Source organism: Bacillus sp. BML-BC051, assembly GCF_019656175.1.
In the GTDB taxonomy this organism is placed as follows: domain Bacteria; phylum Bacillota; class Bacilli; order Bacillales; family Bacillaceae_G; genus Bacillus_A; species Bacillus_A mobilis.
Genome location: NZ_BPLI01000014.1, coordinates 1 through 53,990, shown reverse-complemented (window position 1 = coordinate 53,990; position 53,990 = coordinate 1). Strand labels below are relative to the sequence as shown.

Genomic DNA, 53,990 nt, shown 5'->3' with positions numbered 1-53,990 from the left:
TTTCCCAACTTGCTCTCTTCCAGCTTCAAACTGCGGTTTAATTAACGCTGCTACATCCCCATTAGGCATAAGCATTGTTTTTAAAACTGGCAATATAAGCTTTAATGATATAAATGAAACATCGATACTAGCAAATTGCGGTAAACCACGCTCTAAGTCTGCTGGTGTTACGTAACGAAAGTTTGTTCGTTCCATTACGACAACACGCTCATCTTGACGTAATTTCCACGCAAGCTGATTGTATCCTACATCTAATGCATAAGATAATTTCGCTCCATTTTGAAGCGCACAATCTGTAAAGCCACCAGTTGATGAACCAATATCTATCATAACTTTATCTTGTAAATTCAAATGAAATGTCTCTAATGCCTTTTCAAGTTTATAACCACCACGGCTTACATACGGCATAACTTGTCCCTTCACCGTAATCTCTGTATCTTGTGGGATTTTCTCTCCTGGCTTATCAAGTCTCATCTCATTCGCATATACAAGCCCCGCCATAATGGCGCGTTTTGCTTTCTCACGTGTTTCTATAAGCCCTCGTTCTACTAATAGTACATCTACTCTTTCTTTTTTTGCACTCATTTGTTACGCCCTTTTTTGTTTTGATGGAATCATTGTATGAATACGGTCTACAACAGCATCTGTCGTTAAACCAATTTCTTCTAATAATTTTGTTACACTACCGTGCTCTATGAAACGGTCTGGAATACCCATTCTTTCAACTAACGCACTATGGTACCCGTTCTCAGACGCAAATTCAACTACTCCCGTTCCAAAACCACCGATTAAGCAAGCTTCTTCAATCGTTAAAATCGGTATATTTTTTCCTAAGAGGTCATGTAAATATGCTTCATCCATCGGTTTAATAAAGCGTGCGTTAACTACTTTCACTGAAACTCCAGCCTTTTCAAGACGCTCAGCCGCTTCCATTGCCATTGGTATTGTCGTACCAAATGTTAAAATAGCCGCTTGTGTACCTTCTTTTAACGTTTCCCATGAACCGATTGGAATCGCCTTTAATTCTTCATCCATATGAACGCCAAGTCCATTACCGCGCGCATAACGTAATGCGATTGGTCCATCTTCATATTGCATCGCCGTATATACTAAATGTTGCCCTTCATTTTCATCTTTTGGCATCATAAGTACCATATTCGGCAAATGACGTAAGAATGAGATGTCAAATACACCTTGATGCGTTTCACCATCTGCTCCTACTAAACCAGAGCGATCGATTCCGATGAAGACATTTAAATTTTGGCGGCATATATCATGAACAACTTGATCATATGCTCTTTGTAAAAATGTTGAATAAATCGCTAAGAATGGCTTCATTCCTTGCGTCGCCATACCCGCTGCCATTGTTGTAGCATGCTGCTCTGCAATACCTACATCAATCATACGATCCGGGAATTCTTTTTGGAATTTCTCAAGTTTCGATCCAACAGGCATTGCAGGTGTAATTGCAACGATACGCTCATCCGTTCTCGCTAGCTTAAGTACCGTATCACTAACAACAGCACTCCATGCTGGTGCAACTTCTTTCGGTTTAACGAAGTCACCTGATTCAATTTTATAAGGTCCTGTTCCATGCCAAGTTCCAATAACATCACTCTCAGCTGGCTTATAACCTTTTCCTTTTTTCGTAATAACATGAACAAGTACTGGGCCTTTTGTTTTCTTTGCATATTGCAACGTTTCGAATAACTTTTCATAATCATGCCCATCAACTGGACCTAAATATGTAAAGCCTAATTCTTCAAAAAAGACACCAGATACTAGTAAATATTTAAGACTATCTTTTATTTTCTCTGCTGTCGCAGCAACTTTTCCACCGACTGCTGGGATTTTCTTCAATATATACTCTAGTTCGTCTTTTACCCAATGGTATTTTCCTGCGGTACGTAGACGTCCAAGCACATTATGAAGTGCGCCAACGTTTGGTGCAATTGACATTTCATTATCATTCAAAATAACAATCATGTCTGTTTTTTCATGTCCAATATGGTTCAATGCTTCTAAAGCCATTCCGCCTGTTAAAGCACCATCTCCAATGATTGGTATAACATATTCTTTCGTTTTCTTTAAATCACGTGCTAGAGCCATTCCCATTGCAGCAGATAACGATGTCGAGCTATGGCCAGTTTCCCATACATCGTGCTCACTCTCGCAACGTTTTGGGAAACCACATAGGCCTTGATATTGCCTTAATGTACCGAATTCCTTTGCACGTCCTGTTAAAATCTTATGTACATAGGATTGATGTCCTACGTCCCATAAAAATTTATCTTTCGGACTATCAAATAATTTATGCAGAGCAATTGTGAGTTCTACTACACCTAAATTAGGTGCAATATGTCCACCTGTTTGAGAGAGCTCTTCAATTAAAAACTTACGAATATCCTCACTCAATCCCTCTAGTTCACCGATAGACATATCTTTCAAAAAACTAGGGTTTTGAATTTGCGTTAGATCCACATGGATCACTCACTTTCATTTCATAATCTGTCAACATGTCAAATATTATAAAAAACATTTACACAAAACAAGAAATTCTCTTTTTTTATTTTTCACCTTGTCCTGCTATTAACCAGTCTATTGCGCCCTAATCCTATTATAAACTATATTTCTTTAGGCGATGAAAAAAATAGCCGCTAACACGAAGTGATAACGGCAATGTAATCTACATATATTTTTGCCAATAACAAGAAAAGAAAAACCTTTTCCTACATTTATATCATAAAATGATGAATGACTCAACAAATGGAAACGCTGTTATATTAGTTATTACGTTTTGCAATCAAATCGCAAATAGATAGTAAATATTCATCTTGTAATTGCAAGGAACCAATAGCATCTTTTGCTTTTGCAATTGTTTCTTCTAAAATACCCTTTGCTCTATCTACAGTAAATAACGTCGTATATGTGCTCTTTTCGTTGGAAACATCACTACCAATCGGTTTTCCAATCTCTTCTTCGGTTCCTTCCACATCTAGAATATCATCTCGAATTTGGAACGCTAGGCCGATATATTTGGCAAACGCAAGTAATTTTTCTTCTTGTTCTTCTGTGGCATCAGAAAGTATCGATCCGGCAAGTACAGCGAATTCAAGTAGTTTCCCAGTCTTATGCTTATGAATATACTCCAACTCATCAATCGTAAGCTGTTTCCCTTCAGCTTCCATATCTGCCACTTGTCCGCCAACCATTCCTTCTGGTCCTGCCGCTTTCGCAAGCTCCAGTACAAGTCTTACTTTTTTTTCAGCAGAGATTTCCTTTTGTTCATATGCCATAATTACTTGAAAAGCATACGTCAACAAACCATCGCCTGCTAAAACTGCCATCGCTTCACCAAATACTTTATGATTTGTGGGCTTCCCTCTTCTTAAATCATCATCATCCATACAAGGTAAATCATCATGAACTAACGAGTATGTATGTATCATTTCAAGAGCACAAGCTGCACCTACTCCAAGATTTCTTTCTTTACCAAACGCTTGTAATGTCGCAAATAAAAGTAACGGGCGGAGACGCTTTCCACCCGCTTCCAAAGAATATGCCATCGCTTCACGAAGTACATTTGGACATTGTAATTCATTTGCATAGCTTACAAGCTTCTCTTCTACGAAAGTTTTACTTTCTTTCAAAAAAGTATCAAAAGCAATAGTCACTATGCTTCATCTCCTAAAGCAGTAAACGGTTCAAGCTCTCCATCTTCCCCAAGAATAACTGCCATTTGTTCTTGTACGTTCTTCAACTTCTCATCACAAAGCTTAGATAATTCCATACCCTCTTTAAAATAAGAAATTGCTTCTTCTAAAGGTACGTCACCTTGCTCTAGCTTAGAAACGAGATGCTCAAGTTGCGAAATTGCCTCTTCAAAGCTTAATTTATTTTCCATTATTCAATTCACGCTCCTCTATGCCTGATACGCTACAATCTAGTATTCCATCTTGTAATTGAACTGAAACAGCATCTCCAAGGCTGACATCTTTCACACTTTTTAACACTTGCTTCTCTTCATCATATACAAGCCCGTACCCTCTCATCATTACTTTGAGCGGACTTAACGCTTCAAGTTTTTGAGCAACTCTTACAAAGGCAAATTCTTTCGTTTGAAGTAATGTTTGCATTTCACGTTGTAATTGCTTTTGCAATGTTTCAACCGCTACCTTTGTTTGCATAATTTTTTGAGCTGGGTGGTGCTTCTCTAAATAAAATGAAAGCTGTTTTAACTGATTTACCTTTTTATCAATATAGCGCTCTTTCGCTAAAACAAGCTGTTCTAACGCTCTATCTAATTGCTCTTCTTTTTGTTCATATACTTGTCTTGGATAGCGGAACGCATAAGATTTTTGCAATACTTGTAGTTTTTCTTCTTTTTTATGTACTAACTCTCTCATTGCTCTTTGCAATCTTAGAGTTCTTTGTAATACCTTTTCTTGTAACTCTATAATGTTAGGCGCTGCTAGCTCAGCTGCTGCAGTCGGTGTCGGTGCACGTAAATCGGCAACAAAATCCGCAATTGTAAAGTCCGTTTCATGACCTACTGCTGAAATAATAGGGATTTCACTCTTGAAAATGGCCCTTGCAACCATTTCTTCATTAAACGCCCATAATTCCTCAATAGAGCCTCCCCCTCGCCCAACGATTAGGACATCTATCTCTCCCATTTCATTCGCTGTACGAATCGCTTGTACAATTGAGGGAGCTGCTGACTCCCCCTGTACAAGTACCGGAAACACAATAACATTTCCAATTGGATAACGACGTTTAATCGTTGTTATAACATCACGAATCGCTGCCCCTGTTGGCGACGTAATCACACCTATTGTTTTAGCATAAGGAGGAATTGTTTTTTTATAAACTTGAGAAAACAAACCTTCTTCCTCTAAACGAACCTTTAATTGTTCGTAAGCTAAATGCAGGTTTCCGACTCCGTCAGGCTGCATGTCTTGAATATAAATTTGATAAGAACCACTCGCCTCGTAAACGGAAATTTTCCCTTTCACAAGTACCTTCATCCCATTTTCAGGTCTGAATTTAATATTACGATTATGACCCGCAAACATAACCGCTGCGATTCTTGCATTTTCATCTTTCAATGTAAAGTACATGTGGCCACGACTATGATTTTTAAAGTTGGAAATTTCACCTTTTAACCAAACAGACTGCAAATGCGGATCATATTCTATTTTTGTTTTTATATAGCGTGTTAACGCTGTAACGGTTAAATATTGTTTTTCCATTTCTCTCTCCTCATAGCCGACTCAAATTATTTACAAACGACACCTGCACGCTTCGCAGATTCAACAGTATTATGAAGAAGCATTGTGATCGTCATTGGACCAACACCCTTTGGCACAGGTGTAATGTAACCTGCAACATCTAACACGTTGTCAAAATCAACATCACCACAAAGTTTACCTGTTTCTAAACGGTTTACACCAACGTCGATTACAACCGCTCCTTCTTTCATATAATCAGCTGTTACCATTTTAGGTCGTCCAACAGCTACGATTAAAATATCAGCTAACTTCGTCAACTCTTTCATATTTTGCGTTTTAGAATGACAATATGTGACAGTTGCATTTTCATTTAAGAACAATTGCCCCACTGGCTTGCCGACAATATTACTTCTTCCAATTACTACAACATGTTTTCCCGAGATATCAAGATTTGTTTCTTTTACTAATTCTACAATACCGTGCGGTGTACATGGAAGGAATGTATCTTGTCCCGTCATCATACGTCCCACGCTGATTGGGTGAAATCCATCTACATCTTTTTCTGGTGAAATTCTTTCAATGATAGCTTTTTCTTCAATATGTTTTGGTAAAGGTAATTGCACTAAAATGCCATTAATACGGTCATCGCCATTTAAGCGATCGATTTCAGCAAGCAAGCGCTCCTCAGTAATTGTTTCAGGAAGTTCAATTAGCTCTGAATAGATTCCTACTTGTTCACAGCCCTTTTCTTTTCCTTTTACATAAGAACGAGATGCTGGATCTTCTCCAACTAGAATAACTGCTAATCCTGGTACAATCCCTTGCTCTTTCAACTTCACAACTTCTTCTGTTAATTGTGCTCGTTTTTTCTCCGCAACTTCATTTCCTTTGATGATTACTGCTACCATTTTAAGATTCCCCCTTAAAGAAATTACAGTGTATCTTTTATATTAGATAAAACGCCGTTAATAAAACGACGAGATTCCTCATCCCCAAATGTTTTAGCAATTTCAATCGCTTCGTTAATTGTTACGTTGTGTGGAATTTCTTCCATGTATTTCATTTCATACACAGCTACACGTAAAATACTGCGATCAACAATACTAATACGCTCCAGCTTCCATTTTTTTAAGTTTTGACGAATCGCTTCATCAATTACTTCTTTATTTTCTACAAAACCTACTACAAGTGATTCTAGAAATTCATTTGTTTCTTCACCTTCATCTAGCGTGTTTTCCACAGCTACTTTCGGTTCTAATTCACCTGTAATATCCATTTGATATAATGCTTGCATCGCTCTTTCTCTAGCCGTCCTACGTTTCATTGTAACTCTCCTTTATGCTTCAAGTCTTTCCTTATGCTTTGTTATATTATTATAATTTATAAGCCGTCAATTCACTTACTCTTACAGTTTTCATTGATTTTCCAACCTTATAATACAATGATAATAACACAATTTATCGTTTCACACACGGGTTACAAGGCTGAAAAATAATAAAAAGATTAACTTCAAGTTCCATATCTTATCACAATGTACGTTTTTTGGAAAAACGAAACATTTCCTTTTTGATTTCTCATTTTTTGAAATAGTATAATAATTAGAGGGTTTTAATTTGTGAAGAAATGAAACGATAAAAAAGGTGCCTATGTTACTAGGCACCTTTTTCATTCTTACACTGGTTCGATTTCTGTTTTTTGTGTTTCGAATGTTACGCCAACGATGTGAACATTCACTTCTTTTGGCTCAAGCCCTGTCATTGTAAAGAGTGCCTGGCGAATGTTGTCTTGAATCTTTTGTGCAACAACTGGAATTGCTACGCCAAAATACATCACAACATAAAGGTCAACGATAATATCTTCGTTTGCTAATTCCACCTTTACACCTTTACCATGATTTTTCTTACCTAACTTCTCAACAACATCTGTAGCAAAATTACCACGCATTGCCGCTACACCTTCTACCTCAGCAGCTGCAATACCTGCGATTACTTCAATTACTTCTGGTGCAATTTCTACTTTACCAAGAGTTGTATCTTGACCCATATCTAACATATGTTCAGCCATGAAAAAAACCTCCTTTAATGTATCACTGCGTCACAAGTTCATGCTCTTCCAAAAATTTCGTATTAAACTCACCTTTTACAAAATCAGGATGATCTAACAATTGCAAATGGAACGGGATTGTTGTATGTACGCCTTCAATGACAAACTCACTGAGTGCACGCTTCATTTTTGCAATTGCCTCTTCACGTGTTTTTCCGTGAACAATTAATTTAGCAACCATCGAATCATAGAAAGGTGGGATTGAATATCCCGGATATACAGCTGAATCGACGCGAATACCAAATCCGCCTGGCGGCAAGTACATTTCTACTTTACCTGGAGATGGCATAAATTTTTTGGCAGGGTTTTCCGCATTAATTCGGCATTCAATTGCCCAACCATTAAATTGTACTTCTTCTTGCTGTAACGATAACTTTTCTCCAGAAGCAACACGAATTTGTTCTTTAATTAAATCCATCCCTGTTACCATTTCGGTAACTGGATGCTCAACTTGAATTCTCGTATTCATCTCCATGAAATAAAAGCTTTTCGTTCTATATTCATAAATAAACTCAACCGTACCAGCACCTGTATAATCAACCGCTACCGCCGCTTTAACTGCCGCATCACCCATCTGCTTGCGAACATTTTCATCAAGTGCAGGTGATGGACTTTCTTCTAGTAGTTTTTGCAAGCGGCGCTGAATTGTACAATCACGCTCTCCTAAATGAATGGCATTTCCATGTGTATCTGCCATTATTTGAATCTCAACATGGCGGAAATCTTCAACGTACTTTTCTAAGTATACACCAGGGTTCCCAAAAGCGGTACTAGCTTCTTGCTGTGTAATTTGAATTCCTTTTACAAGCTCTTCTTCATGGCGCGCAACACGAATACCTTTTCCGCCGCCACCTGCAGTCGCTTTAATAATAACTGGATATCCAATTTGATTAGCAAGCTCGATCGCTTCTTCGGTATTTTTAATAATCCCTTGTGAACCTGGTACAATCGGAACCCCTGCTTCTTTCATTGTATCACGAGCAACGTCTTTTGTGCCCATCTTTGAAATAGCTTCTGGACTCGGACCGATAAAAATCAAGTTACATTCACGGCATAGCTCTGCAAAATCTGCATTCTCTGCTAAAAATCCGTATCCCGGATGAATAGCATCACAGCCTGTTAACTTCGCAACACTAATAATGTTCGTCAAATTTAAATAGCTTTCTTTCGAAATCGTTGGTCCTACACAATACGCCTCATCAGCAATTTGTACGTGAAGTGACTCTTTATCTGCTTCTGAATAAATTGCGACTGTTTCAATATCCATTTCTTTACAAGCACGAATAATTCGTACAGCAATTTCCCCACGATTGGCTATTAATACTTTTTTTATCATCACAAAGACTCCCTTATTACGCTTTTACAAGAAATAGCGGTTGTCCATACTCCACAAGTTGTCCATTATTAACAAGAATCTCAACAATTTCACCATCTACATCAGCATCGATTTCGTTAAATAATTTCATAGCCTCGACAATGCATACGATAGAATCTTTTGATACTCTATCCCCTACACTTACATATGCAGGTGTATCAGGCGAAGAAGAAGAATAAAATGTACCTACCATTGGTGATGTAATTTTATGTAGGTTTTCATTTTGAACAGCTTTTTTCTCTTCTTGTTTTGGTACTTCCACTTGTGCTGCCGCTACTGTTGTTTCAACTTCAACAGGTGCTACTGGTTGCACGACTTGTTTTGCTACAGGTGCTTGCACAGCAACAACTTCATTACCACGCTTTTTCATTTTGATTGTTGTACCATCTTTTTTGTATTCAAATTCATCAATATTAGAGCTATCAATTAATTTAATTAATTCACGAACTTCTTGAATTTTAAACATGTAAAATCCACTCCCATACTCTTGTTTGTCCCGTTTTTACAGATTCTCGTCACTTAAACTAGATTGACTGTAAAAATACGATGTACTCTATTAGAAAATACATTTCATTTACTAATAGAAATTATTACTATTTCCATCTTACGATAAATTTTTTAAACATTCCAATTTATATTTCTTTATAATAAATCGAAACTCCTGTAAAAATATTATTTCAATAAAAAATTTATTACCTAGTAATAATACCAAGTTTCATGCAAAATTGGCAAGACCACTTCCTAAAAAACATTCCTTACTTTTTCAAAATGCTACAAAGTAAACATATCATTACCGCTCCACTCTTCACTTCATCTATAGTCAACAACATATTTTTACCAAATATTATTTTTTTGTTTACACCTCGTTCATCATTCCTTCATATAAGAATAGTATGTTCAAAGTGTAGAAAATATATCGTATCGAGGTGTGGACATATGATATGGCTCATTCTCTTCTTACCTGCCGTAATGATCTGGGCATTCGTTCTCTTCATCCACGTCAAATCCGGAAAAAGTAATCATCATTACCATGAACCGCTAATCTTTTACTCACAACGTATTTCTCCGTTCCGAGTTGAACATAGTAAAAATAACTACAAAGACGAAACGGAAAAAAGCTATCGAAAATGATAGCTTTTTCTATTATTATCTTTATCTAACTATTTTCAAACACTCCGATTCGTAAAAGCTAATAATCCGCGGAGGATTTCCCCGCGGATTATTAGCTTTTATTTTGTTGGTGGATCAAATTTCACACCTACATCTTTTGAGCCGCCTTCACTTCTTACAAGCTGTATAATTTTATTCGCTTCTTTTTGTGAATGCTTTGCTGCTTTCACAGTTACTCTAATGTCAGTTCCATCAGCTCTTACAAGGGCATCTTTATATCCTCCTTGAGACTTAATTACTGTCTCAAGTAATTCTTGCTTCGTTTCCATTGTAGTAATTGCATCAAAATTTTCTTTCGCTTTATTCTTTTCTGTTGCTGAAGATTTTGCTGAACTCATCACTTCTTGTAATTTTGCTTTTTGTTCACTTCGCTGATCTTCCATTTGCATACGTAATGCTGTGAAATTTTCATCACTTGATTGAACTGTTACGTTAGCATCTTTTTTACTCGTTTCTTTTTGAGCATTCTCTTTTTTGTTTGTTTCTTTGTTTGTGTCTTTATTTGATGTTTCTTTGCTTGTAGTTTCTTTTTTTGGCGTTTCTTTCGGTGCTTCATTTGTTACTGCTTTATCAGTACCTTGTTTTTCTTGTCCAATCTTTTCACCTGTTGCCGGCGATGCAGTATTCATTTTGTCAGGAGTTGTTACGTAATAAACAGATAGTACAACAACTAAACTTAACATCGTTAATAGCCAAACCGTTTGTTTTTTTAACACTTTATTTCCTCCCTATCAATTTTTCGGCGAAACTGAAACACGATGGGCTGGTACATCTAGGAGCCGTATTACAGCTTCTTTTACCATCGCTTTAACTTGTATATTATCCACTCCCTTTGCTACGACAAGGACACCTCGCACTTTCGGTTTCTCTGTTCGTAAAACAACGGGAGTTTCTTTATCACCTTCACGTATAATGACTGTCTTTTCATCAAGTGACTCATCTTCTACTTCCCTCTTACCACCTGTCTTATCTGTTTCACCTGTTGTTTGTGAACGTTTCACTGTATTTTTTTCTAATATTTTTTCTTCAGATGAATCTAAATTCACTTTAATCGTTACATCTTTTACTCCCGCTATTTCTTCTAAGGCTGCTTTTAATTCTTGTTCATACGCTTTTTCATACTTTTCTACATTTGACATACTATCGTTATTTTTTTGTCCGAAAGTTGGTACGTCTTTTTCTTGGTTTTGCGTTTTTTGTTCTTTAAATACAGGTACTTCTTCTTTTTTACTTGAAAAAAGACTACTAGAAAACATAAGCAAAATCCCAAGTATGAGTAGGACAAGTAAAAACTTAGGTGTTATCTTTTTTCCCTTCTCATTGCTTTCTTTTTCATCCCCATTCAATAAGTTTCGAAAAAATGAGAACTTCGAATTTTTATCTTTATTGTCCATTTACTCTACCTGTCCTCCCTTCCATTTGAACTTGGATTTGTTTATTCTCTAGTTGCCACCTGCTTGAAAAGAAATCTTTCATTTCTACATTCGTTTCTTCTACTTTTTTCGGAGGTTCCTTCGTGTTAATTTCAACTGGTTTTACTGTTTCGATTGCATCATTTTTACTACGTTCGTTTTCTTTCAACGTCACAACAACAGTTTGAATATCTTTTGCTGACTTTACTTCCGCTGTACTTTCCGCTGCGACTATTTGTATTTCAGAGACTGTCATACCATACTTTTTCTCGAATTCTTTTCCTACTTCTTTTTTCATTTTGGTAGCCATCTCTTCTAAACTATATGCACGTGTTAGAGCTTGTATTTCTTTTTTCTTCGAATCTATTGAATTTTTTACAGATCCTTCTGCTACGTACTTCTCTTCATTAAAATTTGCGATTACTTCATTCACATCTGTTTGCAGTAGTTTAAAAAGGGGCGTTAAGATTAAAACAACTAATAATAGACTTACAACGAATTTAACGTACTTTTGCAAATTTGAATTTGGAAGAATAAGATGAAGCATTGTCGCTAAGAGTAAAAAAACGATAATATTTCTAATCCACTCTGTAACAAATTGCATACCCTTCACCTCCTACCGCATCATAAGTGTAATGTTCCCCGCAGCAATAATAATTGTGATACTTAAAAAGAACATAAATGATACGATAGCTAAGCAAGCAAATACATAAATGATGCTTCGCCCGATAATATCTAAACATTGAATAATTGCTCCGCTGCCAACTGGCTGTAATACTGCTGCTGCGAATTTATAAATAAACGCGATACAAAAAATTTGAATCGCTGGAAAAGCAACAATTAAGCATAGAATGACGAGCCCGATAATTCCGACTGTGTTTTTTAATAATCCCGATGCACTAATAACAGTATCCGCCGCCTCTGTGAACATTCTTCCTACTACGGGAATAAAGTTCCCTGTTACAAATTTAGCAGTTTTCACAGCGATTCCATCAGCAACAGCTGTCGCTGTTCCTTGTACAGATAATACCCCTAAAAAAATCGTTAAAAAAATACCGATAATCCCAACGCTAACGTTTTGCAAAAGCTTGGACAATTTCGTAACTTTATATTGATCACTCATCGTACTTACAATACTTAATATCGTTGCAAGTAATAAAAGTGGTAGAACGATATAATTCATCAAAAGCCCGCTCGTGTTCATTAAAAAGATAATAATCGGATGAAAAAACGATACAGATACAACACCACCTCCAGTTGCTATGAGTGCAAGCAAGATTGGCAATAGCGCTAATATGAAATCTACCATTGTTTGTATCGTTTCTCTTGCATATGTCATGACGACATAAAAACTATTTAAAGCGAAAATAATAAGTACCATATATACAACAGCATCCGCAATTTTACTTACACTGCTCTTTGAAAATGCAGATTGCAGTGATTGCAACAATGCACTAAAAATTGTAAGCATAATGAGCGTTCCAAGTAGCTTCCCATTTGCAACAAGCTCGTGAAATAAATACTTTAATAAACCTAGCATCCACTCTTTTATAGAAATTTCTTTTTCTCCCTTTACAAACTCCATAAAGCTACCTTTTTGACTCTCTGGTAAATAACCTCCATATTTTGTAACAAGCCCGTCCCAAAATTGCTTCACATCTTCAATTCCGAGCTTATCCAATTGTTGATCAACGACGTTTGTTTCTACAGGAGAAGCTTGTACAACAACCGGTAAAGAAAAGAAAAGGAAGCAAGCAAATAGCAGCTTAGCTCCAAACCCCCTCAACATTCACTCCCCCTTATCCCGTCGGTAAAAATCCGAGAATAGTTTCAATTACAACTGTCAAAATGGGGATCGCCATTACTAAAATTAAGATTTTTCCAGCTAATTCAATTTTTGAAGCGATTGCACCCTGCCCTGCATCTTTTGTAATTTGTGCTCCAAACTCAGCAATATAAGCAATCCCAATAATTTTTAGCAACGTTTCTACATATACGTTGCTAACTTTCGCTTCACTCGCTACTCTCTCAATCATTTGTAAAATAGAGTGAATTTGATCAATTAAAATAAGAAACATCACGCTACCTACGAACACAATAAATAACGACGTAATGCTAGATTTATGCTGATTTAATACAGCCGCTAAAAACGTAGCAACGAGGCCTAATCCGACAATTTGTATAATTTCGATTCGAACCGCCTCCTTTACTGGAAGAGAAAGACACTCTTAATCTTGTCGAATAGCGTATTAATTAAAAATGCCACATGAAATAAAATAACGACAAAACCGACAAGGATAACCCAATTTGCAATATCCTCTCGCTTTAATTCTTTTAGTACGGTATGAATAAAAGCTAAAACAATGCCGATTCCGGCGATTTGAAATATTAATCCAACATCAATGGACATCGCCTTTCTCCCTCCTATAGCAGTAAAATTACGATAAGTAGCCCTGCTAGTACCCCTAAGCTCTTAATCATTTTTTCATATTGCAATTGTAACGCTTTCGCTTCTTCTTCTTCTCTCTCTAAATGTGTAATGCATAAGCGAATATGTTTTTGTTGCGATTCACGATCATGTTGTCCGAGCGTTTCGCCAAATTGCTGCAAAATCTCGTACTCAGTTTGTTGAAATGCTGTTAGCTTCCAATTTTCTTTCAAACTATCTATCCAAGCTTCTCTTACTGTTTGTTCTCCGCTTTCTAGCCTTCTAGCGAAACTTTGAAATATCCAATTTAACGGCTTCGGCATTTGTTTCACTAATCGCTCGGCGGCTTCAGACAAAGGTGTATGCCCATACATAATTTCTGCCTCTAATGATTGAAGTGCCGCTTTTAATAATCTAAGTTGCCGCGGCCTCTCGCTATATTTTTTTGCGTATGAAAATCCGAAAAAGGTGCTGACCGCAACGATTAACACTGCACCAAATATTTTTACCATACGCCCTCAGCCTTTCTATGAGGTAATACCGATTTTCCATATTTATCTTTCACTTGCATAACTGTTCCTGGCCCTCTCGCTTTTGATAGCTCCACAAACCTATCAAATATGCCGAGCTCCAGCACCACCTTTAGCGACGGGCGTTTCACAACATCATCATAAGAAAATCCATGTGCACTTATAAAAAGCTGAACCCCTGCATGCACCGCCTCCATAATTGCCTCACTATCTTCTTTACGTCCGATTTCATCTACAATCAAAATATCTGGACTCATAGAACGGATCATCATCATCATTCCTTCAGCTTTTGGACATGCGTCTAACACATCTACTCTTGTGCCAAAGTCATATTGCGGGATGCCTTTCACGCAGCCTGCAATTTCTGACCGTTCATCTACAATCCCGACTTTACAAGAAGGAATGTTCGAAGCACTTACCCCTTGACTCATACAGCGTGCTACATCTCTTAAAAGTGTTGTTTTCCCTGTTTGCGGCGGACCAATAACCATCGTGTTTAACCATCGTGATTCATACAAATACGGCAAAAGTGGTTCAGCAATTCCTATTTTTTGACGAGCGATACGAATATTAAAGGAAGAGACATCTCGAATCATTTTCACTGCGCTTTTTTCTGTAATAACTTTTCCAGCTAAGCCGATTCTATGTCCTCCTCGTAGTGTCACATACCCACGTTTTAATTCCTCTTCCATCGTATAAATTGAGAATTGACTTAACTTGTTCAATAAGTAAATAGCATCCTCTGCTGTAACGACATAGTCATAAAAAAACACTTCACCATGAGCAATACACTCTAGCGGTCTTCCAATTCGGACACGGATTTCCTCTAGAGCATCGTACTGCTTACAACTTTCCACTAACTGCTTCATCGTTTTCGGTAAAACTTCTAATACTTCTTTCATCAGCTTCTCCCCACTATACTCGACTTACTATTTCAACAACGCGATAAAAATGCAGCCAATTCCAAGCGCTAGAAAAAAGAGTTTCAAGAAAGAAATCTCACTTGCCACACTCGCTATGCCTATTGTCATTGTTAAAATTAATACGGTCGGTCCAACAAACGCCAACATACCATTTATAAACAATGCCTTCTTCGCATCATTCACATAGAGCATAAGCAAAGCGGCGAATATTTCCGCGCTACCTGAAAACAACCGAAGTAGCCCCATTACAAGCACAGATGTTTCCATTGCCGCTAGCCACTGTTTCATTCTCCCACCTTCTCCCATAACGGTTACTAGTGCGTATGCTAAAAAAGAATATATTTGTACAACCATATGCAGAGGTTGTCTATTTCAGAAGTAAAAACATAATTTTTATCTAACGCTTTTATACAATCTGAACATTCGTATTATTTAATGGTATATTATGGTACATTTAATTAAAAAGGGGTATAGACGATGCAACACGTTACTTTAGTACCACTCGATTTACGCTATGCAAATGTGATTTTTAAGCTATCAAGTGATTCACGCGTAAAAAATGCATTAGGAATAAAAGTAGAAAAGATCGAAGATACGAAAGCATTTCTTCTTTTCGCAATAGAAGAAGAGCGCCAAAAAAGATCTTTATCGAGAATGATTGTAAATGAAGAAAACGAAATAATTGGTCTCACCACACTTAAACATATTAATTATGAGAAGAAACAATCTCACATTGGTAGTTGGCTCGGCTATCCATACTGGGGAAAAGGATATAATGAGGCTGCTAAAAAAGAAATCTTTAGAATTGCTTTTTTGGACTTACAACTTTCCTACGTATTTGCTGGCGCTAAAATGAATAATGTCCGCTCGTTAAAAGCACAAGAAAAACTGCCTTATATTTCATTGCATGTGGAAGATAGATTCCCCGGTGAACATTCTGCCTTAGAGAATGAAGTACAATCTTCTTGTGTACTACATGTCGTGCCACGTGAAAAATTTCTAAATTGGCTAGACCTACAAAAGGAGAAGGAAAAATATGAAGGTAGTAAAAATTAGTTTAACAGTCGTAGTAGAATTAGCTCTTATTTATCTTTTTTCATTATTGGTCAGTTGGTCATTTATGGAGACCTTTTTCCTTGGTAGTTTAGCGATATTTGCAATTACTTGGCTAATTATTATGAGTAATCATAGAAACAACATTACAGATCATGCAATCAGTAAAACACTGACTGGCGTTGAGACTGGCGAGATAAGACCATTTCAAATTGTTTTGACCCCATACATTATGGGTACTCTTTCACTTGTCTTAGTTAGTTTTGTTATAACGGCGATTTATTATCTGCCCTATTTCCTATAAAAAAAGCACTCGTGATAATCACGAGTGCTTTTTTACTATGCACGAGAAACGTATTTACCTTCACCAGTGTTGATGATAAGCATTTCGCCTTCGTTAATGAAGATTGGTACTTGTACAACAAGACCAGTTTCTAATGTAGCTGGTTTTGTTACGTTAGAAGCTGTATCTCCTTTAATACCTGGCTCTGTTTCTGTAACTTGTAATTCAACTGTGTTTGGAAGTTCAACACCAAGTACTTCATCTTGGTATGTCATAATAGATACTTCCATGTTTTCTTTTAGGAATTTAAGTTCGCGCTCGATTTGTTTTTCACCAAGTTCGATTTGCTCATAAGTTCCGTTATCCATAAATACGTGAGACTCGCCGCTCGCGTATAAGTATTGCATACGACGGTTTTCGATGTGTGCTTTTTCTACTTTTTCACCTGCACGGAATGTTTTCTCTTGAACAGATCCTGTGCGAAGGTTACGTAGTTTAGAACGAACGAATGCAGCACCTTTACCTGGCTTTACGTGTTGGAAATCCATTACTTGCCAAAGGGCATTATCCACTGAAATTGTTAAACCTGTACGAAAATCGTTTACTGAAATCATGTAAAAAAATCCTCCTGTATATTACAAAATAATAAGTTCTTTTGGTGATTTCGTAATTACTTCATTACCTTCACTTGTTACAATGATATCATCTTCAATACGTACGCCGCCAATACCTGGAATATAAATACCTGGTTCTACTGTTACAGCCATACCTGGTTCAAGAACTGTATCAGAACGGAACGCTAAACCTGGTGCTTCATGGATTTCAAGACCGATTCCATGACCAGTAGAGTGTCCGAAGTATTCACCGTATCCTTTTTCCGTTATGTAATCGCGCGTTAACGCATCCGCTTCACGGCCTGTTAAACCAGCTTTAATACCGTTCACACCACGTAGTTGTGCTTCTAAAACGATATTATAAATTTCTTTCAATTTATCAGATGGTTCACCAACTGCAATCGTACGAGTAATATCAGAGCAATATCCTTTGTAATAAGCGCCGAAGTCTAATGTAACGAAATCTCCTGTTTCTATCACTTTTTCAGATGCCACGCCGTGCGGTAATGCCGAACGAAGACCTGAAGCAACGATAATATCAAACGAAGAAGATGTTGCTCCTTGTTTTCTCATGAAAAATTCAAGTTCATTTGACACTTCAATTTCAGATACTCCCGGGCGAATGAATGATAGAATATGTTCAAAGGCAGCATCTGCAATCTGTGCAGCTTCCTTTAATATCTTAATCTCTGAATCAGTCTTTATCAAGCGTAACTTTTCTACAAGCCCAGAAGTTGGGATAAATTCAGCCTCGATCGCTTCTTTATGCGCTGAATAAGAACTATATGTAAGAGTATCTTGCTCAAAGCCAAGCTTTTGAATTCCTAGTTCCTTCACTTGCTTTGCAACTTCATCAATGATTAATCCTGCATGCTGTACAATCTCGTATCCAACTGCTTGTTTACTAGCTTGCTCTACATACCGGAAATCTGTGATAAATTGAGCACGATTTTTCGAAATCAGTACAACACCAGCTGTTCCTGTGAAGTTAGCCATATATCTACGACTATGTTCATTTGTTAACAAAATACCGTCAATACCAGCCTCATCAAATGCACTTCTTAATCTTTCGATTTTCTCCATTACTTTATGCCTCCCTCAATTTCTCCATTAATGCAAATAACGCTAACTTATAGCCATAAAAACCAAATCCAACAATTTGTCCTGCACAAACAGCTGCCGTCACAGATTCATGACGGAACGACTCACGCTGGTGAATGTTAGAAATATGTACTTCAATAACAGGAATCGAAATGCTCGCAATTGCATCTCGAATCGCATAGCTATAATGCGTAAATGCTCCAGGATTTAAAATGATCCCTTCATATATATCTTCCGCCTCATGAATACGATCAATAATCGCACCTTCATGATTCGATTGGAAACATTCTAACTCCACTCCCATTGTTTCTGCTTCTTGCTTCATATCTGCTTCAAGTGTCGCTAGCGTGCCCTTTCCATATACATTTACCTCCCTGACACCGAGGCGATTTAGGTTAGGACCGTTTACGAGGAGTACCTTTTTCATATGCTTAAAACTCCTTAATATTAAATATCTATACAACATTTTAACATAGGAGTTACTTATTTGAATAGTTCGTCTTCTCTTCCCCTTCTCGCTCAGCTTTATTGGTATTTACTGCGTAGGAAACAGAATATGCTATAAACACACCATACAATATAAAAATGCATATCGTCGTCACAATTGTTTCTTTCGGTAAATGAAGTGCGCTTTTAATAGCAGGCGCTATTAACCCCATTCCGAAAAATAGTAACGCCCACCAAAATAGACCATAAATCATCCCTGGAAGAATTCCTTCAAACTTTGCTAAAAACGCTTTATACAAAAAGGCAATTACAATCGAAAGTAGTCCCATACAAACAATTCCTGACACATTGCCCCATACCCCTTCTTTCCAGCTTCCAAAGGCAAATGGTAAAAGTAAATAGTTCGGTCCCGCTTCCGTAAATGAAAATATATGAAGGAAATACCATATCCCTCCCCAAAAGACTCCACCAAATAAACCAATTTGTACAAAATTCCTTGTTCCTAATTGTTCTTGACTCACATCGACACCTCCGCTCAATAGTATGCCCGAAACTATTTTGAACCATGTTTAAATACTGCGAAATTTGTCTATAAAAAGAATAAGAAATGTCCGACTCTCATAACATTTTTCCTTGTCATATACTTGTATTTGTCGATAAAATAAAGGAAACTCGGTGATTGTCTTATTTCAAAATGACAGAACCCAGTATGACAATTGCCTCTTTTTCTACATAAGAGAGAAACAAATACAGGTTGGTGTTAACATGGCAGAAGAGTCAAAACAAATATATGGCGGGCAAGCAGTCATAGAAGGAGTTATGTTTGGCGGTAGAGAATATACTGTTACAGCGGTTCGTCGTAAAGATAAATCGATTGAATTTTATCGATTACCACGCGTTCGTAATAAAGCATTATCTATCCTGAAAAAAATCCCATTTTTACGAGGTATTGCCGCTATTGTGGATGCAAGTGCGAACGGAGCAAAACATTTAAACTTTGCTTCAGAACGATTTGATGTCCACCCAGAAGAAGACGAACAAATCGCAAATAACAAAGAAGAACAATCGAAATTAACGATGGTATTAGGAGTTGCAGCAGTTGGTGTTTTATCTTTCATATTTGGTAAAGTCATTTTCACAGCAGTTCCTGCACTACTAGCTGAATTAACGAGACCGATTTTCCCCTCTCATACAGGGCAAATCATTGTCGAAAGTGTCATTAAGCTCATGTTATTATTGAGCTATATATACTTTATTTCTTTAACCCCACTTATTAAGCGGGTATTTCAGTACCATGGTGCGGAGCATAAAGTAATTAATGCCTATGAGAATAACCTTCCAATGACTGTAGAAAATGTACAAAAACAAACTCGCCTTCATTATCGCTGTGGCAGTAGCTTTATTATATTTACAGTCATTATTGGAATGTTTGTTTATTTCCTTGTCCCTACAGATCCACTTTGGGCCAGGGTCGTAAACCGAATTTTATTAATTCCAGTCGTTCTCGGCATTTCTTTCGAAGTGTTACAGTTTACAAATCGATTACGCGATATTCCAGTATTACGTATACTTGGATATCCCGGATTATGGCTGCAACTGTTAACAACGAAAGAACCAACAGATGATCAAGTCGAAGTAGCCATTGCATCGTTTGAAGAATTATTACGTTTAGAAAACAAACAATAATTATTTAAAAATGGTGTTCAACTCCTTTCCTCATCGTTAATATACTATTTTTAATATATGTTTTTAGGAGGTGTTCCTTATGAACGGTCGTTCGTTTACTTTCGCTATATTTGTGCTTATTATCGGATTAGCAATATTCGGCCTTGTTTCATCTGTCATTACAGACCCAATGGGAGTGTTAAGAAATATTGGTATCATGTTGGCTGTCGTTGGTATCTTTTATTTACTCTACAAAATGTTTACAAACTCTAGTGGTTCCGCAAATTCGCAAAGCTCTTATAAGCGTGCTGCAAAACAATCGAACCGCAAACATGGGAAACAAAATGTAGCACCCCTAAGCAATTCTTTCTTTAAATCAAACGCTTCTAATGACAAAGGGAAAAAAGGCACTCCTTCCACTTTGAAGCGTAAAAGAAAACAATCTCATTTAACTGTCATTGAAGGTAAAAAAACAAAAAAGAAAGACCGTGCTTCCTTTTAGGAAATACGGTCTTTTTTTATACTTTGAAGCACTTCTTTCAAACTTTTATCTTTCATACTTTCAATTCGAAGGTGATGATTTTCAAAGGGTAAGTTCCGTGTCACATCATTAGGTACAACGACACACTTTAATCCTGCTGCAATCGCTGCTTTCAATCCATTTAACGAGTCTTCAAATACAACAGCTTCAGACGGATCAACCCCTAAATCTTCTATCGCAATTCGATAAAGTGCTGGATCTGGTTTTACCTTTTCAACATCTTCTCTCGTTTTAATGACTTCAAAATAATCTCGAATTTGTAGCTCTTCCAAAAAAGGAATAATCCATTCTCTAGATGAACTAGAGGCTAATGCGATTTTCAATCCCATTTCTTTCGCTTCCTCTAAATATTCTTTTACACCGTCACGAGCTTCTGTTATTTTCATTTTCTCTTTATGTAAAGTTTTCACTTTTTCTTTTAATACATGCTTGTTAAACTTCTCTTTTAGTTGCTCATTTAAATATGCATATAGTACATCATCTGTCGTTCCAATACATTTTGCAAATTCCTCTAAAGGTAACTCCCCGCCATACTCACGAACGGCTTCTCTGAAAGAGTGAAACCATATTGTTTCGGTGTCCACAATTAATCCATCAAAATCAAAAATAATTGCTTTCATAATTCTCCCATCCTTTTCGATTGAAATAAAAAAGGAAACGACATACGTTCCCCTTAATTACTTTTCTCTTCATTTGCTTTTTGAACGCCACGAAGTGTTTCCACTCGAACCTCATCTTGTTCAAAGTATTGCACTAAATCACCAATGCGGTCAATTGCTTCCCAGCTTAAATGATGTTCAATTCCTTCTACATCATTGTAAATTTTACTTTCATCCAAACCGATAATACGCATAAATTGCTCTAGCAAGTCATGACGGTATACGAGACGTTCACCGATTTTTTTACCTTTTGATGTTAATACAAGCCCTCTATATTTTTCATAAATTAGATATTCATCTTTGTCTAATTTTTGCACCATTTTTGTTACAGAGGATGGATGTACACTCAGCGCTTCAGCAATATCAGATACGCGGGCATAACCCTTTTCATCAATCAACAAATAAATTTGTTCAATATAATCTTCCATACTAGGGGTAGGCATCGGTTTCCTCCATCCAATTTCATTTTGCTCATTCCGTACGAAGCAATCAATAAAATGATACACCAGAAAGAATAACGTGACAAGTTGAAAACAAGCCTAAATATATAAAACAAAAAAGAATCTGTATTTGTATACAGACTCTTCTTAAGTAAAGTATTGTATTTCTGCATCAGGAAAAAACTCATGTATATAACCTCTTATTGTTTCTTCTAATACTTCCGCATCATCTTTTTTATATACGTATTTCCCGATTCCGTATCGTCCCCATTTATATTTACGCTTCTCTTCATCCATTTCAAGTTTCGTATTCGGATAACGCTCTTGAATGACCTTTTTTGCCGGTTTTGTAAAGCGATGTTGAATTAATTCAAACGTTAAATTCGGTATCGACAAATCTTTCAGCGCATTGTACAGTCGCTCAAATAATTCACGGTATCCTTCTTCCCATCCTTCATGCATATAAAGTGGCGCAACAATAAACCCAAGTGGATAACCCGCGCCTGCTACTTTACGAGCTGCTTCAATTCGTTCTTCAAACGGTGATGTCCCTGGCTCAAAATTTTTAATCACATATCGTGAATTAATACTAAACCTGAAACGAGTTTTCCCGTTGTGTTTTGCATCTAACAAATGATTAACGTGCGAATATTTCGTAACGAATCGTAAACGCCCATACTCACTTTCTCCAATGAATTCAATTGCTCGCTTTAATGCATGTGTTAAATGATCAATTCCAACGATATCTGATGTACAAGCCGCTTCGAATCTTGTTATTTCAGGAGCTCTTTCATCCATATATTGCTGTGCCTTCTCAAATATTTCATCCAGATTAACGTACACGCGAACGTAAGGCTTACTCCCAAGTGTCGTTTGCAAATAACAATAATGACAATGCCCCATACACCCTGTTGCGAGCGGGATTGCATATTCAGCTGACGGTTTTGACGTATCAAACTTTAATGTCTTCCTTACCCCAACAACAAGCGTTGCCTTTGCATTACGGTACTTTTGCAAATCATTTTCACCTGGTAAATTTCTAATTTGATTATGGGATGTCGTTTCACGAATTTCTAATCCCATCTTCGTAAATTTCTCATACAACTCTTTTCCAAGTGGATATTCAAGTGCCTTCGGTTCAAAGTAAACGATTTTTGGCATAAATGGTTTCATACGCTTCCCTCCTCTCGTTAGTATGGGACGCATCGAAAAATAAACACACATTAAAGTTTTCCACTTCAGTAACTTGCAAAGCAAGTTACTGAATGTTATAATTTGGATAACAGCTACCTTGCACAGCAAGTTACCTGAGTAAAAGGTGGTGAAATCATGCACAGCCAAATGTTAAAAGGTGTACTCGAAGGATGCATCCTATACATCATTTCACAAGAAGAAGTGTACGGATATGAACTGAGTACAAAATTAAATAAACACGGATTTACATTCGTAAGCGAAGGAAGCATCTATCCGTTATTGTTACGCATGCAAAAAGAAAAATTGATTGAAGGAACATTAAAAGCATCCTCACTCGGCCCAAAACGTAAATATTATCACGTAACCGATAAAGGATTAGAACAGCTTGAGGAATTTAAACAAAGCTGGGGAATGGTTTCAACTACGGTGAACAATTTATTACAAGGGGAGTGATAGGGATGCAGGCGAAAGATTTAATCGAACTAAATAACGAAAAGCGTAAATTATTAACTACAGAGAATGAAACCGCCTATAGTGACATGTTAATATACATTCGCTTAGCTAAAGTACCAGAATACCACGCGGAAGAACTGCTAATCGAAATTCTCGATCACCTTATTGAAGCACAACAAGAAGAAAAAAGTGCTTATGATATTTTTGGCGACGACTTACAGGCATACTGTGACGAACTAATTGCTGCCCTACCGAAACAAAGTTTATGGGAACAATTATCGATTCCTTTATTTATAACTAGTTACCTGTTAGCAATATATTTTGCTGTTTCTTCCGTAATTGCATTGGTATTTCCCTTGTTTTCAAATGAAGCACGTTTTAAATTTGTACACATTGATTTCATTTATCTGCTTGCATTTATCTTGTCCGTACATCTTATGATACGTTTTGTTTTCGATTTTATAAACACTGATTTATTTAAAAATAAAACAACTATTTGGAGGCATATTGGATGGTTCTTAATACGCCATAGCCTATGGATACTATTAATTGGCATTTCCTTTTTATTTATTAAACAGCCCTATACTACATTACAAATCTCACCTTGGATCGGCGCTTTACTAGCTATCTCTTGCTATACACTATACAAAATCTTCTTCAAAAAAGAATATTTAGCCTTTCAAAAGGAGTGACGATATGATGACTGAAAAAGAAATGGTTAAGTTGAACAATGAAAAAAGAAAGTTATTAACACCTGAAAATGAAGCTGCTTATGGTGATATGTTAGTATATCTTCGAATATCAAACGTACCCGAGCAACAAATGGAGGAACTGTTACTAGAAATATTAGATCATCTCATCGAAGCACAAGCCGAAAATAAAAATGCTTATGACATCTTTGGAGATGATTTACAATCTTATTGCGATGAACTTATATCAGCTTTACCAACCCAAACAAAGTTAGAAAAAACTTCTCTAATCGGTTTTGCTATTAGTTTACTTCTTGCTATACAGTTTGGAATCGATGCAATTGTTTCATTTTTCATTTTAACTTTTGGAAAGAATACGGAACACTTCACTCCAGCTTTTAGTGTCCCTGGAACTATTTTGTCTGTTTCACTCATTATTCTAGGAATACTGCTTATTTTGTATTTTTTAAAGCGTTACTCTTTTGATCAAAAAACGACTTGGAAAAGAAGAATTCTATTTGGATTTACGTTCGCTACTCCATTTTGCGCATCTGTATTTTTACATGTTTATTTTAAAAAACAACCTTATCTCATTTATCATTTAACATTTTGGCAAAACGCCTTAATCGCTATCTTATTTTTTGTTTTATATAAATTACTATATAAAAAATCAAATTTTTAACAGTCTTTCAAAAGGCTGTTTTTCTTCTGTCTAATTTTACAAATTGAAAAATTTCATAAAGAAAATAAGAAAAATGCAAAATAATTAAAGTTAATTGTTGACGTGATGCTTTTATTATCGGTATCATAAATCTTCGTGAGCAATTATTTTTCGTTATACGATTTTTTTATTATTACTGAATTTTTGAGAGGAGAAATTAGATGTCAGTTAAGAAGAAAACGCAAGTACGCACCGGCAAAATGGTACGTGAACTAATGTTAGCAGACGAAGATGTAAATGCTTCGCTAATTATGGTATATAGTGAAAACGGTGTAAACGCAGAAATTAAAATCGAGGGCTTAACGCCGAAATGTAACGAAGAATTATTTTTGAGCGGAAACGTGGATTGGAACAAGAGTGTTATTTATAAAATTGTTGATTTCACTGGGAACGCTGAAGTTGGTAAAGTTACATTAACAGCGATGAACAAAAACAATGTTTCTCTAGAAGTTGAACGCGTTATGTGGAGCAAAGAGAATAAAGAAGCTGCTGAGCAAGAAGAAACTGTTGTAGAATCTACTCCGAAAAAAGAAGTAGTTGTAGAAGCTCCAAAAGCAGTTACACCGGCTCCAAAACCTGTTACGCGAGTAGAAACACCTGCAGCACCTAAACCTACTCCGGTACCAACGCCGAAGCCAGTAAGTGTAGAAGCTGCTGTGGAATTATCTACTCCAGCACCTGTGAAAAAGGCAGCACCTACTCCAGTTACAAAGCAAGAGACAGCACCGGTCGCGCCTGCAAAACCGAAGCAACCTGCTTTGACTGAAACAAATACAAAACTACAAGAAAATTATGTGAAACTCGTGAAAAAGACAATTGAAGTTTGTCAAGATTACGAGCTTGGCATCGACATAGATGATTCTATTGAAGGATTAAAAAAAGAACTACAAAGCCAAGGTATTAGCGTTACATTTGACAAAGAAATTATGGACGTTGTAAATCGCCTTCGTTCTTTACAAGATAAAGGAATCAAAGTAGAAAAAGTACTTAATTTACTATAAAAAAATAAGAGGTGGCAATTGCCGCCTCTTATTTTTTATAGTTCCATTCCTTACTTTCATACTTCTCTTTTGCTAATGTTTGCACTTCATGTAATTGTTCTTCTGTTAATTCATACGGAACAAGTTCTACATCTAATCCTTTTTCAAACCCAAACTCAAACGCTTTAATTAACTGATCGATTGTAAACGTACGGTCTGTTAATTCATTAATTGCTACTGCTTTAGAAGAGAACATACTCTTCATACGCTCTTTTACACGTTCATTCGGGAATAAAAACAGGTCATATAACTCATCTAAATCTATTTCTAACGGAATCGATCCGTGCTGTAAAATTACACCTTTTTGACGTGTTTGAGCACTACCTGCGATTTTTCTTCCTTCTACTACAATTTCATACCAAGATGGCGCATCAAAACATACGCCTGAACGTGGATTTTTTAAATTTTCACGGTCTGCTTCTGTTTTTGGAACTGCATAATAAGCTTCTAATCCTAATGCTTTAAAACCGTCTAGTAAACCTTGCGAAATAATACGATACGCTTCTGTAACTGTTTTTGGCATATTTGGATGATCTTCAGACACAATAACACTGTACGTTAATTCTTTATCATGTAGCACACCCCTGCCGCCTGTTTGACGACGAACGAATCCGTATTTCTTTTCGTTAACTACATCCATATTAATATCTTTTTCAACACGCTGGAAATACCCAACTGTTAATGTTGGTACTTCCCATTCATAAAAACGAATGGTTGGTGGCATTTTCTTTTCACTTTGCCAATTTAATAAACATTCATCTAACGCCATATTAAATGCCGGTGAACATTGACCAGAGTTAATATAACACCATTTTTCTTTTCCCATCCTGCACCTCATATAACCAATTATTTTTCACATTCTCTAGTCTACCAAATTCGACAAAATTTGTGAAAGAATACGAAATTTCTTCTTATATGCAAATGAATCTGTTGCATAAATACATACGGGCATTATAATATTGAAAGTAGGATAAGAAAAAAGGGAGCGATAGAACCGTGTCAACAACTTGGATTATTTTATTAGCCGTAATCGTAGCGTTCATCGGCTACACTGTATGGATGTATTTCTATCAGAGAAAATTAATTAAAACACTTTCAGAAGAAGAGTTTCGCGCTGGCTACCGTAAAGCACAGCTTATCGATATTCGCGAAGCAGACGAATATACTGCAGGGCATATTTTAGGCGCACGTAACATTCCGTTATCACAAATTCGCCTTCGTCATAAAGAACTTCGTAAAGATCAACCAGTTTACTTATACTGCCAAAGCGGATTCCGTACTGGTCGTGCGGCTCAATACTTAAAGAAACAAGGCTACAAAGATTTCTACCAATTACAAGGTGGATTCAAAACGTGGACTGGAAAAATTAAAAAGAAATAATAACATACAAAAACTAGCTGAATGATTCAGCTAGTTTTTTCATTCCATATTATTCGCAATGTATAATAAATTTTGTTTAATCACATCTTTGTCATTCTCTTGTGCATTCCGGTACAGCAGCTGATATTCAAGTCCTTTCTCTTTCCAGATAAGCGTAGCAAATTCATCCCCTCGCTCGGAATCATCCTTATTTTTAAAATAAGCGAGTGCCCCATTATTCAATTTCATTTGTTCTTGAAATCGCTTCTCTTCCACGACATCTGGAAAACTATAAGGAAAGTTTGCAATATTTAACTCAATATACTCATTTCTCCCCGGCTCCCGCTGTTTATATTTAATCATGACAACAGCCTTCTTCTTTCCAATCGTTCTGACTTCCCCCTTCACATCACTCGTAATGTCATACGGTAAAAACGACGGAACTTTAAATTTCACTGGAAAATATTTTGGAAGCTCCTTCAGCGGAATTGGATCCGTAACACGATCCATAGTTCCTCCTGTTGTTCCCACAAAGTGTTTTTCTTCTTGCATCGTTTGCTGAAACGAACACGAACTAAGCACTAGACTAGAAAACACGAAACAAATAATTCTTTTTTTCAATTTGTTTCCGCCCTTTCTTACCGCTCTCTTTATGAATAAAGCGTTAATGCCCGACTCATTAAAGTTTCACTTTATATGCTATTCATATTCGCTTCATTAACAAACTCCCCTTTGAAAACTTTCCACGTTATTCTCACACATTTTGACAAAAACTCTTTTATAGACGCAAAAAAAGACCCCCATCATTCTCACGCCCAAATAAAAAGGTTACGCGCATAACAGAAGTCATGTTTATAACATAGTTTGTGAAAAGCTTTTCAGGTCAAGATTTTTTCATTCTTATTATTTTCCCTTTATAATAAGTGGAAGAGGTGATACATATGGCCAATATAAAACAAATTGCAAAAACTGCTGGTGTATCCATATCAACTGTTTCCCGCGTTCTTAATAATCACCCTTACGTAAAAGAAGAAAAGCGTAAGCGTGTTCTAGATGCTGTTGAAGAATTGAACTATGCAAAGAATATAAATGCTATTCATTTAATAAAGGGAAAAACATATACGATCGGTGTTATGCTTCCTTTCATTAACCTTCCATACTTCAGTACCATTATTGAAGGAATCGGAAACGAAGCGTTGGCAGCTGGATATCACATTAATTTATGTCAAACAAATTACGATAGTATTGAAGAAATTCGTGTTCTTGAAATGATGAAAATGAAACAATTCGACGGGATGATTATTTGCTCTCGAACGAGTTCTTGGGAACAAATTGAACCTTTCGCCAAATTTGCACCTATTATTTCATGCGAAAAAATGAACCACTCCCTCATTTCATCTATCTATGTAGATCATTACGAAGGCTTCCGTCTCGGTACTGCCTATTTACTTAGTAAAGGCCATGAGAAAATCGGAATCTGTTTAGCAAGAAAAACGAGTGCAAATTCTATAGAGCGTGAAAAAGCATTCGCAGATACACTTCGTAACGCAGGTAAAACGGCACATCCTGATTGGATTTTTCATCAATGCTATACCATGCAAGACGGTGCACAAATACTCCATCGTATTTTAAACATGAAAAATCGTCCATCCGCTATTTTTACAGCGAACGATCAAGTTGCAGCTGGTTTATTAACAGAGGCGCGAAAACATGGCATTCGAGTCCCTAAAGACCTTGCAATCCTTGGATTTGATAATCATGAAATTTCAAAGGCGTTAGAAATTTCAACTATTGAGCATCCTGGTCTCGCAATGGGCTCACATGCTTTTTCTTTATTCCATAAACAAATCCAGAGCGAGCAAATTATCGGGAACGCAAAAGAGCTTTCATTCCATTTAATTGAGCGAGATACTGTCTAAAAAGAGCGTTACCTATTGCGCTCTTTTTCAGCTCTTCCCCTATTGACTTTATATTTTCCATCTCATATAATAAACCTAACGAACGGTAGGTAGGGGATGAAAATGACAGCAAACCGCATTAAAGCTGTAGCACTTTCTCATTTCGCACGCTACGGCTACGAAGGAACTTCATTAGCAAATATTGCTCAAGAAGTTGGGATTAAAAAACCATCCATTTACGCACACTTTAAAGGAAAAGAAGAGCTATATTTTATATGCTTAGAATCCGCTCTTCAAAAAGATTTACAGAGCTTCACAGACGATATCGAAAATTTTTCAAATTCGTCTACTGAAGAATCGCTCTTACAGTTACTAAAGGGCTACGCAAAACGATTTGGTGAAAGCGAAGAATCAATGTTTTGGTTACGAACTTCTTATTTTCCGCCCGATGCATTTCGCGAACAAATTATCGAAAAAGCGAATACACACATTGAGAACGTCGGAAAACTTTTATTCCCTATATTTAAACGGGCAAACGAGCAAAGTGAACTGCATAACATTGAAGTAGAAGACGCTCTAGAAGCTTTTCTATGCTTACTAGACGGACTTATGGTTGAGCTACTATTTGCGGGTTTAAATCGCTTTGAGACTCGTTTAAACGCCTCTTGGCAAGTATTTTGGCGAGGCCTTTCAAACTGACGGATTGCTACTTTGCAATGCGTCGTTTTTAAGCCCTTTACCTAACGACTGGTAGGAAGGAGAAATGACATATGGCATGGATTTATGTAATCATAGCTGGTATTATTGAAATCTTTTGGGTCATTGGACTTAAAAAAGCGGAGGCACCACTTGAATGGGCTGGTGTTGCGTTATTAATTACAATTAGTTTCGTTTTATTATTTAGAGCTTATAAAGATTTACCTGTCGGCACTGTATACGCCGTCTTTACAGGAATCGGAGCTGGTGGGATTGTTCTGACAGAGATTTTCATCTTCGGAGAACCTTTCTCTATTGTAAAGGTTTTATTAATCGGCTTAATCTTCTTCGGTGTAATTGGTTTAAAACGAGTAACAGAAGAAAAAGAAGCGAAGGAGGCCGCATAAAATGGCTTGGTTATTTTTAATTCTAGCTGGTATTTGTGAAATTATTGGTGTACTCTTTATGAAAGTAGCCACTGAAAAGAAAGGCTGGGCACCAAAAGTTATTTTAATCGCTAACTTCGGCGTAAGCTTCTTCTTCTTATCTCTTGCGATGGATACATTACCGATGGGAACTGCTTACGCGATTTGGACTGGAATCGGAACTGCCGGAAGTGCACTTCTAGGTATTCTCATTTTCCGTGAATCAGCGGATTGGCGTCGTCTTGCCTTCTTAAGCTGCATTCTATGCGGCGCTGTTGGCTTAAAACTATTAAGCTAACGTGAGGTGAATGTCATGTGGAAAGAAAAAGGAAAACAAATGCTAGCATGGATTACACTCGGGATCGTCATTCTACTACAAATCAGTTTTCATATAATAGAATGGTTGTTTCATAGAGTCGTATCCATTCTTACATTTCTTCCTAACATGGCACTTGAAATTGCATCTATTGTTTGGTCAGTTATTGCCTCCATTACAATCGTCATTATATGGAGTATCGCCAAACTGTGGAATACATTATTTAAAAAGGACAGTACTTCTGAAAAAGAGTAACTGTCCTTTTTAATATTCATTCAGACTTTCTGTAGAAGTTTGATGCGATAAGACAAAGAAGACCAACTATGACAACACTTATACCAATTCCTTTATGCAAATTAGGAAATGGTGATGGTATATCTGAATAAAAATTTGCTAAAATGAGACCGATTGAAAATAAAAATATCCCTATTCTATATAACCATTTTCTTTTGTTCATCATTCTCCCCCTAACATTTTTCATACACTCCTTTCTTTTGGACATACTACCTAAAAAAGGAGTGGATATTATGCAAAATTCTATACATAAGCAGATCCTATTTTTATTTTTCCTCTTTCTCATTCTCGTTATCGTTTTCAGCTTTATATTACATACTCCAAAAGATGTTGTACCAAACAGCCTCTCTGTTTATAAACTCTTACTTTCATATTGTCGTTATTGAAGAAGGTGCCTTATATAAGGCACCTTTTAAAATTCTCTCTTCTCATACAATTTCACTGAAACGAAGATAGATACTATGAACATGCATATTGAACTAACGAATAACATGCTGTTATATAATTGAATTTGTTCCATGCTGATTTCAAAGAACATGGTACCAATTGCTGTCGGTGCTATTAGTATGAAAAGCGTAATAAAAGAAGCTTTTTTATACCCAAACCAAAACAATATCGGTAATACAATGCTTAAATATATAAAAACAAAGCCAGAAATCGTAATTACTGTTGTCGTTATAAATTCAAAAGTTCCATCTTCAAATCGATTGATCACTACAGGACTAGACACTATCATACTTATAATAAAAATAATAAGTGCCATTATGTATTTAGCTAACACAATTTGCTTTTTCGCTAGCGGTAAACTATTTACTATTACTTCACTATTATATTTTTTATCGTCATTGAATGTTTTTAAAATTGCTATTACTGGAATTATAGCTGACATAATTATGTAAAAACTTTTAATATCCATTAATGTCATATACAAGAAAAGAGGATAGATTAAGTGCCATATTAAATACTTCCATTGCATGATAAAGTCTTTTATTATAAGTTGCTTCACAATCGCTCCCTCCTTATAAATCACGCTCATTGTACAAATGAATTGAGAAAAACATGGACATAACATATAAAAGAAGCAGCCCTGCTATAAAACAACTATTTACAACAAGACTCGTGCTCCAGGGATTCTCTATATCTAACCACACTTTACTTACAATCAGTCCACTTAAATACCCAAATGCAATTCCGATGAAGGGTGCAATTTGTTTTGCACTGCTATATCCCACTGAAAATTCAATTGGAAGTACGATTATGCTACAAACCAATCCTCCCGTTATTCCGCCAAGAACAGCTCCCCACAGCATAAGTCCAGTTATATATTCATTTTGTAACTGAATCAAGCCAATCACTAGCGAGAAACCTCCACCTAGAGCAACTAAAATACTTACAAATATGTATTTCCCTATGACAATATCTTTCCGCTCAAACGGTAAACTATTTACTATTATTTCACTTGTATTTTTCCCTTCATAACTCATTGACAGTACCATACCAAGAAAAGGTATAGATACGCTAATCGTCATAAGGAAACTATCACTACGAAAATCAACAATAGCAAGGAAAAACAAACATATAAGATAAACAAATCCTAACTTTCTTTGCAACATCATATCTTTTAAGACTAATTGCTTGATCATATTTTACCCTCCTAATATGAAAATGCCCCTTCTATAACTCTGCCTCCTGAAACATTTTCATTGAGAGCAACATTGATATGACTATACTTACTAACACTCCGATACCAAGAATACTCATTGCTAGTGTAGCCTCTTGAGAGTGGAGTACTTTTAACATGATTATTTCATCACCAAAAATATTGCACATAAGGCCAATCATACTCATTAAAGGAAAAATCATAATCACATTCAAAACAGTAATAGCTTTATATCCCCCAATGTAATTAGTAGGTATCGTTACTACACAATAAATCAAGGTTGCTACTATTGCTGAAAATATTGCATATCCAGGAATAACTATATCTCTGTTCAACAAAATATTTCCTAATATTACGACTATAGAGGTTATACTCAAACCGACTATAATAAATAATGTGGTTGAAATATATTTAGCTATAACTATCTCTTTTCTCATTATAGGCAAACTCACTAATACTTTTTCTGTTTTACTTTTCTCCTCATGATAAAAAGAAATATAAATAATTGTACTACATGTTATAAATAATCCTATTGCAATCCCCATTGGTTGAACGGAGTCCCTAAAAATAGATAACATAGGTATTAAAAAATAGAAAGGAAATATCTTCTTCTGTAAGAAAAACTCCTTCAAAATCAACTGTTGCATATGAATTCTCCTCTCTATAAATCACGTGCTTCATAAATTTTAATTGTAAGAAACATAGAAGCGATATAAATACTGACTAATGCAATGAATCCAACTATAAATACACCAATATGCAGAGGATTCATAATCCACTCAAGGAATGGAGGTGTTGTTTCATTCAGCCCATCACTAATAAATATCCAAAGTATCCCCCCCACTCCTATTGATGCTGCTGATACTAGACTTCTTACTACCTTCGACTTTGTACCATAATAACTAGGGAAAAAGGTGACGACCAAAAATACGGCGTAAACAACCCCATTTATTACTTCATGCCACGGAATTTCAATGTATAGATTAGGATGATATGCACCGATATCAACCAGAACAGCAATACCTCTTATAAGGAAAATAAACAACATAGTAGAGAACATACCACCTACAATAAATATTGCACTGGAAATATATCTAGCAATTATGATGTTTTTTCTACTTAACGGTAAACTATTCATAACAATGTCACTGGTATTCCGTTCATCAATTACAATCAACATCGTAATTGATGAAAGCGTTACAAATAAACAACTCATAGGAAACAGCATTCCATCACCGTTTTCAAATAAAAAGAATATAAAGGGTATAGTAAGATACACTGGCCATATCCCTCGAAAAAAGAACAAATCTTTATATACGAGCTGACGCATAGGCACCTCTCCCTTTCGCGGTGTAAACGATGATATCATCTAATGTAGGCTGTTCTATTACAACCTCATTTCCAAACCAATCGATAATGGCTTGTTTATCCTTCGCTAAACCTTCGAAACCAAACTTGTTTTTTCGTAATCCAACAAATAGCTCTTTTCCTTCTCGGTCTAATAAATCATTATTTCCCTTTACGATTACGTAGTTCTCCATTAAATCGTCTTTTTCACCAGTAAATATAATTTCTCCATCGTTGATAAACGTAATATAATCTGCGATGCGCTCTAAGTCTGTTGTAATGTGCGTTGAGAATAATACAGATACTTCATCTTCCATTACAATTTCTTGCAACATATCAAGTAATTCACTTCGGACAACTGGATCTAATCCTGCTGTCGGTTCATCCATAATAATAAACTTCGCGTGGTGCGAAAGTGCGATGGCAATCGCAAATTTCATTTTCATCCCTTTTGATAGTTCTTTAATTTTTTTATACTTCGGAACTTGCAATCTATGCATATACGATTGATACTGCTCTTCGTCCCACTTTTTATATAACGGTGCAATAATACGCTTCATTTGTTCACACGTTAAATCTTCGTAATAATGATTTTCATCATATACAAAACCGATATTTTGTTTTATTTCCTTTTCGGCTTTCTTATTGTCCTTGCCAAAAATTTTTATATCGCCGCTATCTTTTCGAATTAAATTCATAATCATTTTGATCGTCGTACTTTTCCCTGCTCCATTCGGTCCGACAAATCCCATAATATATCCGCGTGGTAATGTAAAACTTATATTTTTCACTGCAAAATCTTGATAACTTTTACAAACATTTTTTAGCTCTAACATCTCTTATTCCCCCTCATATAAACACGCAATCATCTGCTGTAAATCTTCAAGTGAAAGCTGCAACGCTTTACTTTCATTCACAATCTCTTCCGCTTTACTTTCCAATAGACGTAGCCGCTGTTCTTTTAGCAGTTCATTATTTTTACGTGAAACATAAGTCCCCTTCCCAGCAACAGTTTCTATATATCCTTCTTTTTCAAGCTCCTCGTACGCACGCTTCGTCGTAATTACACTAATTTGTAATTCCTTCGCTAAGCTACGAATAGACGGTAATTGGTCTCCACCTTTTAAACCACCATTTAAAATAAGCTGGCTTAATTGTTTTCTTATTTGTACATAAATAGGGTCTTGGGAAGAATTCGAAATAATAATATTCATGTTTTCCTCCAGTGTGTATATACTGTGTATACCTTATATATACAGTATATACACACCAGCCTATTTTTGGCAAGAAAAAAAGACCAACATTTTCCTGTTGGTCTTTCGTATATGTATCACTTTTCAAAGCGATCTAACATCTCATCTCTCATTCCGAAACTCACTACCGCAATTCCTACATACATAAACAGAAGGAACGCAGGATGAACTGTGTTGTACCAAGTGCTATCAACAATTAAATAAATCGTTAATGCGACAACAAGAACAAACGCTAAGATAAACATATAAAAGTGTCTTGTGCTACCCATGATAAACTCCTCTCTTCTCACTTCACCATTCAACAGTATATTTTATCGAATAATTCGATATGACTCAAGGTTAACTTTCTGTTATGTAATCAAGTTCCACCTTTACAATGTCCTCACATGCTATTGAAATGATCGTTCCTTGCTTATCAATTGCCGTCACTTCTCTATTATCCATTACACGATGCGCTACTCTTTCTAGCACTTTTCCTTGGTCTCGATAACAAAATTCTTTTACATCTTTAATCGTTTTTCCGTTTTCTAAATGGTATATCATTCTATAACACCGATATCCCACATTTTCACCCCCAGCTTGCTCGTTTTTTCACATATACATAAAAATGAGTCATTCCTATCTCATTACATCTTCTTAATTTCAATAAAATTCTAACAAAAATAAATACTTTTATCAAACCGACTTTTTCAACAAAATCACCTATGAAACTGCTTCTTTACGCCATTATGAAACAAAAAATATAAAATAGTAACATTTTCTTCACCACTTCTGCATAAAGTGAAACTTTAATCAGTGGGGGATTTTTGTTCATCCCGATTGATTATCAGCCCGCAAATCGCGGGACAAATTCTCCATACAAAAAAAGAACCCGCATATAGCGAGTTCTTCTTTTGTTATCTAATCAAACTTGTACAGGAGCTAGCTTTTCATAACGTAAAACTGGTTTACGAGCAGCCAATGTTTCATCCAAACGTTTAATTACCGTTGTATGTGGCGCTTCTTGTACAACTTCAGGATTTTCTTCTACTTCTTTAGCAATTTGAATCATCTTATCAATGAAACCGTCTAATGTTTCTTTTGATTCTGTTTCTGTCGGCTCAATCATAATGCATTCTTCCACATTTAATGGGAAGTAAATTGTTGGTGGATGGTAACCGAAATCAAGCAGGCGTTTTGCAATATCTAATGTACGTACACCAAGTTTCTTTTGACGACGACCTGATAATACAAACTCATGCTTACAATGTCTATCGAATGGAAGATCATAGAATGGTGCTAGTCTTCTCATCATATAGTTCGCATTTAATACCGCATACTCCGTTACTGCACGTAGTCCATCTGGACCCATAGAACGAATGTATGTGTATGCACGAACGTTAATTCCGAAGTTACCATAGAATGGTTTTACGCGCCCAATTGCTTCTGGACGATCATAGTTAAAGCGATAGCCATTTTCTGTTTTCTCTAAAATCGGTTTTGGTAAGTACGGAATTAAATCTGCTTTCACACCTACTGGACCAGAACCTGGGCCACCGCCGCCGTGAGGACCTGTAAATGTTTTATGAAGGTTTAAATGCACAACGTCAAATCCCATATCTCCTGGGCGCGCTTGGCTTAATACCGCATTTAAGTTTGCACCATCATAGTATAATTTACCGCCTGCGTTATGGACGATTTCTGCCATTTCTAAAATATTTTCTTCGAATAGACCTAATGTATTAGGATTTGTTAACATAAGTGCTGCTGTTTCTTCGTTTACAACACGTTTTAAATCTTCTAAGTCAACAAGACCATGTTCATTTGATTTTACTGTAATTGTTTCAAAACCAGCTACAGTTGCAGATGCTGGATTCGTTCCGTGAGCAGAGTCAGGAACAATTACTTTCGTACGGTTAAAGTCACCATTTGCTTCATGGTATGCACGAATTAACATTAAGCCTGTCCATTCTCCGTGTGCACCAGCTGCTGGTTGTAATGTAACAGTATCCATACCTGTAATTTCAATTAAATGCTCTTGTAAGTCGTACATTAATTCCATTGCACCTTGTACTGTCTTTTCGTCTTGTAACGGATGAATATTTGCAAATCCTGCGAAACGAGCTACATTCTCATTAATTTTCGGATTATATTTCATCGTACAAGATCCAAGTGGATAGAATCCAGAATCAACACCGTGGTTACGGTTTGAAAGTGCTGTATAGTGGCGCATAATATCAAGTTCAGATACTTCTGGTAGCTCTGCATCTTCTACTCGAATATAATCGCTCTCAAACACGTCTTCTAGTTTCACTTCTTCTACATCTAATTTTGGTAGGCTATATCCTATGCGTCCTTCTTTACTCACTTCAAAGATAAGTGCTTGGTCTTGGTTCTTCATTGGATAGCCCCCATTTCGTTTACAAGTGTGTCAATTTCCTCTTTTGTACGAAGCTCAGTTACTGCTACAAGCATATGGTTTTCATGCTCTTTATAATCACGGCCTAGGTCGTAACCACCGATAATATTCTTTTGTAATAATGCATCGTTTACTTCTTTCACTGGACGCTTGCAATCTACAACAAACTCATTGAAGAATGGTCCAGCAAATGTTACAGTGAAGCCTTTCGCTTCAAATTGACGTTTTGCATATTGTGCTTTAGAAATATTTTGACGTGCCATTTCTTTCACACCTTGTTTACCAAGTGCCGTCATTGCAACTGATGCTGCTAATGCATTTAACGCTTGGTTTGAACAAATGTTAGACGTCGCTTTGTCACGGCGAATATGCTGTTCACGCGCTTGTAACGTTAATACAAACCCACGTTTACCATCTGAATCTACAGTTTGTCCAACAAGACGCCCTGGAATTTTACGCATAAATGCTTTCGTTGTTGCAAAGTAACCACAGTGTGGTCCACCAAACTGCGTTGGAATACCAAATGGTTGTGCATCACCAATTACAACATCAGCACCAAATTTTCCTGGTGGTGTTAATGCGCCTAATGATAATGGATTTGAAGAAACGATAAATAATGATTTTTGTTGATGAACGATTTTTTCAATATCAGCTAATTTTTCAACTTGTCCGAAGAAGTTTGGATATTGAACGATTACACAAGCAACTGTATCATCTACTTCACTTTGTAATACGTCTAAATCTGTTACACCATCTTTATGATTAATTTCAACAACTTCAAGATGTTGACCTTTTGCATATGTTTCAAGTACTGCTCTTGATTCTGGATGAACTGCACTAGACACAAGAATTTTCTTTTTACGAGTATGGCCAGCTGCTAGCATTGCCGCTTCAGCTAAAGCTGTACCGCCATCGTACATAGAAGAGTTCGCTACATCCATTCCTGTTAATTCACAAATCATTGTTTGGAATTCAAAGATTGCTTGTAATTCCCCTTGTGAAATTTCTGGTTGGTATGGCGTGTAAGCTGTATAAAATTCTGAGCGAGAGATAACGTGATCTACAATTACTGGAGCGTAATGATCGTATACGCCTGCTCCTAAGAAAGAAGCGTATTCTTTTAAGTTAGCATTTTTACTAGCCATTTGAGATAACTCTTTTAACAGCTCTGGCTCTGATTTTGCTTCTTTAATTTTTAAATCCCCTTTAAAACGAACACTCTCTGGAATATCAGAGAATAACTCATCGATCGTTTGAACGCCGATCGTTTGTAACATTTCTTTTTTGTCTTCTTCTGTCATTGGAAGATAACGATGCAACATGAAATCTACCCCTCTCCCCGTTACTTTGAACGTTTATAAAATGGTGTTGGAACAACTACTGCTTTGACGCGTTTATTACGAATTTCAATTTCTACTTCTGTATCAACTGCTGCGTATTTTACATCAATTAGTGCTAAACCAATGCTTTTCTTTAACGTTGGAGATTGTGTACCACTCGTTACTTCCCCGATTTTTTCTTCTCCAATAAATACAGGGTAATGTGTACGAGGAATTCCACGTTCGATTACTTCGATGCCGACTAACTTACGAGGCGCACCGTTTTCTTTTTGCTCTTTTAACGTTTCTTTTCCAAAGAAGTCTGCTTCTTTATTTGGTTTTACCGCAAAGCCAATTCCAGCTTCAATCGGTGTAATATCTTTTGATAATTCTTGGCCATAAAGTGGTAATGTAGCTTCGAAGCGAAGTGTATCACGAGCACCTAAACCACATGCTTTTAAGCCTTCTTCTGCTCCAACTTCAAGAAGTTTCTCCCAAAGTTTTGCAGCATCTTCACTCTTACAGTAAATTTCAAATCCATCTTCACCTGTGTAACCCGTACGAGATACAAGTGCTGGAATTCCATCTACAAGAATATCGTTTTTAAATTTAAAGAACTTAATTTCTTTCAAATCTTCTGACACAACTTTTTGTAAAATGCCTTCTGCTTTTGGTCCTTGAATTGCAAGCTGTGCAACTTCACTAGAAACATTGACTACTTTCGCATCGCCAATTACATGGCTAGCTAACCATTCGTAATCTTTCTCGATATTTGATGCATTGATTACTAATAAATAGTCTTCTTCACCACGTTTGTAGATTAATAAATCATCTACTGTACCACCATTTTCGTAGCACATAGCTGTATATTGTGCGCCTCCTACCTTTAAGGTAGAAACGTCATTTGTAACAACACGTTGTAAAAATGCTAAACTATCTACACCTTTTACCTCAACTTCTCCCATATGAGACACATCGAACAAACCTGCCGCTGTACGTACAGCTTCATGTTCTTCTTTAATGCTTGAAAATTGAACTGGTAATTCCCAACCACCGAAGTCGATTGTTTTCCCACCATACTTCGCGTATACATCAAATAACGGTGTACGTTGTAATGTAATCATGCTCTCTCCCCCTTATGCTTTGACAAATCAATAAAAGTTGCTCGCCATATCTAAACATTTTCACTCTGAAAAGATAGGATATACGGAATCTCCTTATATTTTTTTATGAAAGCGTAAATAAAAAATCACTTTCTTGGATAAAATACGAAAGATTCCACACATTTCACACCATTATCCTAACATTATTCGCTATATTTCATCAATATTCTAGCATAAAAAATAATTTAGAATTTTTTATTCTTAATCTAATTAAATACAACTTTCAAAATTTAGCCCTTTATCTTTGCCTATTCTTTAACTTTTAGTATGTGTAATAACGCCTTATTACAAGGCTTATATAATAAAGATTTTTTTAATAATTACTTTAGTTTATAAAAGGTGGGAGAGTCGTAATGAATGTCGATATTTCCGTAGATCGAACGTGGCAAAACAATTTTTTAAATAGAGTTGACGAAGATGGCCCTTGGACAAACTGGGATTTATATCATTTAGCTTATAAAACAGAAAAATCGTTACTTGTTCCTACTTTCGATGGATTACAAGCACCGAAGCATTTATCTCATTTCACACCACTTCCGCATCAATTAGAAGTCGCTCAAAATGTCATTGAACAAATGAATGGCAAAGCGATACTAGCAGATGAAGTGGGACTTGGGAAAACAATTGAAGCTGGGCTTATTTTAAAAGAATATATGGTCCGCGGCCTTGTGAAAAAAGTACTTATACTCGTCCCTGCCTCTCTCGTATCACAATGGGCATACGAACTAAATACAAAGTTTTTCATTCCAGCTGTAGCCCAAAAGAAAAGCTATTCATGGGAACAAGCCGATGTGATTGTATCATCAATTGATACTGCAAAACGTTCACCGCATCGTGATATCGTTTTGAACTTAGAATATGACCTTATTATTATCGATGAAGCACATAAACTTAAAAATAATAAAACAAAAAACTATGAATTTGCACAGCGATTAAAAAAGAAATTTTGCTTATTATTAACTGCTACTCCTGTCCAAAATAAGATTGATGAAATTTTCAACCTTGTTTCTTTATTAAAACCAGGACATTTAGGCAATCAATCCAACTTTGAAGAATATTACGCTTCAAAAAATCGTTCAGCCGAATCTGATGAAGATTTAAAAGCTCTTATTAATAAAGTAATGGTCCGAAATCGCCGGCATAATACCGGAATTGATTGGCCAAAGAGACATGTACGTACAATTTTCGTTGAGTTTAATGAAGAAGAGCAAGCTTTGTATAACGGGATTGAAAATTGGCGAGGACAAGACGCCTTCACATCCGCTTTCTCATCGTTAACTTTAAAACGAGAAGCTTGTAGTAGTCGTGAGGCTGTGTACTATTCATTAAAAAAACATGTAGAAAAACGTCAGAAGGAAAATGAGCATTACATAAAAGACCCGCATATTGATGTGCTAATGGACAAAATTAATCATATTCCTTTCAATTCAAAGGCGAATAAAGCTCTTGAGCTTATAAAAGAAATTGACGATAAAGTCGTCATCTTCACAGAATATCGAGCATCACAAATGTACTTACAATGGTTTTTACAACAACACGGCATTTCTTCCGTTCCATTCCGCGGCGGATTTAAACGTGGGAAGAAAGACTGGATGAAGGAGCTTTTCCAAAACCACGCACAAGTATTAATTGCAACTGAAGCTGGTGGTGAAGGGATTAACTTACAATTTTGTAGCCATATGATCAATTATGATTTGCCATGGAATCCAATGCGCCTTGAACAAAGAATCGGACGTATTCACCGTCTTGGTCAAAAGAATGATGTTCATATTTATAACTTAGCTACAAAACACACTGTTGAAGAACATATTTTGAAACTGTTATATGAAAAAATCAATTTATTTGAGCGTGTTATCGGGGAACTTGATGAAATTTTAACGAGAATTAATATGAAAAACATCGACGCGCACATTCAAGAAATATTTGCGCAGTCAAAAAGCGAAGGAGAAATCCGAATTAAGATGGAAAACTTAACATCTATTATCGACTTCGCCAAACGAAATGAAGCTGAGGTGCAAGGCTATGCAGCAACATGAAATTCATAATTACTTATACAATTTTTTCGAGGCGAATAACTGTGAAATTTTACAGCGCTCCCCTCATCTATTAGATGTGCAGTTAACAATTGAGATGGATAAATTATTAATGAATCGCCCTTTTTATTGGCACTATCTTGAGAAAACAGGAGGCGTACCGAATCCGATGCGCCTTACTCTTATTACAAATCCAGAAAATGAAGAAAACGATGGCGAGCTTATTCACTACGGTTCACCACGTCTTCATCAAATTTTCCAAACGACAAAAGAATTAGGCTCTTACATACGTTTATATGAGGATGTACGGCATAGCGGGGCAACGCATACACCGCTCCATCCGTGGCTCGGTGTAAATATTAAAGTTTCCTATCAATGTGATCGAAAAAAAGACATCCTTCACTCCATTGGGATTCATCTCATTTCTGGCACAATGATCGCAAACTTTCATGAAACATTAGCTAAAATTAAACTTACACCGAAAATACCTGACTTTTGTTTTACGCTCTCGCCTATCATTAAACCGCAAAGCGGTTTACAACGTATAGAGGATGCTTTAAAGAATATTATTGCGGAAGATGACCATACGTGGGCGAAAGAAGCAAGAGTGCGCTGGAATCATGATTTAGACCTTTTAAATCGTTTTTATGAAGAAAGTGATGAACTTCCCGAAAGCTATGAAATTGAAAAACAAGCACTGCAAGAACAATACGAGCCACGTATTACAGTGCAAATTATTAACGGTGGACTTTTTTATGTTACCGCAAACCATTTTCTATCTTAAAAAGCCCCTTCTGTTTTAGAAGGAGCTTTTTTGAGTTATCCTCTATCGCCATTACGCCCTTGTTGTTTTTGCTTTGCCATACGTTTTTGATGCGCACGATCCTTTGCACTCACATGATTTGCATCAGTTGGAAGGTTTTCTTTTGAACGGCCAATTCCATTACTCATTTGTCCCACTCCTTCTTATGTCTTTCAAAATACATCCTTATTTTCAGCTAGAAATACAATCCTTATACAAAAAAATAAGAGCAGCCATTGGCTACTCTTACTCGCTCACGTATTTTTGAAACATATCATGGATGCCTTTATTTACTAGGTTCGAGATCTGCTCGTCAGATTTATTCGGATAACGATCACGCAATCTGATAGATGCCTTCACCATTAAATTTTCTAATACAGAACGGCCACCTTCTCCATAAATAATTTCAGCATATTTAACAAGCCTTCCATCCTCTACTGTTGCTGGATTATGATTGAAGAAAAATTTACTCATTGTCTCCACCTCTCTCTTTTGATAACGTTTACATTTATATAGATTATTTATGTTATTTATTTCACAATATTGTATGCATGTATATTTAATTAGTTTCATTATAAAGCAACATATCGATAGTAAATATGTGATTTTCCGTCCATTTTGTGAACAAACTAAAAATGAAAGCGTTTCCTTTATTATATACTAAAAAAACTTACTACGCTAGGGGCAATTTTTTCAATCTACTAATCCCTCAAAAAACGATATATTTTTTCTTTTCCCATTAAACCTTATACAATTTTCAGAAATTATATTATAAAATATATGTATGACTTAAGGAGGCCCTATATGAATCAAAATAAAAAAGCTATATTAGATCTTGTCTTTTATCTCGTAATCCCATTCCTCATTTGGAAATTTGCAAAACCTTATATCGATCCTTATTACGCGATGTTACTTTCCTCTGTTCCGGGGATTATTTATACACTGTATACCTTTAAAAAAGAAAAACAGTTTAACGTAACAGGGTTCTTTATTTTAATTACACTCATTTCTAATACAACGGTAGACCTATTATCCGGATCAGCTGAACGCATGTTATGGAACGATGCGTATTATCACATCGTACTAGGTATTATCGTTATATGTACCATTTTTATAAAAAAACCACTTATGTTATATTTCGCAGCAGATATTGCAGCACTACAAGGCCATGACCGTGATAAAAGTCGTGAACTGTATCGTGATAGTCGTATCTATCCAGCATTACAATATTTAACGCTATTTTTCGGGCTACAATTTATATTAAAAAGCTTCTTAAAAATTTATTTCATCTCTGTTTTCGGTGTAGATGGCTATGGTGAAATGAGAGCGATTATGACCGCTGTTGGATGGGGCATTTCTATTTGTATCGGAATTGGATTTGTTTGGGTAAACAACAAAATACATGCCGTTACAGAAGAAAAAGAATCCGTACAGTAAATAAAAATCCCCTAGTAGCATCATACTACTAGGGGATTTTTATTTTGCTACACATATTAAGAAATCGTTAACTTGATTTTTTTCTTTTATCTTTTACGTTTCGATAAAACAAAGCAGCACTTAGCGGCATAACACCAAACCACTTATTCATAAATGGCTCTTTTTCAGCACGGCGTTGTTCTTTCTTTTGTTTACGATCTGCTTTTGGAGCATCCATATACGACACAAACTGCTGTGTCACAAAGCGAACATAATCATTAGTAGACATATTATCATCACCTCTACTTGATTAGTATGTCCACTTTTTTATTGATTAATCTTTTCTTTGAATTCCTTCATAATTTGCTTTACAGACTTATTCGTCGTATCGATATGAATATGAGCCTCTTCATAATAAGCTCGGCGCGATTCAAATTTTGCCACAAATGCCTCTATATCTTTCTTCTGAAATAGTGGCCGTGTCGTATCTTCACGAAGTCTTTCTGCAATTACATGTGGATCACAATATAAATACACGACAGTTCCATTTTCCTTCATCCACTTTCGGTTTTCCTCTCGTTCAATGATTCCGCCACCAGTTGTAATAATTACATTACAACTCGGTAGTGAACGTAACATTTCACTTTCATATTCCCGAAAAGCCATTTCGCCTTCTTCAGCAAAAATATCACGAACTGCCTTCTCCTGCTTCTCTTCAATTTTTTGGTCTGTATCGACAACATCCATATGAAGTTCTTTACTTAACGCTTTTCCAATTGTTGTTTTCCCAGCTCCCATATAACCGGTTATGTATATAGATTTCATGTTCGTTCCTCTCAATCATCCGTTATTATTTGTTATTATAACGAATGATTACATTATTTAATAAAAAAACGTTTTGTTCTTCTTATAAAATGAAGAACAAAACGTTTCATACACGCTTTTACTTATAAGCGCCTCTTCTTACCCACTGCGTTGCAATCCATTTCTCACCTTTCGTTACAGGTGCCCCTCCGTGTAACGTAAGCTCATTTAATGATTGGTCTTGATAAAAATACTCAAAGTATACTGCCATTCCCTTTCTAGGGTGCACAGAAAGATTTAATTTAGGAAAGAACGTTTCTCCACCTTCTTCTACATCATTTAAGTACATGACAAGCGTACTAATACGATTATTAGCAGCTGATCTACTATGTTCTGCAAAATAATCATAATGCGCTTTATATTGTTGATCCACTTCATAATTTAAAATGTGTAATCCTTCTCCATGCGACGCAGGAACATTCATGATAGATGAAATTCGTTTTTCAATCTTCGTAGTCAGTTCATTATCGTCTAAAAATGCACCCTTACTCGTTCGAATATCATTTACATCACGTGATGAACCAACTTTGGAACGTGCTAACTTACTTTTAGACAATTCAATCAATTCACCACATTCTTCATCGCTTAATACATTTCCTAACACGACAATAAGAGGTTCTTCGAATTTTGAAATAATGTGTATTTCCCTATCTTCTGTCATAATTGCATTTCCTTTATGATCAAAAATAGTTTGTTCCTTATTTTCACCTATTTGATTGTTATTTGTCATTTCCCTATTCTCCCTAAAAAAATATGTTTGGATAGCTTGAATATATCATATTCTTTCTACCTTTCTCTTTTTTGAGAAAATTTAAACTTTCAATTGTTTTATTTATCCATTCCCTATAAAAAACAGCCTGTTTTAAAATGAGAAATTATGGTTTTTGTTCACACATTCAACATACTATCCTTCTATCCAATCGAATATTTTTTCATCCTTTTTTCTATACCGAAAGCTCACCTTATAGAAAACTTCCTGCTTTATTTTGCACTGCAACGAAACGAGAATATCATCTTTTTCAAAGACGTAATTTCCACTTGCTTCGCCCTTTTCATATTGAAAGAAAAATGTATCTTCCTTTTCTTTTTGCTGTAAATCCTGTTTTATATTTGTAATCGATCGATTTAGTAGTTCTTCCATTACAAACTTTTGCTCTATTTCAATATAAAATTTTTTATCTATAAGTAACATATTCGTTTCGTATACAAAGAACGAAGTTAATAATGCAAGAAAAATGATTGTTCCTGGCATCGTAAATCCATCTTGTTTTCTCATATATTTATTTCCATTGCGCTATACCTTACAGCTACACCTTCATATATTTTCCCGCTCATATCTTTCACATTTATTAAAAGCAAATGAGGTGTTACTTCATACGAAACCATTCCAACATTTTGTAATATAACTTCTCTTCCTCGCATATTTACTTTTCTTATCAGATGATTATTCAATTTTTCATACGTCACTTCATCTCCAGTGCGAAGACGGAAGCGCAAAAGATTATCTTTATTTTCAGGGACTATTTTTTCTACAAAAGATACTTCACGAAACTCTAACTGTACTTGTCCTAAAAACACATCCCATTCCCAATTATTTAATCCTTTTGATTGGTTGTTTTCTATTCCAATAAAATTTAAACGTGGCAAGAGTAAAAAGAACAGTGATAACAGAAAAAAACATACGATCATTTCTATTAATGTAAACCCAACTTCTAATTTATTTTCTCTCCTGCATAAAAGCATTGCTCCATCATTCTTCCTTTCACATCTTTCCACATAGCACAAACTTCATTTCCTCCCCAATATGTGTAATATACATTTCCATTTACGACTTTTTCTTGCTGTTGTTTCGCACCATTCTCATACATATATAAAGCTGCTTCTCTTTTTAATAATACAAATGCTTTATAACGAATTTGTATGTTTTTTCGTTCTTGCATAATCAATATTGTTTGCGGAAGTAGTAAAGACACTGCCATCATTACTATACTTAACGCTACAAGCATCTCAGCCATCACTGACCCTTTTTGACATTTCACGATACGTAAATCTCCCTCTTCCAAGCTGAAATACAATTTCATATTTATAACTTCGATACGAAAGTAAAATAGTACCACCTCTATTAATATTTCCACTCGGATTATATGTCATCGGATTTGGAAAAGTATTCAAATCAATTTGTATATCGCTATCATATTCTTTTTTAATAATAGTAAGATTCGTACTTAGCTCCCCTATATAATACGCATGTCTATCTTTATGCCATCGTAATGTATAGTGTTTTTGACGATTTATCGCTAATTGTTGCATATACAAAATATCATTTGAAAACTGTCTTAAAAATTGTTCGACTTTTTGTTTTTCATGTAATGAATGTACGTTAAAATACGTGACCATACTTAGTACAGAAATTGCAAATAGAACGAGTAGCATTTCTAAAAGAGTAAATCCTTTTTGTTTCACAGTTTCCCAGTTGTTACTGTGCCATCATTTGAAATATGAATGGATTCACCATTCGGGCACTTATCAGCTGTAATATATTTTTCATCCCTTAGCTCTTTTAGCGAGGGGATTTTATTATGTTGTAGTTGGTATACTTGTATTTGAGCTTCTATAGATTTCACATAGGCTTTACATCCTGTTCCTTCGACGGATGAACGCTGTGTGATTACATTCGGAATAATTAATAGTAATAATACAGTGATGATGACCATAACTAATAACATTTCTAAAAGGGTAAATCCTTCCTCATTCTGCATGTAAACACCTCCTAAATAGAATTCATCATTTGAAACATTGGCATAATCATCGCTAAATACATAAGAACGATCATTCCTCCAATACACGTAAATAAAATGGGTTGAATGATCACTAACATACGTTTAACTTTTTGCTCCATCTTTTCCATAATAAGATCGCTATAGTCACCTAATTCAATGGCCAAATTACCGTTTGCTTGTCCATGCGTAATAATATAAGAAAGTTCTTCCTCATAATATCCGCTTTTAGCAATAATAGATTGCAACGGTTCTCCCGCAATTAATTGGCGTTCAATTCGGCCCGCTTCATACTGAAAGAACGGATGATATTTTTGCTCCATCATTATTGTTAGAGCCTCCAGTACTGATAGTCCGCCGTGTAATAAACCGCTTAATTGAGTGGCGAAATAATGTGAATGCTTTAAAATAAGAAATGTTTTTACGAGGGGGATACGAAGTTTAATTTTTACCTGCTTCATATGCGGAAGTTTCCGAAAGTAAAATATATATACGCTACAACCAATCATAGCGATAAAAATAGCGCTAAAAATAAAATAGGGTAGTAGCTTAATTGCACTTAATATTTTTTCTGTAAATAACGATGCTGTAGAACCGAACGAACTATATACCATATCAACCTGCGGTAATAAAATACGGTTAAAAATCAAAATCATGATTATTAAAAAGAACGCCAAAAACATAGGATACTGCATTATTTTCATCATATCTTTCCTATACTTATCCTTTTTATAAAGAAGTGCGCTCCCTTGTTGCAATGCAAAAGAAATATCACCATGTTGCTCAGCATAAAATAAATAACTTAACATCTCCTGATGAAACTTTAATTGATGAAAAGAATCGTGTAGACTTTTTCCATCTTTTAATCCATCAATCATGCGCTGCAATTGTACTTTCTTTTCTAAAGGTAATTGAAACCGTAAAAATTCTAATGCCTGCAAAAGGGAGTATCCTTTTTCTAATAGTTCTCCTAATCGTTTCAGCAATACTACTTGATCACTTAAACTCCATATTTGCTTAAACATACACATCCTCTTCTAAAAATCCTAAAGCGTATCCTTTTCGTATCGAAGATTCTAATGTTTCGTGCTTGTATGTGACACATTCCCCGTTTGCTTCTTTAACCGCTTGTTTTAACTCATATCCATATAACAACTCATAAATACTCGCTTGTCTGACTTGCCTCATTGATTTACATAAAGTTGAGCACTTTCTTTTGCAAAACGGGCACTTCAATTCGACAAGTCGCTGTGCAGCTATAGCCAATAAAGATTGTTCAATTTCTTGCCTCGTTATACCAAAATCCATGAACCTGAGTATCGCCCCTTTCGCATCATTCGTATGCAGTGTCGTCATTACTAAATGTCCAGTCAAACTTGCTCTTATAGCAATTTTCGCTGTTTCTTCATCACGAATTTCACCGACTAAAATAATATCCGGATCATGACGTAAAATAGCCTTCAATCCCGCCTCATATGTGATACCTGCTTTTTCATTTATTTGAATTTGTAATACATCGTCATTTCTTTTTTCAACTGGATCTTCCAGCGTAACGATACGACGTGTTTTCTTTTTTCTAATGACCTCTAATAATGCATACATTGTTGTTGTCTTTCCAGAACCAGTTGGTCCAGTAAATACGAGTAACCCATGTGAATAGTGTAAAAAAGAGAGTAGTTTCTTCGCTGTACTTGGAAATAACGAAAGATGAGATAACGGCTGAATAGATGCTTGTAAATGAAGACGAATAACGAGACTTTCTTGATATACAGTTGGTAGCGTGGAAAGGCGTAAATATACTTCTTGCCCATCCATTTGTAAATACAGTGAACCATTTTGTGGCTTCCGCCTCTCCCCTATATCCATGGATGCTAAAAATTTAAAGTGTGAAACAAGTTTTTCTCCAAATTCCTTTTCGATACAATGTTTCATCATTAAATCTTTTCCTATACGTAGTTGAACCACTACATCCTTCTTCCGGGGCACAACATGTAAGTCCGACGCTTGTACCCTACACGCCTCTTTCAAAATCATATTCGCAAAACTTTCAATTCCATTCATCATTTTCCCCTCCCTACTATGTATATAGCATGAAAAAATTCATAAGAAAAATCGGTATTTTTGTATTTTCACTATAGAAAAAAGGGAAAATATGTTTGTGAAATTATGAACAATTTCCGAATTATTGTCTGAAATTACCTATATGAAAGTTTATCTGTATTATAATGTTATTATCTTGGATAAAGTGATAAAGGTGGAGATCCTCATGGAACAAGCTTTAAAAATTACTGGTGTATTATCTGACCCAACTCGTTATTACATTTATAAATATATTTCCCAAAAACATAGTTACGTAACTGTACAAGAAATTGCAGATGAGTTTGACATTCATCCAAACGTAGCGCGTTTACATTTATCTAAATTAGAAGATGTTCATATGCTGAAATCGGAAACGAAGAAAACTGGAAAAGGCGGACGACCAAGCAGATTATATGTATTATCTGAAGATGTGATTCAATTACAATTTCCATTCCGTGATTATCAATTGTTAGCAAGAATCGCATTTAATTCTTTACTTAGCCTTGGCGCTGCTGGTGAAAAAGCGCTATACGAAACTGGAAAACAATTTGGAGCCGAATTAATGCAACAACATATGCTGCGTTTAAATGTGAGTGAAGATGCTTTAACAGTGGAACAAAAAGTTCAAATTGCAAAAGAAGCTTTCTCAACAGCTGGCTTATCACCTGCATTTGAATTAAGTGCAGATGGAACGAAAATTTTCTATGATGTACACAATTGTCCATTTAAAGAAGTTGCTGTTCATCACCCAACTGAAATTTGTAATATGCACGGAGATATGATGAAAGGGATTTTTGAAATCCTATTCCCTAACACGGAATTAACACGAAATGATAGTCTACTAGATGGATGTAAATCTTGTAATTATAAACTAACAATTTAATTTCTCATATAAAAAGAAGCCATTTATAAATGGCTTCTTTTTATATGAACGAATATTTACAATAGTAAGAAAAATAAACTATAATGAGGTGAGGTTTACTTTTTTTAGAAAAGGAGGGAGATGGCATGGAGCGCATGTTTCGCGTTCTCGGCTTTTGGACTGGAATTTTCTCGGTTATGTTTTACGTAGGGGATATGCATTCGACCGCACTACTATTTTTAGGACAAACAGGATTCTTCGTACTTTTAAGCTATTTAAATTTAACAGAGCGTATGTATATATACGTATTTGGGGCATATTTAACTGTTTTCTTCATAGGATTTACATACTACACGACGTTTTTACTTGTCCCTGGGGCTGGACATTAAAAGATGGCATTTTGCCATCTTTTTTTTAATTCCGCAATTTCCTAGTTGACATATAGGTTTTATTACCTTATATTCTATATAACAGATTGGAATTAGGGGGAATCGACATGAATACACTGCTTGTCGGAATTAACGTTGCAGTCATGCTCATCTTAGTTGGCGTATTATATTATATGCAACGTAAGCATGTATCTTTTAATAAACGTGTATTTACTGCTTTAGGAGTCGGAATTATATTCGGTCTTATATTACAATTTATTTATGAACCAACTTCTAAAGTAATTATTGAATCAAATACTTGGTTTGGCTTGATCGGTAACGGTTATGTGAAATTACTTCAAATGATCGTTATGCCACTTATTTTAGTATCTATTATTTCAGCCTTTACAAAATTACAGTTAACGAAAAACCTTGGTAAAATTAGTGGTCTTATTATCGGAATTTTAATTCTTACTACAGGAATCGCTGCAGCTGTCGGTATCGCTGCAAGTGCAGGATTTGATGTATCAGCAACAGGGCTACAACAAGGTGATGCAGAATCTGCTCGTCTGAAGCTAGTTGAAGAAAGATTTACTTCTATTGAAAAAACAACAATTCCAGATAAATTATTAGAGCTATTGCCTACAAATCCGTTTCTTGATTTAACAGGTGCTCGTCCAACATCAACAATTTCTGTTGTCATATTTGCAGCCTTTATCGGTATCGCCTTTATAGGGGTAAAACGAAAATATCCAGAACAAGCAGAACTATTTAAGAAAATGCTTGATGCTGTATATGCAATCGTAATGCGTATGGTAACATTAATTTTACGTCTTACTCCATACGGCGTATTAGCTCTTATGGCAAAAACAGTTGCTGGTAGCGACATAAATGCTATTTTAAAACTTGGTAACTTCGTGTTAGCGTCTTACGTAGCACTTATCGTAATGTTCGTTATCCACTTATTATTAATTGCTCTATCTGGTTTAAATCCAATTCAATATTTAAAAAAGGTGTTCCCTGTATTAACATTTGCATTCACATCTCGCTCTAGTGCTGGTGCAATGCCATTAAATATTGAAGCGCAAAAAGAAAAGCTTGGTATTTCCGAAGGAATTGCCAACTTCGCAGCATCATTTGGAGTATCTATCGGACAAAACGGTTGCGCAGGTATTTATCCAGCAATGCTTGCAATGATGGTCGCTCCAACTGTAGGAATCGATCCATTACAACCACAATTTATTTTAACTTTAATCGCTGTCGTTGCTATTAGCTCATTCGGTGTTGCCGGTGTTGGTGGCGGTGCAACATTTGCAGCGTTAATCGTACTATCTACAATGAACTTACCAATCGGTATTGTCGCTCTTGTTATCTCAGTTGAACCATTAATCGATATGGGTCGTACAGCTCTTAACGTAAGTGGTTCTATGACAGCAGGTCTTATTTCTAGTAAATGGCTTGGTGAATTAGATCAAGATACGTACAATCAAGATGATACAAAAACTGGTGAAATTGCTTCATAATGAAAAGGACGCTAACAAAAACTGTTAGCGTCCTTTTTTAGTTCTTTTCATCTTCCTCTTTGTCTTTTATACATAAGTCATCAAATATTGTTTCACATACTATGTAAAATCTCGTTCTTTATACTTCATTTCCGTCTCCTTACACATAGAAAAAGAGAATACAATTACATATTCTCTTTTCTCAAATATATTTCATTATCTTACAGCCCGTCCTTTCACAAATAACCATTTTGTTCGCACCATTTATGAAATTGTCCTACGTCTACTCCAACTAACACGATATCCTTTAGGTCTACATCAATGATTTGTTCTCCAATTACAATAGCAAACTGTGATTCTAATTTTGTCTCGTTTTTCTTTACAATTCCAATTCGGTTCCGATGCGGTCCATCTTTTATATATGCTTTTTGTCCTACAATATCAAAGTTCAAGATTTTCACCTCTTTTACTGCGCTCAAATTGGAAATACGATCTCCACCTCGGAAAATTTCCTTTCATTGCACTATTTCTCTATATATATGACGAAACAATAAAAGAGTCCTTCCTTCTTTACAATTATTTTTTCTTTGTTTCATTTTTGTGATCGAAACGTAAAGTTTATAATAAAATACACTTGGAAGCGCTTTCTATGTAATTTTTTATGTTATACTATATGAGTAGAACTTCGTAAAGAGGGTTAAAAAATGAATACAAAAATGATAAAAAAAGTAATTGAAGCATTAAAAGTATATGGCTTTCAGAATGTATCATTCTGTGACAAAACGAAGCAATTTTTATTTCATAACGAAATGGATATTATGAGCGGCTATGCAGAAATAACATATAGTAGTCAATTTGAAAAATTCAACGTACAAATTCATCCGATTGAAACACATCACCAAGCAGAGTTGCAAGAGGTTGAAAGACATATACAGGCCTGTATAAGAAAAGTGGAATATTTAAACGCACTTCTTAGCGGACAGACAAAACTAGATGACAAAATTATTATAATGTAAAAAAAGAACGTGAGGATATCACGTTCTTTTTTTACATTATACGTTCATCTTTTCCTTTAGTTGTAATCCTG

Annotated in this window: 76 protein-coding genes (1 of these 76 running past the window's edge); 23 read left to right on the top strand and 53 right to left on the bottom strand. The window is 35.8% G+C overall.

The window, feature by feature from the left end:
* The 10 genes from K5S59_RS06235 to accB all read right to left on the bottom strand — a co-directional run.
* On the bottom strand, positions 1-585 hold the 5' portion of the coding sequence (locus tag K5S59_RS06235) for a TlyA family RNA methyltransferase (protein ID WP_120450859.1). Its footprint begins 255 nt before the window's first position; only the first 585 of its 840 coding nucleotides appear in the window; it begins with the start codon at positions 583-585; the stop codon falls past the left edge of the window.
* A 3-nt stretch (positions 586-588) separates the two neighbouring features.
* Positions 589-2,481: a 1-deoxy-D-xylulose-5-phosphate synthase gene (gene dxs / locus K5S59_RS06230; RefSeq protein WP_000366438.1), complete on the bottom strand. Its 1,893-nt coding sequence runs from the start codon at positions 2,479-2,481 to the stop codon at positions 589-591.
* A gap of 302 nt (positions 2,482-2,783) precedes the next feature.
* Positions 2,784-3,674: a (2E,6E)-farnesyl diphosphate synthase gene (gene ispA, locus K5S59_RS06225; protein WP_000150372.1), complete on the bottom strand. Its 891-nt coding sequence runs from the start codon at positions 3,672-3,674 to the stop codon at positions 2,784-2,786.
* Complete coding sequence (xseB, locus tag K5S59_RS06220) at positions 3,674-3,904, bottom strand: exodeoxyribonuclease VII small subunit (RefSeq protein ID WP_000428423.1); 231 nt, start codon at positions 3,902-3,904, stop codon at positions 3,674-3,676. The genes ispA and xseB overlap by 1 nt, the downstream gene beginning before the upstream one ends.
* Positions 3,894-5,252, bottom strand: a complete 1,359-nt coding sequence (xseA, locus tag K5S59_RS06215; protein ID WP_000415270.1) for an exodeoxyribonuclease VII large subunit — start codon at positions 5,250-5,252, stop codon at positions 3,894-3,896. The genes xseB and xseA overlap by 11 nt, the downstream gene beginning before the upstream one ends.
* A gap of 26 nt (positions 5,253-5,278) precedes the next feature.
* A complete protein-coding gene (folD, locus tag K5S59_RS06210) occupies positions 5,279-6,139 on the bottom strand; it encodes a bifunctional methylenetetrahydrofolate dehydrogenase/methenyltetrahydrofolate cyclohydrolase FolD (protein ID WP_000226737.1) in 861 nt (286 codons plus the stop codon).
* 23 nt (positions 6,140-6,162) lie between these two features.
* On the bottom strand, positions 6,163-6,555 hold the full coding sequence (nusB, locus tag K5S59_RS06205) for a N utilization substance protein NusB (RefSeq protein WP_000830249.1): 393 nt from the start codon (positions 6,553-6,555) through the stop codon (positions 6,163-6,165).
* Between the two features lie 347 nt (positions 6,556-6,902).
* Entirely contained in the window at positions 6,903-7,295 is a 393-nt protein-coding gene (locus tag K5S59_RS06200; protein WP_000807630.1) for an Asp23/Gls24 family envelope stress response protein, read from the bottom strand.
* Between the two features lie 22 nt (positions 7,296-7,317).
* A complete protein-coding gene (gene accC / locus K5S59_RS06195) occupies positions 7,318-8,670 on the bottom strand; it encodes an acetyl-CoA carboxylase biotin carboxylase subunit (protein ID WP_000592872.1) in 1,353 nt (450 codons plus the stop codon).
* Between the two features lie 16 nt (positions 8,671-8,686).
* Entirely contained in the window at positions 8,687-9,175 is a 489-nt protein-coding gene (gene accB, locus K5S59_RS06190; protein WP_000472874.1) for an acetyl-CoA carboxylase biotin carboxyl carrier protein, read from the bottom strand.
* 470 nt (positions 9,176-9,645) lie between these two features.
* On the opposite strand from accB, the gene K5S59_RS06185 reads away from it, so the two are divergent.
* Complete coding sequence (locus tag K5S59_RS06185) at positions 9,646-9,840, top strand: DNA recombination protein RecO (RefSeq protein WP_080000182.1); 195 nt, start codon at positions 9,646-9,648, stop codon at positions 9,838-9,840.
* A gap of 98 nt (positions 9,841-9,938) precedes the next feature.
* Here the strand turns inward: K5S59_RS06185 and K5S59_RS06180 are convergent, their stop codons facing one another.
* Genes K5S59_RS06180 through K5S59_RS06140 form a run of 9 tightly spaced genes read right to left on the bottom strand, consistent with a single transcriptional unit; the run spans position 9,939 to position 15,460 of the window.
* Positions 9,939-10,595, bottom strand: a complete 657-nt coding sequence (locus K5S59_RS06180; RefSeq protein ID WP_000914713.1) for a SpoIIIAH-like family protein — start codon at positions 10,593-10,595, stop codon at positions 9,939-9,941.
* 15 nt (positions 10,596-10,610) lie between these two features.
* Entirely contained in the window at positions 10,611-11,273 is a 663-nt protein-coding gene (spoIIIAG, locus tag K5S59_RS06175) for a stage III sporulation protein AG (RefSeq protein WP_000368869.1), read from the bottom strand.
* A complete protein-coding gene (spoIIIAF, locus tag K5S59_RS06170; RefSeq protein WP_001161040.1) occupies positions 11,263-11,895 on the bottom strand; it encodes a stage III sporulation protein AF in 633 nt (210 codons plus the stop codon). The genes spoIIIAG and spoIIIAF overlap by 11 nt, the downstream gene beginning before the upstream one ends.
* 12 nt (positions 11,896-11,907) lie before the next feature.
* The gene (gene spoIIIAE, locus K5S59_RS06165; RefSeq protein ID WP_000943696.1) at positions 11,908-13,080 is read right to left on the bottom strand and encodes a stage III sporulation protein AE; all 1,173 of its coding nucleotides are present in this window, start codon (positions 13,078-13,080) and stop codon (positions 11,908-11,910) included.
* Positions 13,081-13,090: 10 nt separating this feature from the next.
* A complete protein-coding gene (spoIIIAD, locus tag K5S59_RS06160) occupies positions 13,091-13,474 on the bottom strand; it encodes a stage III sporulation protein AD (RefSeq protein WP_077393170.1) in 384 nt (127 codons plus the stop codon).
* 23 nt (positions 13,475-13,497) lie between these two features.
* Entirely contained in the window at positions 13,498-13,701 is a 204-nt protein-coding gene (spoIIIAC, locus tag K5S59_RS06155) for a stage III sporulation protein AC (RefSeq protein WP_000020914.1), read from the bottom strand.
* A gap of 14 nt (positions 13,702-13,715) precedes the next feature.
* Entirely contained in the window at positions 13,716-14,231 is a 516-nt protein-coding gene (spoIIIAB, locus tag K5S59_RS06150; RefSeq protein ID WP_000238690.1) for a stage III sporulation protein SpoIIIAB, read from the bottom strand.
* Positions 14,225-15,151, bottom strand: coding sequence for a stage III sporulation protein AA (spoIIIAA, locus tag K5S59_RS06145; RefSeq protein ID WP_120450861.1), 927 nt, complete (start codon positions 15,149-15,151; stop codon positions 14,225-14,227). Before spoIIIAA ends, spoIIIAB begins: the two co-directional genes overlap by 7 nt.
* 27 nt (positions 15,152-15,178) lie before the next feature.
* Positions 15,179-15,460 (bottom strand): YqhV family protein, encoded by a 282-nt coding sequence (locus K5S59_RS06140; protein ID WP_000816054.1) that lies wholly within the window; start codon positions 15,458-15,460, stop codon positions 15,179-15,181.
* 189 nt (positions 15,461-15,649) lie between these two features.
* On the opposite strand from K5S59_RS06140, the gene K5S59_RS06135 reads away from it, so the two are divergent.
* Positions 15,650-16,228: a GNAT family N-acetyltransferase gene (locus K5S59_RS06135; protein WP_120450862.1), complete on the top strand. Its 579-nt coding sequence runs from the start codon at positions 15,650-15,652 to the stop codon at positions 16,226-16,228.
* Positions 16,209-16,529, top strand: a complete 321-nt coding sequence (locus K5S59_RS06130) for a hypothetical protein (protein ID WP_097843927.1) — start codon at positions 16,209-16,211, stop codon at positions 16,527-16,529. The genes K5S59_RS06135 and K5S59_RS06130 overlap by 20 nt, the downstream gene beginning before the upstream one ends.
* A 35-nt stretch (positions 16,530-16,564) precedes the next feature.
* Here the strand turns inward: K5S59_RS06130 and efp are convergent, their stop codons facing one another.
* The 4 genes from efp to K5S59_RS06110 are packed head-to-tail and all read right to left on the bottom strand — an operon-like array spanning position 16,565 to position 19,191.
* Positions 16,565-17,122, bottom strand: coding sequence for an elongation factor P (efp, locus tag K5S59_RS06125; RefSeq protein WP_000626520.1), 558 nt, complete (start codon positions 17,120-17,122; stop codon positions 16,565-16,567).
* Between the two features lie 21 nt (positions 17,123-17,143).
* On the bottom strand, positions 17,144-18,205 hold the full coding sequence (pepQ, locus tag K5S59_RS06120) for a Xaa-Pro dipeptidase (protein ID WP_097843928.1): 1,062 nt from the start codon (positions 18,203-18,205) through the stop codon (positions 17,144-17,146).
* 4 nt (positions 18,206-18,209) lie between these two features.
* On the bottom strand, positions 18,210-18,650 hold the full coding sequence (gene aroQ, locus K5S59_RS06115) for a type II 3-dehydroquinate dehydratase (RefSeq protein WP_000757087.1): 441 nt from the start codon (positions 18,648-18,650) through the stop codon (positions 18,210-18,212).
* A gap of 52 nt (positions 18,651-18,702) precedes the next feature.
* Positions 18,703-19,191: a YqhR family membrane protein gene (locus K5S59_RS06110; protein ID WP_000076901.1), complete on the bottom strand. Its 489-nt coding sequence runs from the start codon at positions 19,189-19,191 to the stop codon at positions 18,703-18,705.
* Positions 19,192-19,435: 244 nt separating this feature from the next.
* Between K5S59_RS06110 and K5S59_RS06105 the strand changes: the two genes are divergently transcribed.
* Entirely contained in the window at positions 19,436-20,356 is a 921-nt protein-coding gene (locus K5S59_RS06105; protein ID WP_000807116.1) for a DUF1385 domain-containing protein, read from the top strand.
* Between the two features lie 79 nt (positions 20,357-20,435).
* Positions 20,436-20,837 (top strand): SA1362 family protein, encoded by a 402-nt coding sequence (locus K5S59_RS06100; protein WP_001014445.1) that lies wholly within the window; start codon positions 20,436-20,438, stop codon positions 20,835-20,837.
* On the opposite strand, the gene K5S59_RS06095 is transcribed toward K5S59_RS06100, so the two are convergent.
* The 3 genes from K5S59_RS06095 to splB form a co-directional block, all read right to left on the bottom strand.
* Positions 20,834-21,496: an HAD family hydrolase gene (locus tag K5S59_RS06095; protein ID WP_120450863.1), complete on the bottom strand. Its 663-nt coding sequence runs from the start codon at positions 21,494-21,496 to the stop codon at positions 20,834-20,836. The two genes, K5S59_RS06100 and K5S59_RS06095, sit on opposite strands and share 4 nt — an antisense overlap.
* A gap of 53 nt (positions 21,497-21,549) precedes the next feature.
* On the bottom strand, positions 21,550-21,978 hold the full coding sequence (gene mntR / locus K5S59_RS06090) for a transcriptional regulator MntR (protein ID WP_001143071.1): 429 nt from the start codon (positions 21,976-21,978) through the stop codon (positions 21,550-21,552).
* 144 nt (positions 21,979-22,122) lie between these two features.
* Positions 22,123-23,148 carry a spore photoproduct lyase gene (splB, locus tag K5S59_RS06085; RefSeq protein WP_368858747.1) on the bottom strand — a complete coding sequence of 342 codons (1,026 nt, stop codon included), beginning with the start codon at positions 23,146-23,148 and terminating at the stop codon, positions 22,123-22,125.
* 156 nt (positions 23,149-23,304) lie between these two features.
* On the opposite strand from splB, the gene K5S59_RS06080 reads away from it, so the two are divergent.
* The 4 genes from K5S59_RS06080 (at position 23,305) to K5S59_RS06065 (ending at position 26,033) form a co-directional block, all read left to right on the top strand.
* Positions 23,305-23,622, top strand: coding sequence for a PadR family transcriptional regulator (locus tag K5S59_RS06080; RefSeq protein ID WP_000556083.1), 318 nt, complete (start codon positions 23,305-23,307; stop codon positions 23,620-23,622).
* 5 nt (positions 23,623-23,627) lie between these two features.
* A complete protein-coding gene (locus K5S59_RS06075) occupies positions 23,628-24,314 on the top strand; it encodes a DUF1129 domain-containing protein (protein WP_001148040.1) in 687 nt (228 codons plus the stop codon).
* A gap of 7 nt (positions 24,315-24,321) precedes the next feature.
* Complete coding sequence (locus K5S59_RS06070) at positions 24,322-24,993, top strand: DUF1048 domain-containing protein (RefSeq protein WP_097843931.1); 672 nt, start codon at positions 24,322-24,324, stop codon at positions 24,991-24,993.
* A 200-nt stretch (positions 24,994-25,193) separates the two neighbouring features.
* Positions 25,194-26,033, top strand: coding sequence for a hypothetical protein (locus K5S59_RS06065; RefSeq protein WP_120450864.1), 840 nt, complete (start codon positions 25,194-25,196; stop codon positions 26,031-26,033).
* 28 nt (positions 26,034-26,061) lie between these two features.
* Here K5S59_RS06065 and K5S59_RS06060 read toward each other — a convergent pair whose 3' ends face one another.
* A complete protein-coding gene (locus K5S59_RS06060) occupies positions 26,062-26,898 on the bottom strand; it encodes a lipoate--protein ligase family protein (RefSeq protein WP_120450865.1) in 837 nt (278 codons plus the stop codon).
* A gap of 170 nt (positions 26,899-27,068) precedes the next feature.
* Between K5S59_RS06060 and K5S59_RS06055 the strand changes: the two genes are divergently transcribed.
* A complete protein-coding gene (locus tag K5S59_RS06055; protein WP_000108656.1) occupies positions 27,069-27,452 on the top strand; it encodes a rhodanese-like domain-containing protein in 384 nt (127 codons plus the stop codon).
* A gap of 39 nt (positions 27,453-27,491) precedes the next feature.
* On the opposite strand, the gene K5S59_RS06050 is transcribed toward K5S59_RS06055, so the two are convergent.
* Positions 27,492-28,028 (bottom strand): DNA polymerase III subunit delta, encoded by a 537-nt coding sequence (locus K5S59_RS06050; RefSeq protein ID WP_120451110.1) that lies wholly within the window; start codon positions 28,026-28,028, stop codon positions 27,492-27,494.
* 344 nt (positions 28,029-28,372) lie between these two features.
* On the opposite strand from K5S59_RS06050, the gene K5S59_RS06045 reads away from it, so the two are divergent.
* From K5S59_RS06045 to K5S59_RS06025, 5 genes are all read left to right on the top strand, one after another.
* Positions 28,373-29,350: a LacI family DNA-binding transcriptional regulator gene (locus K5S59_RS06045; protein WP_120450866.1), complete on the top strand. Its 978-nt coding sequence runs from the start codon at positions 28,373-28,375 to the stop codon at positions 29,348-29,350.
* A 96-nt stretch (positions 29,351-29,446) separates the two neighbouring features.
* Complete coding sequence (locus K5S59_RS06040; RefSeq protein ID WP_002073006.1) at positions 29,447-30,028, top strand: TetR/AcrR family transcriptional regulator; 582 nt, start codon at positions 29,447-29,449, stop codon at positions 30,026-30,028.
* A gap of 71 nt (positions 30,029-30,099) precedes the next feature.
* Positions 30,100-30,432: a DMT family transporter gene (locus tag K5S59_RS06035; protein WP_000312339.1), complete on the top strand. Its 333-nt coding sequence runs from the start codon at positions 30,100-30,102 to the stop codon at positions 30,430-30,432.
* A 1-nt stretch (position 30,433) separates the two neighbouring features.
* Positions 30,434-30,748 carry a DMT family transporter gene (locus K5S59_RS06030; RefSeq protein ID WP_000312377.1) on the top strand — a complete coding sequence of 105 codons (315 nt, stop codon included), beginning with the start codon at positions 30,434-30,436 and terminating at the stop codon, positions 30,746-30,748.
* A 15-nt stretch (positions 30,749-30,763) separates the two neighbouring features.
* Positions 30,764-31,021 carry a DUF3975 family protein gene (locus K5S59_RS06025; protein WP_000265394.1) on the top strand — a complete coding sequence of 86 codons (258 nt, stop codon included), beginning with the start codon at positions 30,764-30,766 and terminating at the stop codon, positions 31,019-31,021.
* Between the two features lie 16 nt (positions 31,022-31,037).
* On the opposite strand, the gene K5S59_RS06020 is transcribed toward K5S59_RS06025, so the two are convergent.
* The 12 genes from K5S59_RS06020 to gcvT all read right to left on the bottom strand — a co-directional run bounded on the left by K5S59_RS06020 (position 31,038) and on the right by gcvT (position 40,161).
* Positions 31,038-31,223, bottom strand: a complete 186-nt coding sequence (locus K5S59_RS06020; protein WP_001042427.1) for a hypothetical protein — start codon at positions 31,221-31,223, stop codon at positions 31,038-31,040.
* A gap of 249 nt (positions 31,224-31,472) precedes the next feature.
* Complete coding sequence (locus K5S59_RS06015; protein WP_000811434.1) at positions 31,473-32,066, bottom strand: ABC-2 transporter permease; 594 nt, start codon at positions 32,064-32,066, stop codon at positions 31,473-31,475.
* 13 nt (positions 32,067-32,079) lie between these two features.
* Positions 32,080-32,703, bottom strand: a complete 624-nt coding sequence (locus tag K5S59_RS06010) for an ABC-2 transporter permease (RefSeq protein ID WP_000595369.1) — start codon at positions 32,701-32,703, stop codon at positions 32,080-32,082.
* A gap of 31 nt (positions 32,704-32,734) precedes the next feature.
* The gene (locus K5S59_RS06005; protein ID WP_001186542.1) at positions 32,735-33,367 is read right to left on the bottom strand and encodes an ABC-2 transporter permease; all 633 of its coding nucleotides are present in this window, start codon (positions 33,365-33,367) and stop codon (positions 32,735-32,737) included.
* A 14-nt stretch (positions 33,368-33,381) separates the two neighbouring features.
* Complete coding sequence (locus K5S59_RS06000; protein WP_001249551.1) at positions 33,382-34,050, bottom strand: ABC-2 transporter permease; 669 nt, start codon at positions 34,048-34,050, stop codon at positions 33,382-33,384.
* A complete protein-coding gene (locus K5S59_RS05995; RefSeq protein WP_000891317.1) occupies positions 34,031-34,903 on the bottom strand; it encodes an ABC transporter ATP-binding protein in 873 nt (290 codons plus the stop codon). Before K5S59_RS05995 ends, K5S59_RS06000 begins: the two co-directional genes overlap by 20 nt.
* 3 nt (positions 34,904-34,906) lie before the next feature.
* Positions 34,907-35,281, bottom strand: coding sequence for a GntR family transcriptional regulator (locus tag K5S59_RS05990; protein WP_001021351.1), 375 nt, complete (start codon positions 35,279-35,281; stop codon positions 34,907-34,909).
* A gap of 116 nt (positions 35,282-35,397) precedes the next feature.
* The gene (locus K5S59_RS05985) at positions 35,398-35,589 is read right to left on the bottom strand and encodes a hypothetical protein (protein ID WP_000535935.1); all 192 of its coding nucleotides are present in this window, start codon (positions 35,587-35,589) and stop codon (positions 35,398-35,400) included.
* A 70-nt stretch (positions 35,590-35,659) separates the two neighbouring features.
* Positions 35,660-35,863: a DUF3929 family protein gene (locus tag K5S59_RS05980; protein ID WP_000639160.1), complete on the bottom strand. Its 204-nt coding sequence runs from the start codon at positions 35,861-35,863 to the stop codon at positions 35,660-35,662.
* 361 nt (positions 35,864-36,224) lie between these two features.
* Positions 36,225-37,700 (bottom strand): aminomethyl-transferring glycine dehydrogenase subunit 2, encoded by a 1,476-nt coding sequence (gcvPB, locus tag K5S59_RS05975; protein ID WP_000795693.1) that lies wholly within the window; start codon positions 37,698-37,700, stop codon positions 36,225-36,227.
* Positions 37,697-39,040, bottom strand: coding sequence for an aminomethyl-transferring glycine dehydrogenase subunit 1 (gene gcvPA, locus K5S59_RS05970; protein ID WP_000903236.1), 1,344 nt, complete (start codon positions 39,038-39,040; stop codon positions 37,697-37,699). Before gcvPA ends, gcvPB begins: the two co-directional genes overlap by 4 nt.
* Positions 39,041-39,060: 20 nt before the next feature.
* The gene (gcvT, locus tag K5S59_RS05965) at positions 39,061-40,161 is read right to left on the bottom strand and encodes a glycine cleavage system aminomethyltransferase GcvT (protein WP_000631760.1); all 1,101 of its coding nucleotides are present in this window, start codon (positions 40,159-40,161) and stop codon (positions 39,061-39,063) included.
* Positions 40,162-40,553: 392 nt separating this feature from the next.
* Between gcvT and K5S59_RS05960 the strand changes: the two genes are divergently transcribed.
* Positions 40,554-42,236, top strand: a complete 1,683-nt coding sequence (locus tag K5S59_RS05960) for a DEAD/DEAH box helicase (protein ID WP_001100050.1) — start codon at positions 40,554-40,556, stop codon at positions 42,234-42,236.
* Positions 42,223-43,017: a YqhG family protein gene (locus K5S59_RS05955; RefSeq protein WP_001183979.1), complete on the top strand. Its 795-nt coding sequence runs from the start codon at positions 42,223-42,225 to the stop codon at positions 43,015-43,017. Before K5S59_RS05960 ends, K5S59_RS05955 begins: the two co-directional genes overlap by 14 nt.
* A 35-nt stretch (positions 43,018-43,052) precedes the next feature.
* Here the strand turns inward: K5S59_RS05955 and K5S59_RS30095 are convergent, their stop codons facing one another.
* Entirely contained in the window at positions 43,053-43,184 is a 132-nt protein-coding gene (locus tag K5S59_RS30095; protein WP_000064662.1) for a hypothetical protein, read from the bottom strand.
* A 97-nt stretch (positions 43,185-43,281) separates the two neighbouring features.
* Complete coding sequence (locus tag K5S59_RS05950; protein ID WP_000032702.1) at positions 43,282-43,509, bottom strand: hypothetical protein; 228 nt, start codon at positions 43,507-43,509, stop codon at positions 43,282-43,284.
* Positions 43,510-43,582: 73 nt separating this feature from the next.
* Between K5S59_RS05950 and K5S59_RS05945 the strand changes: the two genes are divergently transcribed.
* On the top strand, positions 43,583-43,699 hold the full coding sequence (locus K5S59_RS05945; RefSeq protein ID WP_003279814.1) for a hypothetical protein: 117 nt from the start codon (positions 43,583-43,585) through the stop codon (positions 43,697-43,699).
* Between the two features lie 140 nt (positions 43,700-43,839).
* Entirely contained in the window at positions 43,840-44,472 is a 633-nt protein-coding gene (locus K5S59_RS05940; protein WP_001073110.1) for a VC0807 family protein, read from the top strand.
* Between the two features lie 67 nt (positions 44,473-44,539).
* Here the strand turns inward: K5S59_RS05940 and K5S59_RS05935 are convergent, their stop codons facing one another.
* The 10 genes from K5S59_RS05935 to comGA form a co-directional block, all read right to left on the bottom strand.
* Positions 44,540-44,740: a YqzE family protein gene (locus tag K5S59_RS05935; protein ID WP_000106076.1), complete on the bottom strand. Its 201-nt coding sequence runs from the start codon at positions 44,738-44,740 to the stop codon at positions 44,540-44,542.
* Positions 44,741-44,778: 38 nt separating this feature from the next.
* A complete protein-coding gene (locus K5S59_RS05930) occupies positions 44,779-45,276 on the bottom strand; it encodes a shikimate kinase (protein WP_000836636.1) in 498 nt (165 codons plus the stop codon).
* A 118-nt stretch (positions 45,277-45,394) separates the two neighbouring features.
* The gene (locus K5S59_RS05925; RefSeq protein WP_000183843.1) at positions 45,395-46,045 is read right to left on the bottom strand and encodes a 2OG-Fe(II) oxygenase; all 651 of its coding nucleotides are present in this window, start codon (positions 46,043-46,045) and stop codon (positions 45,395-45,397) included.
* A 174-nt stretch (positions 46,046-46,219) separates the two neighbouring features.
* A complete protein-coding gene (gene comGG, locus K5S59_RS05920; protein ID WP_001231184.1) occupies positions 46,220-46,591 on the bottom strand; it encodes a competence type IV pilus minor pilin ComGG in 372 nt (123 codons plus the stop codon).
* The gene (gene comGF / locus K5S59_RS05915; protein ID WP_000923090.1) at positions 46,588-47,058 is read right to left on the bottom strand and encodes a competence type IV pilus minor pilin ComGF; all 471 of its coding nucleotides are present in this window, start codon (positions 47,056-47,058) and stop codon (positions 46,588-46,590) included. Before comGF ends, comGG begins: the two co-directional genes overlap by 4 nt.
* The gene (comGE, locus tag K5S59_RS05910) at positions 47,028-47,330 is read right to left on the bottom strand and encodes a competence type IV pilus minor pilin ComGE (RefSeq protein WP_000829515.1); all 303 of its coding nucleotides are present in this window, start codon (positions 47,328-47,330) and stop codon (positions 47,028-47,030) included. The genes comGF and comGE overlap by 31 nt, the downstream gene beginning before the upstream one ends.
* The gene (comGD, locus tag K5S59_RS05905) at positions 47,323-47,778 is read right to left on the bottom strand and encodes a comG operon protein ComGD (RefSeq protein WP_120450867.1); all 456 of its coding nucleotides are present in this window, start codon (positions 47,776-47,778) and stop codon (positions 47,323-47,325) included. Before comGD ends, comGE begins: the two co-directional genes overlap by 8 nt.
* Positions 47,775-48,074, bottom strand: coding sequence for a competence type IV pilus major pilin ComGC (comGC, locus tag K5S59_RS05900; protein ID WP_001178679.1), 300 nt, complete (start codon positions 48,072-48,074; stop codon positions 47,775-47,777). Before comGC ends, comGD begins: the two co-directional genes overlap by 4 nt.
* A gap of 11 nt (positions 48,075-48,085) precedes the next feature.
* Positions 48,086-49,117, bottom strand: coding sequence for a competence type IV pilus assembly protein ComGB (comGB, locus tag K5S59_RS05895; RefSeq protein ID WP_000476187.1), 1,032 nt, complete (start codon positions 49,115-49,117; stop codon positions 48,086-48,088).
* The gene (comGA, locus tag K5S59_RS05890) at positions 49,110-50,153 is read right to left on the bottom strand and encodes a competence protein ComGA (RefSeq protein WP_001013202.1); all 1,044 of its coding nucleotides are present in this window, start codon (positions 50,151-50,153) and stop codon (positions 49,110-49,112) included. Before comGA ends, comGB begins: the two co-directional genes overlap by 8 nt.
* A 205-nt stretch (positions 50,154-50,358) precedes the next feature.
* Here comGA and K5S59_RS05885 point away from each other — a divergent pair, with 205 nt between their 5' ends.
* The 3 genes from K5S59_RS05885 to K5S59_RS05875 all read left to right on the top strand — a co-directional run bounded on the left by K5S59_RS05885 (position 50,359) and on the right by K5S59_RS05875 (position 52,924).
* Complete coding sequence (locus tag K5S59_RS05885; protein WP_097843949.1) at positions 50,359-51,054, top strand: helix-turn-helix transcriptional regulator; 696 nt, start codon at positions 50,359-50,361, stop codon at positions 51,052-51,054.
* Between the two features lie 125 nt (positions 51,055-51,179).
* Positions 51,180-51,422 (top strand): DUF2626 domain-containing protein, encoded by a 243-nt coding sequence (locus K5S59_RS05880; protein ID WP_000440714.1) that lies wholly within the window; start codon positions 51,180-51,182, stop codon positions 51,420-51,422.
* Between the two features lie 107 nt (positions 51,423-51,529).
* Positions 51,530-52,924 carry an L-cystine transporter gene (locus tag K5S59_RS05875; RefSeq protein WP_001094339.1) on the top strand — a complete coding sequence of 465 codons (1,395 nt, stop codon included), beginning with the start codon at positions 51,530-51,532 and terminating at the stop codon, positions 52,922-52,924.
* Positions 52,925-53,139: 215 nt separating this feature from the next.
* Here the strand turns inward: K5S59_RS05875 and K5S59_RS05870 are convergent, their stop codons facing one another.
* Positions 53,140-53,355 (bottom strand): DUF3912 family protein, encoded by a 216-nt coding sequence (locus tag K5S59_RS05870; protein ID WP_001008329.1) that lies wholly within the window; start codon positions 53,353-53,355, stop codon positions 53,140-53,142.
* 252 nt (positions 53,356-53,607) lie between these two features.
* Here K5S59_RS05870 and K5S59_RS05865 point away from each other — a divergent pair, with 252 nt between their 5' ends.
* Complete coding sequence (locus K5S59_RS05865; RefSeq protein ID WP_001093241.1) at positions 53,608-53,919, top strand: hypothetical protein; 312 nt, start codon at positions 53,608-53,610, stop codon at positions 53,917-53,919.
* Positions 53,920-53,990: the final 71 nt, after the last annotated feature.

Excerpts from the sequence above, each read along its gene's own strand:
- xseB (WP_000428423.1), bottom strand. The coding sequence starts at position 3,904 with ATGGAAAATAAATTAAGCTTTGAAGAGGCAATTTCGCAACTTGAGCAT.
- xseA (WP_000415270.1), bottom strand. The coding sequence starts at position 5,252 with ATGGAAAAACAATATTTAACCGTTACAGCGTTAACACGCTATATAAAA.
- folD (WP_000226737.1), bottom strand. The coding sequence starts at position 6,139 with ATGGTAGCAGTAATCATCAAAGGAAATGAAGTTGCGGAGAAAAAACGA.
- nusB (WP_000830249.1), bottom strand. The coding sequence starts at position 6,555 with ATGAAACGTAGGACGGCTAGAGAAAGAGCGATGCAAGCATTATATCAA.
- K5S59_RS06200 (WP_000807630.1), bottom strand. The coding sequence starts at position 7,295 with ATGGCTGAACATATGTTAGATATGGGTCAAGATACAACTCTTGGTAAA.
- accC (WP_000592872.1), bottom strand. The coding sequence starts at position 8,670 with ATGATAAAAAAAGTATTAATAGCCAATCGTGGGGAAATTGCTGTACGA.
- accB (WP_000472874.1), bottom strand. The coding sequence starts at position 9,175 with ATGTTTAAAATTCAAGAAGTTCGTGAATTAATTAAATTAATTGATAGC.
- K5S59_RS06185 (WP_080000182.1), top strand. The coding sequence starts at position 9,646 with ATGATATGGCTCATTCTCTTCTTACCTGCCGTAATGATCTGGGCATTC.
- spoIIIAG (WP_000368869.1), bottom strand. The coding sequence starts at position 11,273 with ATGGACAATAAAGATAAAAATTCGAAGTTCTCATTTTTTCGAAACTTA.
- spoIIIAF (WP_001161040.1), bottom strand. The coding sequence starts at position 11,895 with ATGCAATTTGTTACAGAGTGGATTAGAAATATTATCGTTTTTTTACTC.
- spoIIIAE (WP_000943696.1), bottom strand. The coding sequence starts at position 13,080 with ATGTTGAGGGGGTTTGGAGCTAAGCTGCTATTTGCTTGCTTCCTTTTC.
- spoIIIAC (WP_000020914.1), bottom strand. The coding sequence starts at position 13,701 with ATGTCCATTGATGTTGGATTAATATTTCAAATCGCCGGAATCGGCATT.
- spoIIIAB (WP_000238690.1), bottom strand. The coding sequence starts at position 14,231 with ATGGTAAAAATATTTGGTGCAGTGTTAATCGTTGCGGTCAGCACCTTT.
- spoIIIAA (WP_120450861.1), bottom strand. The coding sequence starts at position 15,151 with ATGAAAGAAGTATTAGAAGTTTTACCGAAAACGATGAAGCAGTTAGTG.
- K5S59_RS06140 (WP_000816054.1), bottom strand. The coding sequence starts at position 15,460 with ATGAAACAGTGGCTAGCGGCAATGGAAACATCTGTGCTTGTAATGGGG.
- K5S59_RS06135 (WP_120450862.1), top strand. The coding sequence starts at position 15,650 with ATGCAACACGTTACTTTAGTACCACTCGATTTACGCTATGCAAATGTG.
- K5S59_RS06130 (WP_097843927.1), top strand. The coding sequence starts at position 16,209 with ATGAAGGTAGTAAAAATTAGTTTAACAGTCGTAGTAGAATTAGCTCTT.
- efp (WP_000626520.1), bottom strand. The coding sequence starts at position 17,122 with ATGATTTCAGTAAACGATTTTCGTACAGGTTTAACAATTTCAGTGGAT.
- pepQ (WP_097843928.1), bottom strand. The coding sequence starts at position 18,205 with ATGGAGAAAATCGAAAGATTAAGAAGTGCATTTGATGAGGCTGGTATT.
- aroQ (WP_000757087.1), bottom strand. The coding sequence starts at position 18,650 with ATGAAAAAGGTACTCCTCGTAAACGGTCCTAACCTAAATCGCCTCGGT.
- K5S59_RS06105 (WP_000807116.1), top strand. The coding sequence starts at position 19,436 with ATGGCAGAAGAGTCAAAACAAATATATGGCGGGCAAGCAGTCATAGAA.
- K5S59_RS06100 (WP_001014445.1), top strand. The coding sequence starts at position 20,436 with ATGAACGGTCGTTCGTTTACTTTCGCTATATTTGTGCTTATTATCGGA.
- K5S59_RS06095 (WP_120450863.1), bottom strand. The coding sequence starts at position 21,496 with ATGAAAGCAATTATTTTTGATTTTGATGGATTAATTGTGGACACCGAA.
- mntR (WP_001143071.1), bottom strand. The coding sequence starts at position 21,978 with ATGCCTACCCCTAGTATGGAAGATTATATTGAACAAATTTATTTGTTG.
- splB (WP_368858747.1), bottom strand. The coding sequence starts at position 23,148 with ATGAAACCATTTATGCCAAAAATCGTTTACTTTGAACCGAAGGCACTT.
- K5S59_RS06080 (WP_000556083.1), top strand. The coding sequence starts at position 23,305 with ATGCACAGCCAAATGTTAAAAGGTGTACTCGAAGGATGCATCCTATAC.
- K5S59_RS06075 (WP_001148040.1), top strand. The coding sequence starts at position 23,628 with ATGCAGGCGAAAGATTTAATCGAACTAAATAACGAAAAGCGTAAATTA.
- K5S59_RS06070 (WP_097843931.1), top strand. The coding sequence starts at position 24,322 with ATGACTGAAAAAGAAATGGTTAAGTTGAACAATGAAAAAAGAAAGTTA.
- K5S59_RS06065 (WP_120450864.1), top strand. The coding sequence starts at position 25,194 with ATGTCAGTTAAGAAGAAAACGCAAGTACGCACCGGCAAAATGGTACGT.
- K5S59_RS06060 (WP_120450865.1), bottom strand. The coding sequence starts at position 26,898 with ATGGGAAAAGAAAAATGGTGTTATATTAACTCTGGTCAATGTTCACCG.
- K5S59_RS06045 (WP_120450866.1), top strand. The coding sequence starts at position 28,373 with ATGGCCAATATAAAACAAATTGCAAAAACTGCTGGTGTATCCATATCA.
- K5S59_RS06040 (WP_002073006.1), top strand. The coding sequence starts at position 29,447 with ATGAAAATGACAGCAAACCGCATTAAAGCTGTAGCACTTTCTCATTTC.
- K5S59_RS06035 (WP_000312339.1), top strand. The coding sequence starts at position 30,100 with ATGGCATGGATTTATGTAATCATAGCTGGTATTATTGAAATCTTTTGG.
- K5S59_RS06030 (WP_000312377.1), top strand. The coding sequence starts at position 30,434 with ATGGCTTGGTTATTTTTAATTCTAGCTGGTATTTGTGAAATTATTGGT.
- K5S59_RS06025 (WP_000265394.1), top strand. The coding sequence starts at position 30,764 with ATGTGGAAAGAAAAAGGAAAACAAATGCTAGCATGGATTACACTCGGG.
- K5S59_RS06020 (WP_001042427.1), bottom strand. The coding sequence starts at position 31,223 with ATGAACAAAAGAAAATGGTTATATAGAATAGGGATATTTTTATTTTCA.
- K5S59_RS06010 (WP_000595369.1), bottom strand. The coding sequence starts at position 32,703 with ATGATCAAGCAATTAGTCTTAAAAGATATGATGTTGCAAAGAAAGTTA.
- K5S59_RS06005 (WP_001186542.1), bottom strand. The coding sequence starts at position 33,367 with ATGCAACAGTTGATTTTGAAGGAGTTTTTCTTACAGAAGAAGATATTT.
- K5S59_RS06000 (WP_001249551.1), bottom strand. The coding sequence starts at position 34,050 with ATGCGTCAGCTCGTATATAAAGATTTGTTCTTTTTTCGAGGGATATGG.
- K5S59_RS05995 (WP_000891317.1), bottom strand. The coding sequence starts at position 34,903 with ATGTTAGAGCTAAAAAATGTTTGTAAAAGTTATCAAGATTTTGCAGTG.
- K5S59_RS05990 (WP_001021351.1), bottom strand. The coding sequence starts at position 35,281 with ATGAATATTATTATTTCGAATTCTTCCCAAGACCCTATTTATGTACAA.
- K5S59_RS05985 (WP_000535935.1), bottom strand. The coding sequence starts at position 35,589 with ATGGGTAGCACAAGACACTTTTATATGTTTATCTTAGCGTTTGTTCTT.
- K5S59_RS05980 (WP_000639160.1), bottom strand. The coding sequence starts at position 35,863 with ATGATATACCATTTAGAAAACGGAAAAACGATTAAAGATGTAAAAGAA.
- gcvPB (WP_000795693.1), bottom strand. The coding sequence starts at position 37,700 with ATGAAGAACCAAGACCAAGCACTTATCTTTGAAGTGAGTAAAGAAGGA.
- gcvPA (WP_000903236.1), bottom strand. The coding sequence starts at position 39,040 with ATGTTGCATCGTTATCTTCCAATGACAGAAGAAGACAAAAAAGAAATG.
- gcvT (WP_000631760.1), bottom strand. The coding sequence starts at position 40,161 with ATGATTACATTACAACGTACACCGTTATTTGATGTATACGCGAAGTAT.
- K5S59_RS05960 (WP_001100050.1), top strand. The coding sequence starts at position 40,554 with ATGAATGTCGATATTTCCGTAGATCGAACGTGGCAAAACAATTTTTTA.
- K5S59_RS05955 (WP_001183979.1), top strand. The coding sequence starts at position 42,223 with ATGCAGCAACATGAAATTCATAATTACTTATACAATTTTTTCGAGGCG.
- K5S59_RS30095 (WP_000064662.1), bottom strand. The coding sequence starts at position 43,184 with ATGAGTAATGGAATTGGCCGTTCAAAAGAAAACCTTCCAACTGATGCA.
- K5S59_RS05950 (WP_000032702.1), bottom strand. The coding sequence starts at position 43,509 with ATGAGTAAATTTTTCTTCAATCATAATCCAGCAACAGTAGAGGATGGA.
- K5S59_RS05945 (WP_003279814.1), top strand. The coding sequence starts at position 43,583 with ATGCATGTATATTTAATTAGTTTCATTATAAAGCAACATATCGATAGT.
- K5S59_RS05940 (WP_001073110.1), top strand. The coding sequence starts at position 43,840 with ATGAATCAAAATAAAAAAGCTATATTAGATCTTGTCTTTTATCTCGTA.
- K5S59_RS05935 (WP_000106076.1), bottom strand. The coding sequence starts at position 44,740 with ATGTCTACTAATGATTATGTTCGCTTTGTGACACAGCAGTTTGTGTCG.
- K5S59_RS05930 (WP_000836636.1), bottom strand. The coding sequence starts at position 45,276 with ATGAAATCTATATACATAACCGGTTATATGGGAGCTGGGAAAACAACA.
- K5S59_RS05925 (WP_000183843.1), bottom strand. The coding sequence starts at position 46,045 with ATGACAAATAACAATCAAATAGGTGAAAATAAGGAACAAACTATTTTT.
- comGG (WP_001231184.1), bottom strand. The coding sequence starts at position 46,591 with ATGAGAAAACAAGATGGATTTACGATGCCAGGAACAATCATTTTTCTT.
- comGF (WP_000923090.1), bottom strand. The coding sequence starts at position 47,058 with ATGCTTTTATGCAGGAGAGAAAATAAATTAGAAGTTGGGTTTACATTA.
- comGE (WP_000829515.1), bottom strand. The coding sequence starts at position 47,330 with ATGGCTGAGATGCTTGTAGCGTTAAGTATAGTAATGATGGCAGTGTCT.
- comGC (WP_001178679.1), bottom strand. The coding sequence starts at position 48,074 with ATGCAGAATGAGGAAGGATTTACCCTTTTAGAAATGTTATTAGTTATG.
- comGB (WP_000476187.1), bottom strand. The coding sequence starts at position 49,117 with ATGTTTAAGCAAATATGGAGTTTAAGTGATCAAGTAGTATTGCTGAAA.
- comGA (WP_001013202.1), bottom strand. The coding sequence starts at position 50,153 with ATGAATGGAATTGAAAGTTTTGCGAATATGATTTTGAAAGAGGCGTGT.
- K5S59_RS05885 (WP_097843949.1), top strand. The coding sequence starts at position 50,359 with ATGGAACAAGCTTTAAAAATTACTGGTGTATTATCTGACCCAACTCGT.
- K5S59_RS05880 (WP_000440714.1), top strand. The coding sequence starts at position 51,180 with ATGGAGCGCATGTTTCGCGTTCTCGGCTTTTGGACTGGAATTTTCTCG.
- K5S59_RS05875 (WP_001094339.1), top strand. The coding sequence starts at position 51,530 with ATGAATACACTGCTTGTCGGAATTAACGTTGCAGTCATGCTCATCTTA.
- K5S59_RS05865 (WP_001093241.1), top strand. The coding sequence starts at position 53,608 with ATGAATACAAAAATGATAAAAAAAGTAATTGAAGCATTAAAAGTATAT.